Source organism: Microbispora sp. H13382, from assembly GCF_014161445.1.
Classification (GTDB): domain Bacteria; phylum Actinomycetota; class Actinomycetes; order Streptosporangiales; family Streptosporangiaceae; genus Microbispora.
Map to the genome: position 1 here is coordinate 57,672 of NZ_JABBXA010000024.1, position 56,641 is coordinate 114,312.

Here is a 56,641-nt window from a genome sequence, read left to right on the forward strand (position 1 = left end):
ACGAGCGAGACGAGGACAGCGCGGCCGCCGTGGCCGAGAAGGTGAAGGGGATGGGCCGGCGGGCGCTGGTCATCCGGGCCGACAACGGCGACGCGGGGGCGGTGACCGGAGCTGTGGACGAGGCCGTCGCGGCCTTCGGCCGCCTCGACGTCCTCGTCAACAACGCGGCGGTCTTCCACGTGGCGCCGATCGAGGACCTGACGCCGGAGGACGTGGACCGCACGCTCGCGGCCAACGTGCGCGGGCCGTTCCTGGCCGCGCGGGCGGCGGCGGCCCACATGACCGAAGGCGGCCGGGTCATCACCATCGGAAGCAACGTGGCCGAGCGGGCCGTCTTCCCGGGCTTCGCCTTGTACGCCATGAGCAAGACGGCCATGGTCGGGATGACCAAGGGGCTCGCCCGCGACCTCGGGCCGCGCGGCATCACGGTCAACCTCGTCAACCCCGGCCCGACCGACACCGCGTCGAACCCGGCGGACAGCCCCATGGCGGACACGATCCGGGGGCTGACGGCCCTCGGCCGCTACGCGGAGCCGGACGACATCGCCGCGACCGTCGCCCACCTGGCCGGCGACGGCGGGCGCTACGTCACCGGCGCGACGATCAACGTCGACGGCGGCTGGACCGTCTGACGTCCGCCCGGGCACACCGCCCGACCGGATGCCGCTCGCCCCCCCGCTCGCCCCCCGATCGCCCGCCCGGCCGCCGTCAGGTAGCGACCGGGACAGCGTGCGGAGCGACCTCGTCGGCCTCCTGGGCGGCGATCGCGGGGGAGCCGTGTCGGCCCGCGGACCGGTCGAAGGATGCGAGCACAACGCCGGACGTCTTTGTCGGACCCGCCCGGCACGATGGCCGCATGACTGAAGCGCCCCCGATCGACGCGATCCCCGACGAGACCGCCTACGCCGAGGCGGTCCAGCTGGCGGCCGACGCGGCTGCGGCCTACTACGGTGACGGCACCTCCCCGCTGGACGACGACGCCTACGACAGGCTCGTCCGTGGCATCGCCGCCTACGAGAAGGCCCACCCCGACCAGGTGCTGGAGGCCTCACCGACGGGCAAGGTCGCCGGAGTCGTGGGTGATGTCCCGCACACCGTGCCCATGCTCAGCTTGGACAACGTGTTCGGGCCCGAGGAGCTGGCCGGCTGGGCCGCCTCGCTGGAACGCCGCCTCGGGCGTCCGGTGACCGCGTGGTCGGTGGAGCCGAAGCTGGACGGGCTGGCGATCGCCGCCCGCTACCGTGGCGGCCGCCTCGTCCAGCTGGTCACCCGCGGCGACGGGAGCGCGGGCGAGGACGTCTCACACGCGATCGGCACGATCGTCGGTCTCCCCGGGCGGCTGGCCGACCCGGTCACCGTGGAGCTGCGCGGCGAGGTGATGATGACGGCCCGGCAGTTCGAGGAGGCGTGTGTGAAACGGCAGGCGCATGACGGGACCACGTTCGCGAACCCGCGCAGTGCCGCCGCGGGCACGCTGAGGGCGCAGGACCGGCCGTACGTGTGCGAGCTGACGTTCTTCGGGTACGGCGCGCTGCCGCTGCCCGATGACACCTCCGACCTCGCGACGCGGCTCCGGGAGTCGCCGCACAGCCAGGTGATGGACTGGGTCGCCGGTCAGGGTGTGCGGACCACGGCCGGGACCGCGGTCGCCGGGATCGTCGCGACGACCGTGGAGCAGGCGCAGCAGCGGATCGAGGAGATCGCGGCCGCGCGGCCGGAGCTGCCGTTCGGGATCGACGGCATCGTGGTCAAGGCGGATGACGCGGCGGACCAGGCGCAGGCCGGGTTCGGCTCGCGGGCGCCGCGGTGGGCGATCGCCTACAAGCTGCCGGCCGTGCAGAAGATCACGAGGCTGCTCCAGGTGGAGTGGAACACCGGCAGGACCGGTGTGATCGCCCCGAGGGCGGTGCTGGAACCGGTGGAGCTGGACGGCTCCGTCGTGACGTACGCGACGCTCCACAACCCGTCCGACATCAAGCGCCGCGGGCTCATGCTGAGGGACAGCGTCGTCGTCTACAAGGCCGGCGACGTGATCCCACGGGTGGAGTCCCCGGTGGTGCACCTGCGCACCGGCGACGAGCAGCCCATCGTGTTCCCGGAGGTGTGCCCGACCTGCGGCGACGAGATCGACACCTCGCAGGAGCGGTGGAGGTGCGTGCGAGGCCGGAACTGCCGCGCGATCGCCTCGATCCGGTATGCGGTCGGCCGCGACCAACTGGACGTGGAAGGGCTGGCCGACAACCGCGTCCAGCAGATGCTGGACGCCGCTCTGATCGCCGACTTCGGCGACCTTTTCTTCCTCACACGCGAGCAGCTCCTGGGCCTGGAACGGATGGGGGAGGTGTCCACCGACAACCTTCTGACCGCCATCGACAGGGCCAGGACCAGACCGCTGAGCCGGGTGTTCTGCGCGCTCGGGGTGAGGGGAACGGGGCGCTCGATGAGCCGCCGCATCGCCCGGCACTTCGGCACGATGGAGGCCATCCGCGCGGCGGACGCCGAGGGATTCCAGTCGGTGGACGGCATCGGCCCGGAGAAGGCGCCCGTGATCGTCGCCGAGCTGGCCGAGCTGAGCGACCTCATCGACAAGCTCGTCCGCGCCGGGGTCAACATGATCGAGCCCGGTGTGGCGGCGGTGGCCGGTGACGAGGGCGGCGCGACCACCCCGACGCCGGACGGCGACGAGCCGGGTGCTCTGCCACTGACCGGGATGACGGTCGTGGTCACGGGCGCGATGAGCGGGCGGCTGGCAGCGTTGTCCCGCAACCAGATGAACGAGCTCATCGAACAGGCCGGGGGCCGGGCGTCGTCCAGCGTTTCGGCGAAGACCTCGCTAGTCGTCGCGGGAGAGAACGCGGGGTCCAAACGGGCGAAGGCCGAATCCCTCGGCGTGCGAGTGGTTTCCCCGGAGGAGTTCGCCGAGATGGTCGCGCAGCAGTTGTAGGCGACCCTGTTCGTCCGCGTGCAGCCACACCCGGCGGGCGAGCCGAAGCTCGACCACGCCGCCGTCGGCGCTGCCCGCTCTCCAGCCGGGACAGGGTGCTCTCCGACACGCCGGTCGTCGCCGCCAGGTCGGCGAGGGTGAGGCCGTGGTCACGACGCAGCGCACGCGGCCGCGGCCCCACCGCGTTGAGAACATCGTCGTCCGTCTCGCGATCCACGAGGCCACCTTGCCGGAACCGCAAGATTTCTCACCAGCCATGGCGCGCCTGGCAAGACTGAGCGCAGCCGAAAGAGGGCGAAGTGATCGACGGCGCGACCGGGCGCTGACCCCGGAGCCGCCGAGCTGCTCAAGGACGGTCGGCAGCCGGAGGGGCACTCTCGCGGTGCGGGCGGATGACTTGTCAGGCGTCGGCGGGTTCGACGTCGGCGACCACACAGGAGATGTTGTCGGGTCCGCCGCCCTCGTTGGCCAGCTCGATGAGCCGGTGGACCGTCTCCTGCGGATCGGCCACGGTGGTGAGCACGTGGTGCAGCGTCTCGGGTTCGAGCACTGAGGTCAGCCCGTCGGAGCACAGCAGGTAGCGGTCGCCCGGGTACGCCTCGCGCAGCGACAGGTCGGGCTCGGCCAGGCCGCTCGTCTCCAGCGCCCGCAGCAGCAGCGAGCGGCGGGGATGGCGGGCGGCCTGGTCGGGGCTCATGCGCCCGTCGTCCACCAGCGACTGCACCAGCGTGTGGTCGCGCGTGATCTGGTACAGCGCGCCGTCACGCAGCATGTACGCCCGCGAGTCGCCCACATGGGCCAGGGCGAACTTCCCCTGGCCGTCCCACAGCATCGCGGTGACCGTGGTGCCCATCCGTTCGAGCGCCGGGTCCTGCGCGGCGAGGTCGCCCAGGCGCTGCCCCGCCTCCCGTACGGCGTCCGCGAGGGTGGCCACGGGGTCGGCGGGAGCCGGGACGTCCTCCAGCTTGGCCAGGGTGGAGATGACGGCCGCGCTGGCGACCTCACCGTGTCCGTGCCCGCCCATCCCGTCGGCGATGGCGAGCAGGCGCTCGCCGGCGTGCACCGAATCCTCGTTGTTGGCACGCGAACGCCCGACGTCCGACCCAGCGGCGTACCGAATACGGTTGTGCGTCATGGTTTTGAGTAAACCATTGGTTGAGTCACTTCACAAGCATAGTGCTAGGCTCGTGTTCATGAGCCACGACGCCCAGGCGGACATCACGGCGGACACGTCGGCGCGCCCGGCCGCCGCGAGCCCGATCGAGGCCGCCGTCGAAGCGGCGGTCGAAGCGACCGTGAACGCGGGCGACATCGCCCGGCTCGCCGACGTCGGCAGGGCCGCGGTCAGCAACTGGCGCCGCCGCTACGAGGACTTCCCCCAACCGGTCGGAGGTACCGCGTCCAGCCCGCTTTTCTCGCTTCCCGAGGTGGAGGCGTGGCTACGCAGGAACGGCAAGTCGTTCGAGGTGTCCCAGGGCGACCGCGTCTGGCAGCGGCTGCGCGCGTCGGCCGACGACCTGCGCCTGGGCGAGGTGCTGGGGGACGTCGGGGCGTTCCTGCTCTACACCCTGCGCGATCCCGACGGCTGGAAGCGGCTGTCCGCCGCCTCCGACCTCGCCGTACGGCTCCCGCGCGCGGTGGCCCGGGCGACCGCCGACCTGCCCCGGCGCGGCGGGGACGCCACGCCGGTGGAGCCCGGCGTGCTCCGGCTGGTCGCCGGGATGGCCGAGCGGCACGGCGCGGCCGGCGCCTTCGAGTTCCTCTGCGAGAGGTACGCCGAGGCGCACAGCCGCAGGCTGGCGCTGACCCGGCCCGACGTGGCCGCCCTGATGACCCGGCTGGCCTGTGCGGGGGCGCGTACGGTGCTCGATCCCGCGTGCGGCATGGGCACGCTCCTGCTGGACGCCGCCGCGGGGGCCGGCGGGGCGGCGGACGAGGTGCGGCTGCTCGGCCAGGACGCCAACGAGACCGTCGCGCTGCTGGCGGCGCTGCGGCTGCTACTGCGCGGCCGGGACGCCCGGGTCGTCCCCGGGGACGCGCTGCGGCACGACGCCTTCCCGCCGGACCGGCCGATTGACGCGCTCGGGGACGCGCTGGTGGACGCCGTCGTGTGCGACCCGCCGTTCAACGAACGGGCCTGGGGCCACGAGGACCTCGTCGGCGATCCCCGCTGGCAGTACGGCATGCCCCCGCGCGGCGAGCCGGAGCTGGCCTGGGTGCAGCACTGCCTCGCCCACGTGCGGCCCGGCGGGCTGGTGGCCATCCTGATGCCGGCCGCCGCCGCGAGCCGCCGCCCGGGCCGTCGCATCCGCGCGAACCTGCTGCGGGCGGGCGCGCTGCGCGCGGTCCTCACGCTGGCGCCCGGGGGTCCCGACCTCTGGCTGCTGCGCCGCCCCGAGCCCGGGGAGCGGCGGCCCGGCGCGATCCTCGTGGCCGACGCGGGCGACGACCCGGCCTCCGTCGAGCCGGCCTGGCGGGCCCACCTCGCGGAGACCGAACCGCCGCCCGGCGGCCGCGCGGTCCGGATCATCGACATCCTCGACGACGAGGTCAACGTGAGCCCGGCGCGGCACCTGTCGCCGAGGTCCGACACGCAGGGCTTCCCGGCGGCCAGGGAGCGCTTCAGGGAGGCGGCCGCGGCACTGGCCGGCGACGTGCCCGATCTGGAGGTGCTCACCGGCGCCGCGGCCGGCTGGGACGCGTCGTGGGCGACCGTGGCCGAGATGGCCAGATCCGGGCTTGTCGCCATCCGGCACTCGACGCTGCGGGCGCTGCCCGCCGATGTCCCCGACGGCGAGACGCCCGAGGGTGGAGTGCCCGTGCTGACGGCCGACGACGTCGCGGCCGGGACGGCGCCGTCACGGCGGATGCCGCCCGCCCCCGGCCTGGTCGCCGTACGCCGGGGAGACGTCGTGGCGTCGGCCGTCACCGCCAGGGTCGTCACCGTGGAGGGGGCGCTCCTCGGCCCGCATCTCAGCCTGTTCCGCGTCGATCCGGACAAGGTGGACCCCGAGTTCCTGGCGGGGTTCCTGCGCTACGCGGCGGGCGGCGGCCGGCCGCACCTGGGCAGCAGCCGGGTGGAGGCCCGCCGGGCCCGCGTCCCCCAGCTTCCCCTGGACGTCCAGCGGACGTACGGCACGGCCTTCCGGCGGCTGCTCGCGCTGGAGGACGGCCTGCGCGAGGCGGCCGCCGCGGGGGAGGCACTCGCCCGGCTCGGGGTCGAGGGACTCGTCGACGGACGTCTGCGCCCCCGCGGGTGACGCGCCGATGGTTCCCCGTGGTTGAGACCCGGTTGCCGAGCCCGAACATCGCGGACGGATCCGGTAGCTTTTTCCCCGATAGGCCGACGGGAGGGGCGCATGGTCATCGGCGACCGGTATGAGCTGGACGACCTTCCCCTGGGCCAGGGCGGCATGGGCGCCGTGTACGGCGGGCATGACCGGCGGCTCGACCGCAAGGTGGCGGTGAAGTTCCTGCGGCTGCCCGACGGCCCGGACGAGGAGCTGCAGCGCCGGTTCCTGCGCGAGGCGCGGATCCTCGCCAAGCTCGACCACCCGGGCGCGCCCGTCCTGTACGACTTCGGCACCTACGAGCAGCGGCTCTTCCAGGTCATGCAGTTCATCGAGGGGGTGACGGTCGCCGATCTGCTGAGCGAGCACGGCCCGCTGCCGGTGCCGTGGGCCGCGGCCGTCGCCGCCCAGGCGTGCGCCGTGCTGACCGCCGCGCACGAGCTGTCGATCTGCCACCGGGATCTCAAGCCGACCAACCTCATGCTCTGCCCGGACGGCAGCGTGAAGGTGCTCGACTTCGGGCTCGCCATGCTGCGCGAGAGGGATGTCGCAGGGGTGACGGCGCAGTTCACCCGGATCGGGCAGATCCTCGGCACCCCGGCTTACATGTCTCCCGAGCAGATCCAGCGTGGCGTCGCCGGGCCGAAGAGCGACCTGTACTCTCTCGGCTGCGTGCTGCACGAGATGCTGACCGGCAACCAGCTGTTCACCGGCCCGACGGAGTACGCCGTGTTCGACAAGCAGGTGAAGGAACGGCCGCCCCGGGTGCCGGGGGTCCCCGCCGAGCTGGACCGCCTGATCGCCGAACTGCTGGAGAAGGAGCCGGACAACCGGCCGCCCGACGCGCACACGCTGTTCGAGCGGCTGCAGCCGTTCGCGGTCGACCTGCCCCCGCTGCCCGGCTTCCTCAACCCGTCGACGGTCCCCAGCCCCGGGCGCATGTACGCCCAGATGGTCGGCCGCGTCCGCTGAGAACGCTCAGGCGCGCCAGGCGGTCAGGACCTCCTCGACCCGGGACCGGATCCGCTCGCGGGCGGTCATCCGGGGCACCCCGGACATCAGCAGCTCGTCGTAGTCGGTGTCCAGGTGGCGCACGCTCGCGACGACGGCGAGTGTGATGGCGCCCTCGTCCAGCACGCGGGCGGCGGCGGTGCGGCCGACCCGCCCGCTGCCGCGGACGGCGGCGTGCGCGGCGACGGCCTCGGCCCGTTCGGCCGGGCAGCGGGGGAACAGGCGGCGGATCTCCGCCGCCATCCTCGCCTGGAACTCGGCGTCCTCACCGGCCCTGCGCTCGCGGTCGCGTTCCCGGCGGCGCAGCCGCGCCTCCTCGTCGGCCAGGCACTGCTCCTCGGCCCGCGTCAGTGCCTCCTCCTCGACCAGCACGCCGAGCCGCTCGTATCTCTTGCGCCGCCGGTTGAAGCGGACCACCACCGCCGACAACCCGCTCTCCTTCTTGGCGCGGCGGCTCAGCGCCGCGTTCCCCGCGGGGAGGAGGCACAAGTGGTCCATGTCGGCGCAGGTCAGGCAGTGCGGCCGGTCGTCCTCCATGATCAGGTACGGCCCGGTCTCCCCGCAGCCTGCGCAGGTCCACGCGTCCAGCGGCGCGACCACCACGAGGTCGGGGGCCTTGTTGTGCCGTTCGGCGATCTGCCGCCGCCGCGTCTCGCTCAGCTCCGGCGAGAGCCAGTGAACGCGGAAGGCGCGCTCCAGGTCCTCGTCGCCCGCCGTCGTGAAGCGCAGCGGCCGCCGGTCGCGGGTGCCCGCCGTGTACGCCGCCTCGCTCTCCAGCAGGTCCCGGGACAGGGCCCACGCGCGCAGGTGCGACAGCGCCTCCTCCATCCGGACGGCGTCCACGGCGGCCAGCCGTTCCAGGCTGTCGGCGCGGCCCTGCCGCCAGGTCTCCACGTGGCGGTCGTGCAGCCACCGCAGGCCGGTGAGGACGTCGATCGGGGTCACGTACTTGCGGGTGGCCAGGGCGATCTCCGCCGCCTGGGCCACCCGTCCGCCGAGCTTGCTGCGCATTCCCCCAAGACTGCCCTATGCGGGCGTGCGCGTACGCCGGTTCACGGCCGCCAGCAGCCCCACGGCCGCCAGGCTGGAGATCGTGGCCGACCCGCCGTACGACACGAACGGCAGCGGCAGCCCGGCGACCGGCAGCAGGCCCATGGTCATCCCCACGTTGACGAACGTCTGGAACGCCAGCCAGCACACCACCCCGCCGGCCACGGCCGTGCCGAACGGCGTGGGGCTCTTGGCCGCGATCCACAGGCCGCGCCACAGCAGGGCGAGCATCAGCAGGATCACGCAGGCGGCGCCGACGAAGCCGAGCTCCTCGCCCGCGACCGTGAAGATGAAGTCGGTGTGCTGCTCGGGCACGAAGTGCCCCGCCGTCTGCTCGCCGTGGAACAGGCCCTTGCCCAGCAGGCCCCCGGAGCCGATCGCGATCCTGGCCTGGGTGGCGTTGTAGCCCACGCCCATCGGGTCGGCGTCCGGGTCGGCCAGCACCATCAGGCGCTGGAGTTGATAGGGCCGGATGAGGTCGAGCCGCCACACCAGGAGCAGCGCGGCTGCCCCGGCGGCGGCGAACGCCGCGAACCACCTCTTGGGCGCACCGGACACCGCGATCACCCCGGCGGCCACCACCAGGAAGACGAGCGCGGTGCCGTAGTCGGGCTGCAGCGCGATCAGGCCGACCGGCAGTGCGGCGAGGCCCAGGGCGAGCAGCACGGCCCCGGCGCCCGGCCTGCGCTCGCCGTCCCGCGGCTCGCCGAGCGCCGTCGCCAGCGCGAGCACCGTGGCCGCCTTGGCGAACTCGGACGGCTGGAACTGCAGCCCGTCGCCGAGCACGATCCACGCGTGCGAGCCGTTGACCGTACGGCCCAGCGGGGTCAGCACGGCGACCAGGCCGGCCAGCCCGAGCAGGTACAGCACCGGAACGTAGGCCCGCAGCACGCGCAGGTCGATCCGGGAGACGGCCCACATGAGCACGAAGCCGATGCCCACGCTGAGCGCCTGCCGCTGCGGCAGCGTCGAGCCCGGCTCGTTGCGGGTGGCCGACCACACGAGCAGCAGCCCGATGGCCGACAACGCGGCCGCGGGCAGCATCAGCCCCAACGCGGGGAGCAGGGCGAGGCGCGCCTGCGAACGCCGCCTCGTCGCGCGGCCCGCCGGCAGCCGTACGGACAGGGGACCGAGCGTCGTCATCGCACGCCTCCCGGGTCGTGTCGGGAGGCCACGCGCCGCCGCGCGTGGCCCAGGCAGGCGAGGGGCGGCGTTCGCCGGACGCGCTCCGGCAGCCGGGCCGCGGCCGCGGCGGCAGGTGCGCGGCCCGCGACGAGGCGGGTCAGGGCCGCATGGGCGGGCGGGCGGCGCGTCACCGCCCGCCGTCCTTCTTGTGCTTCTTCTGGTCCTTGTGCTTTTTCTGATCGTGGGAGAGGGCGGCGATGCCCTCCCAGATCTCCCGCGCGGCGGGGGCCGCCGTGGTCCCGCCCGTGCCGCCCTGGGAGACGACGACCACCACGACATACTTGGGCTTCTTCAGCGGGCCGAAGGAGGCGAACCACGAGGTGTCCTGCCTGCCGTACGCCTCGGCGGTGCCGGTCTTCCCGGCGATCGGCAGGCGCTTGAACGCGTACCCGTCGAACGCCCCGGCGGCCGTGCCCGTGCGCGGCACGCCGGCCAGCGCGTCGCGGATGAACCGCAGCGTCTTGCGCGACGCGTCGACCTTGCCCACGACGGGCGGGGTGATCGTGCGGACGACGGTGCCGTCGGCGCGCACGACCTGCTTGCCGATCCTGGGGCTGAAGACCGTGCCGCCGTTGGCGAGCGCGGCGTATCCCCGGGCGAGCTGGAGCGGCGTCACCAGCACGTCGCCCTGGCCGATGGAGAAGTTGGCCGCGTCTCCGGCCCACCAGACCCCGCCGGAGCGGCAGTTGTCGGCGGCGAGCGCCTTGAGGTAGGCCGCCCGCCTGCGGTCGGACATCTCCGGATAACCGGTCTTGGCCCGGCGGCAGGAGTCCGCCTTGGTCCGCTCCCAGTTGGCCTTCTTCCAGGCGCGGTCGGGCACCCTGCCCGCCGCCTCGTGCGGCAGGTCGACGCCGGTGGCGGTGCCGAACCCGAACTCCCCGGCCATCACCTGCATCGGGTCCTTGGGCCGCTTGACCGGCTTGAGCCCGCCGTCGCGCCGCCACATCTTCTCCGCGAACCGGTAGAAGATCGTGTCGCACGACACCACCAGGGCCCGGCGCATGTCCATCCGGCCGAGTTCGGCGCTCTCGAAATTGTGGAACACCCGGCCGCCGATCTTGTAACCTCCGGGGCAGTCGTAGGAGGCCCGCAACGAGTAGCCCGCCTTCGCCGCCGCGGCGGTCGAGGTCACCTTCCACGTCGAGCCCGGCGGCCACTGCCCCTGCACGGCGGCGCTGACCAGCGGCAGGTCCTCGTAGTCGCGCTGCGAGATTCCCCCGGTCCACACGCCCGGGTCGTAGGTGGGATAGTCGGCGATCGCCGTCACCCGCCCGGTCTTCGCCTCCAGCACCACCGCCGCGCCGCTGTCGGCGGGCTCGCCCCGCTTGCGCGCGGCGGTCACGGCCCGGGCCAGCGCCCGCTCGGCCACCTTCTGGACGCGCGCGTCGATGCTGGTCACCAGGGTGTCCCCGGCCACGGCGGCCTCCTCGCGGACCAGGCCGGTGACCTTGCCCGTGCTGTCGACCGCCATCTGCCTGATGCCGGTCCGCCCGGCCAGCTCGCGGTCGTACTCCGCTTCCAGGCCGTCGCGGCCGATCAGCTCCGGGCCTCCCTCGGGGTCGTCGGGCGAGGGCGGCTGCAGGTAGCCGAGCACGTGCGCCGCGGCCGAGCCGAGCGGGTAGGTCCTGACCGGCCGCAACGCCGTGCTGACGCCGGGGAACTCGCTCTGCCGCTCGGCGATCCACAACGCCGTGCGCACGCTCACGTCGTCGGCGACGACGATGGGCTGGTACGGCGAGCCGGGCCAGCACGGCCGGGGCACGTTCCCGGCGCACAGCCGCGCCCGGTCGGCGATCTCCTGGTACGGCCGGCCCAGCGCCCGGGCGAGCCGGGTCAGCACGTCCCTACCGCCGTCGGGCTGGTGGATGAGGGCCATGTAGTCCACCGACACCTGCGGCTTGGTCTCGTTGGCCACCAGCGGCCGGCCGCGCACGTCGAGGATCCGCCCCCGCACCGGCGGCAGCACGACCGAGCGCACCCGCGCCTCCGTGGCCGCCCTGACGTACGACGGGCCGGTGACGACCTGCAGGTACCACAGGCGGCCGAGCAGGGTCAGCATGAGCGCGGTCACCACGACGAACACGAGCGTGAGGCGGCCCTGGGGCCGGTTGCGACCCCGGCTGAGAGGACGCTGCTGGACGCTCCTACGACCCGGGCTGAGAGGACGCTGCTGGACGCTCCTACGCAAGCCGCCTCCCGGGCGCGTACGGATCGCGAGGTCTGTCCCGTGGTCCGCGCACCCGCCCGAACGACCGGCGGCGGGGCAGCAGGGCGAGCGCACCGGTCACGAGCGCGGCCAGGCCGGCGGTCCAGGCGAGGGCGCCGGGCGCGAGGGCCGTTCCCCAGGGCGTCCCGTCGAGCAGGGCCGCGAGCACGCCTCCGGCGAGCGTCGCGCCCAGGGCCACGGCGGCGGCGACGGCGGCGCGCCGCCCGGCCGTGGCGTCCGCGGTGAGCCGCGTGCACACCCACCCGGCCAGGCACAGAACCAGGGCGAGCCGCCCGATGGTGTGGTCGGCGGGCGGCGCGATGTCGGCGGCCAGGCCCGCGGCGAACCCCAGGAACGCCCCCGCCCCTCCTCCCGCAGCCCGGGGCCGCAGCAGCGGCGCGAGCGCGACCACGCCGACCAGCACGACGTCGGGCCCGCCGCCGGGCAGCGCCAGCCCGTTGACGACGGCGACCTGGAGCACGGGTGCGACGAGGACGACGAGTAAGGACAGGACGACCGCCTTCATCACGCCCCCTTCGCCTTGTCCGGGCCGCTCTTGTCCGGGCCGCTCTTGTCCGGCAGTGGTCCGAGGACCACGGTGACGAGGCCGAGCGCGGTGAAGCGGGCGAAGGGCCGCACGAGCGCCGTCCTGGTCAGCGCGTCCGGCGCGGGCTCGACCGCGACCACGGCGCCGATCGGCACGTCCGGCACGTACGGCCGCATGTCGCGCGAGCCCAGCGTCACCACCCGGTCGCCCGGCTTCACCTCGGCGGAGGCGTTGAGCAGGCTCAGCCGCAGCAGCCCGCGCTCGGGGACGCCGGTCACCAGGCCGACCTCCCGCGAGCCCTCGAGCCGTGCGCCGATCGAGGCGCCGGAGGCGGTGGCGAGCTGGACCGTCGCCGTACCGGGACCGGACCGCAGGACCCGGCCGACCAGCCCGTTCCCGTCGAACACGGTCATGTCGCGGGCCACGCCGGCCTCGGAACCGGCGTCGACGGTGACCGTGCCGTCCCGGCCGAAGCCGACGACGTGGGCGGGCACGGCCCGGTAGCCGTCCGCCGGAGCAGGGGAGGAGGTCACGCGGCGGGCGGCGAGCAACTCGGCGCGCAACCGGGCGTTCTCGGCTTCGAGCTCCGCCACCCGGTGTTGTCCCGGCGCCCATCGGACGCCGGCGGACGCCGCGTCCTCCAGCCCGCCGAACACGGCCGACCCGAACGCCCGCAGCGGGTCGAGCGGCGTCAGGGTGTCGGCGACGATCAGGGCGACGGAGACGAGCGCCAGCAGCACGGGCGTCCGGCGTCCGGCGGCCCTCATCGACGCGTTTCGGGAAGGAACACGTCCTGCATGTCGTCGAAGCGCTCGACGCACCGGCCCGCGCCCAGCACCACCGACTGGAGCGGCTGGTCGACGAGGTGGATCGGCATGCCGACGGCGTCTCCGAGCCGTTCGGCCAGCCCGTCGAGCAGCGCGCCGCCGCCGGTCAGCACGATGCCGTTGTCGATGAGGTCGCCCGCCAGCTCGGCCGGGCACTGGTCCAGTGTGGTCTGGACGGCGTCGACGATCGTCTGGACCTGGTCCTCGATCGCCTCCCTGACCTGGGCCCGGTTGATCGTGGCGGTCTTGGGCAGGCCGGTCACCAGGTCGCGGCCCCGGATCGGCAGCGAGGTCTCGTCGTCGCCGCCCGGCCGCGCGCTGCCCATCTTGATCTTGATGTGCTCGGCCGTGCGCTCGCCGAGCATCAGGGAGTGTTCCTTCTTGACGTAGTTAACGATCGCCTCGTCGAGCTCGTCGCCGCCGACCCGCACGGACTTCGACACGACCACCCCGCCGAGCGAGACGATCGCGACCTCCGTCGTGCCGCCGCCGATGTCCACGACCATGTTGCCGGTGGTGTCGCCCACGTTGAGCCCGGCGCCGATCGCCGCGGCCATCGGCTCCTCGATGATGTGGACGCGGCGGGCGCCCGCCTCGTACGCCGCCTCCCTGACCGCGCGCTGCTCCACGCTCGTGGTGCCGCTCGGCACGGCGACGACGACCCGGGGCTTGGCCAGGTAGCGGTTCTTGTGCGCCACCTGGATGAAGTGCCGCAGCATGCGCTCGGCCGCGTCGAGGTCGGCGATCACACCGTCCTTGAGCGGGCGCAGCGTGGCGATGTGGGGCGGGGTGCGCCCGATCATCTCCTTCGCCGCGGTCCCGACCGCCACGATCCTGTCCGTGTGCAGGTTGATCGCCACCACCGAGGGCTCGTCGAGGACGACGCCCTTCTTGCGCACGTACACGAGCGTGTTGGCTGTGCCGAGATCGACCGCCATGTCCCGGCCGAGCAATCCCCACGGGAAACCCATCGCCGACCAGCTTTCAGAGAGGAGGGAGAGCACGCGTGATCGCTGCCCGGCGGCCCCGCCTCTAAACAGAACGGCCCCTCCCGTACGAACCGGACACGCTAGGCGACGCTGAGATAGAGGTCTCTCGCCAGCTTCGTCACCCGCTCCGCCGACTTCCTGAAGGACGCCCCCGAGGGCTGCAGGGTGAGCACCACCATGATCAGCCGGTCGCCGATCACGCCAGTAGTGTGGAGCACCGGACGGCCGAAATCAACCGGGTTGCCGCCCATTGTGACCGCCCCGATACGGAGTGACGCCACCGTCGCGCGGGTGCACTTGACGGGAGGAACCGCGCCGTATCCCGACCACCCCTGCTTGATCGCCCAGGGTCTGGGGACGGCGCGCGGGATCCCGAAGTACTGGTCGAAGCCGTCGCTCGCGCACTTCGACGCACTGTGCAGGTTGCCGAGGACGAAGTCGCGGACGCGGGGTTCGGCCCGCCGCAGCAGATACCGGTAGACGAGCGCCATGTCGGCCGCGCTGACGGCGGTGTAGCCCCAGAATCCGGGTTTGGCGGCGGGCGGCGGGGCGGTTTCGGTCAGGCCGATCCGGCGGGCCATGCGGCGGACGATCTCGCCCTGACCGCCGCGCCGCCACAGGGCCGTCGCCGCGTCGTCGTCGCTGCCGCGCAGCATGGGCGTCAGAAGCGCCCTGTCCCGGGCGGGCACGGCGCCCTTGTGCCGCTCCAGGTAGTCGACGGCGATGAGGATCTTCACCACCGACGCCGACCGGAACCGGTGGTGCGCCAGATGCCGGGCGACCGTCTTGCCCGTGGTCACGTCCACCACGGCGTACCCCGCCGTCACCCCGGCCGGCACCCGCACGGGCCCGGCGGGGGAGCGGACCGGACGGGCCGCCTCGGCCGCCGCCTCCCCGGCGGCGGCGCCGCCCGCTCCCGGCGTCTTCGGGGCCGCGGACGCCGCCGTGTCCGTGTCCGGGTTCGGGGACCGCGTCGCCGGCCGGGCGTTCGCCGCGCACCCGGTCAGCAGTGCGGGAAGCACGGCGGCGACGGCCAGAAGCGAGGCGGTTCTCGATCGGGTCACCCGACCATGCCTACCAGATCGCCGCGAAGCGCGACGGCACTCGCCTGGTCGCGCTCTTCTCAGCGGAAGGCCGCGTGGCCGGTGAGCGCCTGTCCGACGACGAGGGTGTGCATCTCGGGAGTGCCTTCGTAGGTCAGGACCGACTCCAGGTTGGTCATGTGCCGGATCACGGGGAATTCCAGCGAGATGCCGTTGGCGCCGAGAACGGTGCGCGCGACGCGGCAGATCTCCAGCGCCTTGCCGACGTTGTTCAGCTTGCCCATGCTGATCTCGTGCGGACGCACCGTGCCGGCGTCCTTGCGGCGGCCGAGGTGCAGGGCCAGCAACTGCCCGGTGGCGAGTTCGGCCGCCATGCCGGCGAGCTTGGCCTGCGTGAGCTGGAAGGCGGCGATCGGCCTGCCGAACTGGGTGCGCTGTCCGGCGTACTCCAGGGCGGCGGCGAACGCGGAGCGGGCCGCGCCCATGGCGCCCCAGACGATGCCGTAGCGGGCCTCGTTCAGGCAGGACAGCGGTCCCCTGAGGCCGCGTACCTCCGGGAACGCCGCGTCGGCGGGCAGCCGGACGCCGTCCAGGACGAGCTCGCTGGTGATCGAGGCGCGCAGGGACAGCTTGTGCTTGATCACCGGGGCGGAGAAGCCGGGAGCGCCGGTGGGGACGACGAACCCGCGGATGCCCTCGTCGGTGTTCGCCCAGACCACCGCGACGTCGGCGACCGAGCCGTTGGTGATCCACATCTTCCGCCCGTCGAGGATCCAGTCGTCGCCGTCGCGGCGGGCACGGGTGCGCATGGCCCCCGGATCGGACCCGTGATCGGGCTCGGTCAGGCCGAAGCAGCCGATGGCCTCGCCGGCCGCCATGCGGGGCAGCCACTCCTGCTTCTGCTCCTCGGTGCCGTGCTTCCAGATCGCGAACATCGCCAGCGACCCCTGCACCGACACCAGGGAGCGGATGCCCGAGTCGGACGCCTCCAGTTCCAGGCACGCCAGGCCATAGTCCACCGCGCTCATGCCGGCGCAGCCGTATCCCTGCAGGTGCATGCCCAGGAGGCCGAGCGAGCCCAGCTCCTTGGCGAGGTCCCGGATCGAGGGCAGGCCGCCCTCCTCGAACCAGGTGGCGACGTACGGATCGATCAGCCGCGCGCACAGCTGGCGCACGGCGTCGCGTACGGCCTTCTCGTCGGAGCCGAGCAGGTCCTCGATGCCGATCGGGTCGAGCGGGTCGACGGGGGCGGGGCGGCCGGGAGCGGTCATGACGGTGTCTGTCCTGTCGTAGGGAGATCGATCGGGTCGAGATCCGCGAGCGACCCGTGACCGGAGGCGAGCCAGGCGCGCACGGCGGGGTCGTGTTCGCCGAGCGCCGGCGGCGGCCCCGCCGGGCGGACCAGGTCCTCGGAGTAGCCCACGGGGTGGCGCACCTGCGGTGCGCGATCGGAGCGGGGGCGTACGGCGGGTGCCAGGCCGAGGCGTTCGGCCAGACGGAACGCCTCGGCGAGGTCCTGCACGCGGCCGGCCGGCACCTGCTCGGCGGTCAGCCGTTCCTGCCAGTCGGCCGCGTCCGCGGCGGACAGGAGGCGTTCCAGCGCATCGACGAGCTCCTCGCGGTGGGCCACCCTGGCGGCGTTCGTCGCGAAGCGATCGTCGGTGGCCAGGCCGGGGTCGCCGAGCACGCGGGCCAGCCGGGCGAACTGGCCGTCGTTGCCGCAGGCCACGGCGAGCAGGCCGTCGCGGCAGCGCAGGGTCTCGTACGGGGCGATGGAGGGGTGCCGGTTGCCCATCCGCTTCGGCGGCACGCCGGTCTCCAGGTAGCCCTGCGCCTGGTTGACCAGCGCGGCCAGCAGGCTGGACAGCAGATTCACTTCGACGTGGCATCCCCTGCCGGTGCCCGCCCGGGCGGCCAGCGCGGCCAGGATCCCGATGGTGGCGTCCTTGCCGGTCAGCACGTCGACCAGGGCCACGCCCGCCTTCGTCGGCTCCCCATCGGCCGCGCCGGTGATCGACATCAGTCCGCCCACCGCCTGGACGACGAAGTCGTAGCCCAGCAGGTCGGCCCCGGCGCCGGCGCCGAAGCCGCTGACGGAGCAGTAGACGACTCCCGGGTTCGTGGCCGCCACCTGCGCGTAGCCCAGGCCGCGCCGGTCGAGCGCGCCCGGTTTGAAGTTCTCCACGAGCACGTCGGCGCGCCGCGCCAGCTCGCGGGCGAGCGTCAGGTCCGCCGGATCGTCCAGGTCCAGCGTGACGCTCCGCTTGGAGCGGTTCACGCTCTCGAAGTAGGTCGACGACGTGGCCGACCACGGCGGGCCCCACGATCGGGTGTCGTCTCCCGTGCCGGGGCGCTCGACCTTGATCACGGTCGCTCCCAGGTCGGCCAGCGTCATCGTGCAGGACGGTCCGGCCAGCACGCGGCTGAAGTCGGCCACGAGAACACCGTGCAGCGGACGGGTCACGGCCGCGCCTCCGGTTCCCGCGGCGCGCCGATCGGCGGCTCTGGGTCGCGCATCACATCTCCTCGGTCGGGTGCGGGTGCCGGGACGTCTCGAGGCTAGGACCGGGTGCGGCCCTCGTTCTTCGGATGTTCCGCCGGAGTTCGGCGATCACCGGGCGAAACCGATGAAGATCACCGCACCGCCGACATCGGGCCGATGAGTCGGACAAAATACGCAATGCGGATGTAAGCTCCGGGGGGCATCGCCCGCAGCAAGCCCGGGACCTGGGGCTTGAGGTGCGGCTGTACCGTGTCATCGAGTACGCCGTCGGAACGGATCACCGGCCCGCCCCGGGCGTACGAAAGCAAAGGATCGACTCCCGCATGTCCGAGAAGGGCGCCGAGTTCGAAACCGGGTTCGGCGACCCCCACTGCCAGGTCGAAGGCCCGGTCGTCAGCCTGGAGATGGACGGGAGCGCGACGTACACCGTGCCCGACGTGATCGAGGCGATGCCGGCGTTCGGCGCGGGTGCCGCGGGGACGTGACCGATGCCCCGGCTCGCCGAGCTCAGCCGCGCCCTCGGGCATGACCTGCGGCCCGTCTCCGCCGGGCCGCTGCCCGACCGCGTCGTGACCGGAGTGCACGTCAGTGAGCTGACCGATCCCACGCCGTACCTTGAGGGCGGCGAACTGCTCCTGACGACCGGCATGGGACTCACCGGACAGGCCGCGCAGGCACGGTCGTACACCGCCCGGCTGGCGGAGAAGGGGATCGCCGCCCTCGGTCTCGGGCTGGGCCCGATCTACCGGGAGGTGCCCGCCGTCCTGGCCGAGGCGTGCGAGGCGGCCGGGCTGCCGCTGCTGGTGGTGCCCGATCCCACGCCGTTCCTCCTGGTGGCGCGCAAGTACTGGTCGCTGCTGGCCGAGGCCGGTCAGGAGGAGGCCGACGCGACCCTCGGCGCGCACCGGGAACTCGTCCGCGCGGCCGCGGGCCCCGACCCGGTGTCCGCCGTGGTCCGGACCCTCGCGGGCGCGGTCGAGGGGTGGGCCGCCCGGCTCACCCCGCAGGGACACATCGTGGAGGTCTGGCCCTCGGAACGCCGTCGCGTCGCGCGGCAGATCGCGGGGGTGCTGGCCCGGCTGCGCGCGGCCGGCCCGCACTCCTCGGCGACCCTGCCCATCGACGGGGACGACGTGGTCGTGCAGCCGCTCAGCGCCCAGGGGCGGCTGACCGGGTTCGTCGCGATCGGCTGCCCCCCGCCCATGAGGGCGCGGGACCGGCAGCTCGTCCTGGCGGCCTGCTCGCTGCTGGCGCTGCGGGACGAGCGGGGACGGTCTCACGGGCGGGCGGCCCGGGCCGCCCGCGACGCGGTGGCGCGACTGTTGCTGCTGGGCTACTGCGACGCGGCGCGCGCCCTCGCCGCCGACCTCGGCATGCCCGCGCCGCCCTCGCGCCTGCGCGTCCTCGCCGTCACGGGGGCCGCCGCGGCCGGATCCGACCTGCTCGACGCGCTGGAGCAGACGCTGCCACGCGGGCATGGGCGGATCCTCGCCGCGGCCGGCCCCGGTGAGCTGTGGATGCTGCTCGCCGACCGGAACCGGCCGGCGGTCCAGGCCGTCGTCGCCGACTTCGTCGCCGCCGGTGCTCCGGCGGCGCGCGCGGTGCTGTCCCGTGAGCTGGCCGTCCGCGACCTGGCCCTGCACCTGCCCGCGCTGCGTGCCGCGCTCGCCCGGGCGGACGGGGGGTCGGTCAGGGACCTGGCCGCGGACGGGCGGCCGTTCGCCGGCTCGCCCGATCTGGAGCCGCTGCTGTCGTACGCGCGGGCGGATCTCGTCGGCGCCGTCGTCGCCTACCTTCGCCACCGTGGGCGTTGGGAGGACGCGGCCAGGGAGCTCTCCGTCCACCGCAACACCCTCCGGCACCGCATCGGCACCGCGGCCAAGGTGCTCGGCGCGGACCTCGACGATCCCGACGTGGCGAGCACGGTCTGGCTTCGCCTGAGAGAGCGCGGCCTGGCCTGAGACCGCGGATTCTCCCGCTACCGAGGGCTCAGCGGCCGTCGAGGAGGGGCTGCCCGGGGTCCCAGCGGGTGCCTTCCGCGGCGTCCCTGCGGCGGCGGGCGATCGCCGACAGCGCCTCGAGGACGACCCGGTTGCCGAGGTACGCCGTGATGTCCGCGTGGTCGTACGGCGGGGCCACCTCGACGATCTCCAGGCCGACGACGGGCAGCTCGTAGCAGGTGCGGCGTACGGCGTCGAGGAGCTGGCGGGCCGACAGGCCGCCCGGCTCGGGCGTGCCGGTGCCCGGCGCGTGGCCCGGGTCGCAGACGTCCACGTCAACCGACAGGTAGACCCCGTCGCAGTCGTCGAGCGCGATCGCGTACGCCTCGGTGAGGCACTCGTCGAGGCCCCTGGCGACGATCTCGGTCATCTCGTAGGACCGCATGCGCTGCCCGGCCATCCAGCCGAGGATGTCCGGCCCCGGCCAGTAGCCGCGCAGCCCGACCTGCAGGAAACGGTCGCCCCGGATGGCGCCCGACTCGATGAGCCGCCGCATCGGCTGCCCGTGGCCGTGCAGGTGGCCGAACTCGATGTCGCCGGTGTCGGCGTGCGCGTCGAAATGGATCATCGAGATCCGGCCGAAGCCGTGGTGACGGGCCACACCGGTCGCGTCGGGCAGGGCGATCGTGTGGTCGCCGCCGAGGACGACGGGGATCGCCCCGGAGGCCGCGATCGCGGCGACCGCGTCCTCGATCGCGCGCAGGCTGCCTTCGATGTCCCCGGCGTAGGTCTCCACGTCCCCGGCGTCCAGCACCCGCAGGTCCTTGAGGGCGTCCACGCGCAGTGCCAGGCTCGGGCGGGAGCCGTCATGGGGGAGATAGCAGGTCTGGCGGATGGCGTTCGGGCCGAAGCGCGCACCCGGACGGTGGGAGGTGCCGCCGTCGAACGGCGCGCCCAGGATGACGACGTCGGCGTCCGCGTAGCCGGCGGGGTCGTCGAGGTCGCACCGCTCGACGCCGAGGAACGTGATGTCGGGGCCGAACATCTGGCCGTAGCGGGACAATCCAACTCCTGACGAAACCGGTCTTATCGGGTATCACATGCTATTAGCTGACAAGGTGGACATGGTGCGGGCCTCGACGATGAACGGGTCGAGCAGGCCCGGGGTGCTCGCGGCGGCGAGGCGCAGCGCCTCGGCGAGGTCCACGTCGCGCACCTGGTAGCCCTGCTTGCCCGCCGCGGTGGTCGCCGTCAGCGTCGCCAGGCGGGCGCGGCGCTGGAAGAACGACCGCTCGATGTTCCAGCCGATGACGCCGTCGCACTCCAGCACCACGCGGCGGCGCACGATCGAGCCCCAGCGGGTGACCAGGTAGCCGGACGTCAGCGCGTGGCCCAGCGAGCGGTAGCGGTCGGCGGCCAGCAGGGCCGTCAGCGGCAGCAGGGCGGCGGCGGTGAGCCACGTCCACGAGGGCAGGCCGGCCCACTGCCACGCTGCGAGCAGCGCGGCCAGCACCAGCGCGTGCACGCCGTACGCACGGGTGAACCTGCGGCGCAGCGCGGCCGGGCCGTGCGCGGTCAGGCCCGCGGTGACCGGCGAGGCGGCGGCCTCGGGCGTGCCGGAGGAGACGCGCGGGAGCACGAGCCGGGCCACCGACACGGCCCGCTCACGCGGCGCGGGTGGCAGCAGCATCGACCCGCCGCGCTGGGCGCCCTGCGCGGCGCGCAGGCCCGTGGTCACCGCCGCCAGGCGGGCCCCGCGTACGGCGCGCAGGAGCAGCGGCTCGCCGACCTCGACGCCGCGCAGCCGCCGCTCCTCGATGGTGGTGGCCCGCGTGGTCAGCAGTCCCCGGGTCACGTGCAGGGTGCCCTCGGCGTGCCGGGTCAGCCGGAAGTTCCCGAAGGCCAGCACGTAGCCGAGCGTGGAGGCGACGCTCACGAACACGACCAGCACGAGCACCACCGTCGCGATCTCCAGCGGGAGCGACATCGCGCTGAACCACCGCCAGGTCTCCCGGACGGGTCCGACTCTCCCGAGGTCGACGTTGCCCTCCGAGACCAGGCGGGACACGAAGCCGGCGACGACGCCCACGGTGACGAGCCCGGACATCGTGAACGGCCCGAACCTCACCCACTCGGGACGCATCCGCGCGAGCTCGGTCTCCGCCGCCGGCGTGCTCCCGGCGGGAGGCGTCACGGTGACCGCCGTGGTGGACGCGGTGGTGGAGGCAGCGGGAGAGCGGTGCAGCAGTTCCACGCGCAGGCGGGCGGCCTCGGCGGCGGTCAGCGCGTCGAGCTTGAGCCGGCCCTCGTGCCTGCGCTCCGACGTGCCCGTCCCCACCTCCACCCGGGCCAGGCCGAGCACGCGGTGCAGCACGTGGGAGGTGACGTCCACCGTGCGGACCCGGTCGCGGGGCACGGTCAGCACCTTCCGGGTCAGCAGGCCACGGCGGACCTGCACGTGCTCCGGGGTGATCCGATAGGTCGTGGTGAACCAGCGCAGCATGCCGAGCACGACCATGAGACCGACGCCGGCGACGCTCCACAGGTGCCCCTTCCCGCCGCTGCTCGACCCCGCGACCAGCAGGCCGAGCAGCGCCGGGGCGGCCCGTACGACCTCCTGGAAGGGGTGGACCACCAGCATCCGCGGGCTCAGCCGGCGCCAGACCGTCTCCACCACGGGGTCGATCACGTGGCGTCACCCGCCGTGGCCTGCGCGGCGGCCGTGAGGTCGGCGACCAGGCGCTGGGCGGTGTCCCGGTCGAGGCCGCCGACCTTGATCGGGCCGGCCGCGGAGGCGGTCGTGACGGTGACGTTGGCCAGGCGGAAGAGCTGCTCCAGCGGGCCGCGCTCGCTGTCCACGGTCTGGATGCGGGAGACGGGGGCGATGCGCCACTCCTGCTTGAACCAGCCCGACTGCGTGAAGACGGCCGCGGAAGTGGCCTCCCAGCGGTGCACCCGATAGCGCCACTGCGGCATCACCGTGACGTGCGCCACCGCGACGACGGCGGTGACGACGAGAGCGGCCACGTGCGTGGTGACGGGCAGGGCGTTCTCGTCGTCCATCACGAGCCAGAACACCTGGGCCGCGATGACGACGAGCCAGCCGAGGGCGGCCCGGGCGGCCCAGTACCAGACGGCGGTACGGCTCACCCGGTGCTGGGGGGATCGGAGGGTCGGGGTGTCCACGTCCCAACTCTGCCCGATCGCCCGCGTTCCGGCGTAGTGGAGCCGATCCTGTCCTTCTCAGGACAAATGTCATGCCCCCGGGCGTCGTACGGCGGATCAGAGGGCGGACAGGAGCTTGTGGACGTGGGAGAGCGGGTCGGCGCCCACCGGGCGGACGGCGACCGTGGTGACGCCCGCCTCCCACAGTGCCCTGACCTGCGCGGACGCCTCCTCCGGCGAGCCCGTCGCCATGACGACCTCCTCGGGCGGCACCTGCAGGAACGCCGCCTGCTCCTCCGCCGCGGGCCGCATGGCCTCCCGTGCGCCGTCGCCGACGTAGAGGTGGACGAACGCCACCACTTCGTGATCGCCGGTCGCGCCGATCCGCTCGATGGTCGACCGCACCCGCTCCGGGCCGAGGCCCTCGGGAAGGATCGTGCCCTCGGCCACCCGCCCCGACAGGGCCAGCGAGCGCGGGCTCACCACTCCGGCGAGGACCGGCGGCGGCTCGGCCGGCGGGTGGACGAGGCGGACGCCGTCCAGGCGCACCTCGCGTCCGTGCAGGGTGACGGTCTCGCCGCGCAGCAGCGCCCGTACGGACGTGATCGTCTCCTCCAGCAGCGACAGCGGGGACGAGGCGGCTGCGCCCACCTGGCGCATCCACGCCTGCACGCCGTGCCCGATGCCGGCGGCCAGCCGCCCGGGGTGCAGGCGGGCCAGGTTGGCCAGCTCCATCGCCAGCAGCATCGGATTGCGCAGGGGCGCCGGGGTGATGCCGATGCCCACGCGCAGGCGTGAGGTCGCGGCCAGTGCCGTGGCGGCCGAGGAGATCCCGCCCGTCCAGCCGAGGTCCTCCACCACCCACAGGTCGGAGACCGCCGTGCCGTCGAGTTCCCCGGCGAACGCCGGGAGCGACTCCGGTGGCAGGTCGCGGTCGAAGACGACTCCAAGCCTCACGGACGGCCCTCCAGTTTCAGGCGAGATCGGCTCTGCGGCTTTCCGAGTATCCAGGACCCGGGGACGCGCCGCACACGGGGGCCGCGAAGGCCGGACGGCGGAGGAGATGAGTGGTGCGGGGGAGGGCCGGGCCCGGACAGGGCCGGGCCCGGATCACGGCGTCACCGCGGACAGCGGATCACTCGCCCTCGGCGGGGCGGTTGGCCTTCTTGGCCTGCTTGGCCGAGCGGGCTTCCTTGATGGCCGTCCTCTTCGCCTTGCCGGTGGACTTCACCGGCTTCTTCTTCTGAGCGTCGTCAGCCATGATTCCCCCGAATGTACGAGGATGCGCCTAATGTGCGCATCTGTGGGGGTTGATACCCAAGAGGGGCGTGTGCCATCCGGCCTGCCGCCTCGCACCGGCGAGTCACGCTTCCCGGGTGCGATGTCCTGTCGGGCTCACGCCGATGTGCGCGGTCCGGGACGTGGGACCCTGCGGTACGCCTCGGGGTCGACCTCGCGGGTCGCGTTCCAGTAGGCGAGCAGCGGGAACGGCCAGCACTGCGACACGCGTCCCCTGCTGTTCTTGTACCAGCTGCTGACCTCGGCCGCGCCCCAGACCACTCGCTTGTTCTCGGCGTCGACGGCGTCGTTGTAGCTCAGGTAGGCGTCCTCGCGGCAGTCGAGGGCCGCGTCGCCGTCGCGCACCAGCCTCTCGACGACCTTGACGATGTATTCCATGGAGAGCTCCGTGAACAGCACGGTGCTCCCGTTCAGGACGTGGTTCGTGTTGGGGCCGTAGAGGAGGAACAGGTTGGGGAAGTGCGGGATGGTGACGCCGAGATACGCCCGCGCGTCGCCGTCCCAGAAGTCCTGGAGGTCCCGCTTCCCGGTGCCGGTGACCCGCATCGTCGACAGGAACTCCGAGGCGCTGAAGCCGGTGCTGTAGACGATGACGTCGAGCTCGTGCAGGGTTCCGTCCTCGGTGCGGATCCCGTTCGCCGTGAACTCCCGGATCCGGTCCGTCACGAGGGCGACGTCGTCCCGCTTGAGGGTCCGGGCCCAGCTCCCGTTGTCCCGCAGCAACCGCTTCGCGCCCGGCGGGTATGTCGGGATCACCCGGTCGAGCAGGTCCGGCCGGTCGGCGTACTGCGCGGCGAGATGCTCGGTCAGGGCCACGCGCAGGACCTCGTTCTGCGCGGAGACCGAGCCCTCCTTGGTCCACTCGGGATCGACCTCGGCGAAGCGGCGACGCCCCTCCACCGACGTCCAGAACTGGAAGAACCGGTACCACTGCGCGTAGTACGGCACATTGCGGAAGAGCCAGATGAGCTCCTCCTCGATCTCGTCCACGTACCGCGGGGTCGGCAGCGTCCAGGGAGGGTTGCGCTGGAAGACGGTCAGGTGCTCCACCTGCTCGGCGATCGCCGGGACGACCTGGAAGCCGGACGCGCCGGTGCCGATGACGCCCACGCGCAGACCCGTCAGGTCCACGTCGTGACGCCACCGTGCGGTGTGCCAGGTCTCGCCCCGGAAAAGCTCCTGGCCCTCGAACCTCGGTACCAGCGGCTGGTTGAGCTGCCCCACGGCGCTGACGACTGCGTCGAAGACCTCGGTGGCCTCCGCCCCGTCGCCTGTGCGGTATCGCACCCGCCAGTTCGCGTCCGGCTCCTGGAAGCCGAGCGCGACGACATGCGTCGAGAGCCGCAGGTGCGGGGCGAGGCCCGCGTCCTCGGCGAACTTCACGAGGTAGGCCTGGATGGACTCTCGGCTCGAGAAGTAGCACGGCCAGTCCGGCTTCTGCGCGAACGAGTAGCTGTAGGCGTAGTTGTGCGTGTCGAGCCGGCAACCCGGATAGGTGTTCTCGTACCAGGTCCCGCCGACGTCCGGGTTCTTGTCGAAGACCACGACCTCCACCCCGGCCTGCCTCAGCCGGTGGGCGGCGACGAGCCCGGACAGACCGGCGCCGATGACGGCGACGCGGAAGTCGCGCTCGGGATCGAGGTCCTTCAGCACCCAGCCGGGCGCGCCGCTGTCGTGTGGGATGTCGAGTTCGTGCGCCAGCAGGGGAAGGTAGGACTCGTCCGCCCCGTGGGAGATGAAGTCCAGCAGCCGGGTGAGCCGGGCCGGATCCGGCTCGGGGCCCGTCGCGAACCCCGAGTCGCGGAAACGTCGCAGCCCGTCGAGGCAGAGAGCGCGCGCCCACCGCTGCCGCTCCTCGTCGAGGCCGCCTTGGTGAAGGGCCCCCGCAGGCGGGATCACCGAGTCGGGGCGCAGGGCGGGATCGATGAACGCGTCGTCGTCCAGGATCTGCGCCAGCGTGGTGAGGAGGGCGGGAAGGTCGGCGGTCGCGACCGCGCTTTCGAGTCTCTCGTCGCTCCACTCGGCGTGGTCGGGCACCGGTGCGGTGACCCGGTCGACGGCAGCCTGGTCCATGGTGAGTCCTTCGGTGGGTGGGAGGAGGTCAGGGGAGGCCGGACCGGCGCCCTTTCCGGGGCGGGGGCGGGGCGGGGTCAGCGCGGGACGGTCAGCTCGGGACGGTCAGCTCGGGATCGGGGGCTGGAGCCGCTCCTGGTGACGTCGCCAGGCGTCGGAGAGCCACGGGACGTATTCCCCGAGGGCCGCGAACGCCTCGGACTCCCGGCCGGCGGGTGCGGCGGCCGCCACGTACCGGTCGGGGCGGACGAGGAGCGTCACCGGCTCGGCGAAGGAGCGGGAGCGGTCCGCCACGACGATCCGGCCGTCCGCCGCGCCGGGGGTCGCGCCGGGGGTCGCGTCGAGGGGGACGACCTCGATGCCCGCGCCCGCGGTGAACCGCAGCGCGTTCCACCCCGTGCCGAGCACCGTGTCCAGCGGTGCGGTCTCGCCCCCGGGCAGGAGGACCGCCGGCTGGGAGAGGGCACGGCCGACGACGCCGGCGACGGGCTTGGGCAGCCCGCCGGGGACCGGGGCGACGCAGCCGCCGGTGAAGTGCGGCTGCCTGAGGAACTTCATCGCCGTGATCCAGCTCTTCAGCGACGGCACCAGACCGGTGCCGCGCAGCAGCAGGTCGCGCGTCAGGGTGACCTTCGCATCCGTGCTCATGACGATCTGCCCGATCCGCCGCGACAGCTTGACCATCTGCTCGGCGTGGGGGCGCCGCTCGGTCTCGTACGTCGCTACCAGCGCGTCCGTCCCGGTGCCGTGGACGGCGGCGGCGATCTTCCAGGCGAGGTTGGCGGCGTCGCGGATGCCGGCGTTCATCCCCTGTCCCGCGAACGGCGGCATCATGTGGGCGGCGTCGCCGGCGAGCAGAACGCGGCCCTGGCGGTAGCGCAGCGCGACGCGCTGGTGCGCGACGTAGACCCTCGCCCGCCGGATGTCCTCGGGGGCGATGCGGCGGTGCAGGTACGGCTCGACGAGCGTCGCCACCATGTCGGGGGTGGTCACCTGCTCGGCGGTCTCACCGGGCAGGAGCATGAACTCGAACCGGCAGCGTCCCTTGACGCCCGGGACGACCACGGCGGGCCGGGTGCCGTTGCAGTGGAACTCGGCGAACCTCTCGTGCTCGCCGGTGCCCAGCAGGTCGACGACGATCCACTCCTCGACCTGCGTGGAGCCCTCCATCGGAATGCCCAGCTGGCACCTGACGGGACTGCGCCCGCCGTCGCAGGCGATGAGCCATCTGGATCGCACGACCGTCCTGCCCTGCGGGCCCAGGACCGTCGTCTCCACGTGGTCGCCGGCGTCCCGCACGGAGAAGGCCTCCGTCTCGAAGCGGAGCGTGACACGGTCGCGCCCGCGGACGGCGTCGAGCAGCAGCTCCTCCAGCACCGGCTGGTCGAACTGGGATTTGCCCGGCTGCCCGAGCCGGGAGCTCGCCGGGCGGACCTCGGCCAGCAGCCGCCCGTCCCGGCCGAAATAACGCGCTCCGGTGTCCAGCAGCGTCTCCGGCCTCAGCCGGTCCATGATGCCGATCTGCTGCATCACCCGCAGTGTCTCGTCCGCGACGCTGATCGCCCGCGGCTCGTCGCAGGTGCCCGGGTTCTTCTCCACGACCACGACGCGCACGCCGTGGTCGGCGAGGAGGGCTGCGGCGGTCAGCCCGGTGGGCCCGGCCCCGACGATCAGGACATCGGTGTCCATGACAGGGTGCATCGACTGTCTACCTTCCGACGCTGGATTCCGGGTCGACTGGCCTCAGCGCTCGCGCCGGACGGTGTTGCGCAGGACTCCGAGACCGGTGATCTCCACCTCGACCACGTCGCCCTCGGAGAGCAGGCCCTGCGGGTCCATGAACATGCCGACCCCGCCCGGCGTGCCGGTGACGACCACGTCGCCGGGAGCCAGCCGGGTGAACCCCGTGACGTGCGCGATCAGCTCGGGGATGCCGAAGTACAGGTCTCCGACGGAGGCCTTCTGGCGCACGTCGCCGTTGACCCTCGTCTCCAGCACGAGCTCGTCGACGTTCCCGAGGTCCGCGGCGGACACGAGATAGGGCCCGAACGCGCCCGTTCCCGGGAAGTTCTTGCCCGGGATCCACTGGCTCGTGGCGCGCTGCCAGTCACGGGCGGTGAAGTCGTTGTAGACGGCGTATCCGGCGATGTGGTCCCAGGCGTCGGCCTCACCGACGTGGAAGGCCTCCTTGCCGATCACCAGCGCCAGCTCGCCCTCGTAGTCGAACTGGGTGGTCGACGCGGGCATCAGCGCGGGCCGCAGGTGACCGATCTGGGTGTCCGCGAAGCGGGTGAAGACCGTGGGGGCCTTCTGCTCGGTGCGGCCCGTCTCCTGCTGGTGGCTGCGGTAGTTGACGCCGATGCAGATGATCTTCGACGGGTTGGTGATCGCAGGGAGGAACTCGATCTCGGCCTCCGGCCGAGCCGGCGCGTCCAGGTAGCGGTCCCCGACCTGGCCGAAGACGCCCGAGACCACGGCGTCGCGCAGATCGGCCGCGAGGCCGAGCCCGGAGGGGCCGAGGTCGTAGGCGGTCCCTGCGACGATCACTCCCCAGGTGGGCGATCCGTCGGGGGCGGAGAAGCTGGCGTGGTGCATGGGTGTTCCTTCGGTGGGGCGTTGGTGATGAGAGAGGCGATCCGCGGGGGACGCGCGTCAGGCCACGTACGAAATGGCGTCGAGCAGCTTCTCTGTGGTCGGGTCGGCCTCGACGGCCAGGCACTCGGCCGCGATCACGCGGTCGGGGCGGAGGAAGAGAACCGAGTAGGGCTTGTCGTCGAACCACTTCTTGACCCGGCCCAGGGCGTCGCCGATGACCGTGACGCCAGGGGAGGCGTTGGCGGCCGTCCACTCGCGCTGCACCTCGGGCACCACCTGGACGAAGGCCGCACCGAGACGTTCGAGCGCCTCGACGGACTTCTCGGACAGGATCCGGCGCGGGTCGTTGTTCCAGGTCAGGACGGCCCACCGCAGGCCGATGACGTCGTCGAGCAGTTTCACCGCTCCGTCGGGCGCGGACACCTTCGGCTGGATGAACAGCCTGCCCGCCGAGCGGTTCACGCCGTGCGCCGGGAGGATCGACCTCGACTTGTGGACCTCGGTCCGCACCACGGCGCCGCGGGTGTAGGTCGGCATCGGCTTGAAGCGCATCGAGGCGACGTAGCGCTTCACCGGCGGGAGATAGTCGACCGCGGTCCCGACGACGGTGCGGGCCACCTCGCGCAGCCGGCCGCGGGAGGCGAAGGCCTTGCCCATGCCGACCGACAGTTCGACCATGCCGCGCACGTGGTCACGGCGCTCGATCTCGTAGGTGTCGAGCAGCGCGGGCGACGAGGTGCCCTCCAGCACCGCGGCGAGCTTCCAGCCGAGGTTCACGGCGTCGCGGATGCAGGAGTTCCAGCCCTGGCCGGCGTTCACGGGCATGACGTGCGCCGCGTCGCCCGCGATGAAGACGCGGCCACGACGGAAGGCCGAGGCGATCCGCGCGTTGTGGGTGTAAACCCGCCTGCGGATGATGTTGAGCCGTTCGGGGCTGCGCACGTGGTCGGCGAGCAGGCCGCGCACGAAGGCGTCCGACTCGGCCAGCTCGTTGTCCTCGTCGTCGCCGAGCATGAACTCCCAGCGGCGGATGCCGTGCGGCAGCCCGAAGGTGGCCCAGCTTCGTACGGGATCGGCTCCGAAGATCGCGTTCGGGGTGCCGAGCGGGTCGTCGGCGACGTCGATGACGAGGCAGCGGTCGGGCAGCGTGACGCCCTCGAAGTTGGCGCCCAGCCAATCCCTGGTGAACGAGCGGCCACCCTCCGCGCCGACCATGTATTCGGCCGTGACCCGGGTGACCTCGCCGGAGTCGACGTCCTGGATCGTGCAGACGACCTGCTCGGCGGTCTGCTCGATCTTGAGGAGCTCGTGTCCGAGCCGCACGTCGACGTGCGGGAAGCGGTCGAGACCGGTGAGCAGCGCCCGGTCGACGAGGGGCTGGATGAAGCCGTTGCGGCGCGACCAGCCGAACTCGTCGGTCTGCGGCGCCATCTCGGCGATGACCTTGCCCTGGGCGTTGACCGCCCGCACCATGTGGTGCGGGACGGTGTGCGGGAGGACCTTGTCGACGAGGTCGATGGCCTGCATCGAGCGCAGGGCCTCGTCGTCGATGCCGATCGCACGCGGGTAGTCGATGAGATCGTGGAGCCGCTCGATGATCAGCGTTCGCACGCCGTAACGCCCGAGCAGGTTGGACAGCGTCAGGCCCGTCGGGCCGGCCCCGACGATGACGACCTGGTAATCAGCGGCACTCATGCTCGATAACTCCCGATAAGAAGCTGTGTTGCCCGGGCCACGAGGCCCACGTCGCTGCCGAGCCCGACGAAGTCGGCCTGCCCGGAGCCGGTCATGCGGCGGGCGTACTCGCCCGAGACGCAGAAGATGCCGACGTCGACGCCGGCCTCGCGGGCGGCGGCGACGACGAGGTCGATGGCGTCCTTGACCGGGCCGTCCTCCCAGTCCAGACGCGGCGGGTGGCCCATCGTGAGGGCCAGGTCGGCGGGGCCGATGTAGACACCGTCGAGGCCGGCGACGGTGAGGATCTCGCGTCGCCGCTCGACCCCGAGGGCCGACTCGATCTGGACGTACGCGCGCACGCTCGCGTTGGCCGAGGCGCACATGTCCGGCCCCTGGTAGAGCCCGGGGCGCTGCGGACCGAGGCTCCTGGCTCCGACCGGCGCGAACTTCGTCGCGGCCACCAGGGCGCGGGCCTGCTCGGCGCTCTCGACGCAGGGGGCGATGATCCCTCCCGCGCCCGCGTCGAGGACTGCGCCGATGACGCCCGAGTCGATGCCCGGCACCCGCACCAGCGTGCGGCTCAGGGAGCCGGGCACCGAGCGGATGATCCGGGTCGCCGAGCCGAGGTCGTGCTCACCGTGCTGCATGTCCACGACCACGCCGGTGAACCCGCCGGCCACCGCGTGCTCGGCGATCAGCTGCGATCCGACGCTCAGGTGCAGGAACGCGGGCGCGCTCACCTGCCCTCATCCTCCGTGCCGGCGACCACGGGGCTCGCATCCACGGGGCTCGCGACCACGGGCCTCGGCGCGTCGGCGTTGGTGAACACCGGCACGACACGCCGCTCGGCGAGCAGCCACTCGTCGCCCACCTTCTCGAAGGTGTCGTGATACTCGCCCACGCTCGCGGGGGTCGCCGCGTTGGCGTGGGTGTCGCGGAAGGCCACGTAGTAGGAGGTGGCGCACAGGCGTCCCTCGCTCCAGAACACGCGGATGTTGCTCAGCACGTGGCGGACCTTGCTGGGGTTGCCCAGGCGCCGGATGCCCCACTGCCTGATGGCGTCGCGACCGACCATGGTGCCCATCGGCCCCTCGGAGCGGCACTTCTCGCCGTACAGCTCCCAGAGGGTGTCGGTCAGGCCGTGGTCGTTGCGGTAGGCGTGCTCGGCGAGCAGCGCCATCACGGCCAGGCGGTCCTCGGTGCTCACACTGGTCATCAGTTCACTCCTCGGCGAAGCGCGCGGTCACGGACCCCACGCCGGTGATGTCGGCCCGGTAGAGCGGCCCGAAATCGAAATCCATGATCAGACCGATCGAGCCGGGCAGGAGAAGCTCGCCGGCCTGCAACGGGACGTCCTGCTCGCAGGCGGTGCGGGCCAGCCAGGCGATGGCGTTGATCGGGTCGCCCATGACGTTGCTGCCGACGCCGGAGGTGATCTCCACGCCGTCCCGGGTGAGGGACAGGCGGACGTCCCGGAGGTCCACCTTCCCGTAGGGCTGTCTGGCGCCCAGGATGATCCCGGCGCAGGCGGCGTTGTCGGCGATCGTGTCGACGATCTTCATGCCGTAGTTCTCGTAGTGGCAGTCGACCAGCTCGAACGCCGGCGCGATGTAGTCGATCGCATCCTCGATCGTGGGGATGTCCCAGGCGTGCAGGTCCTTCTTGAGGGCGAAGGCGACCTCGGCCTCGATCTTCGGCTTGACGTAGTCCTTCGGGTCGAACACGACTCCGTCGTGGAAGACCATGTCGTTCATGATCGTCCCGTAGTCGGGCTCGTGCACGCCCGCCTTGGCCTGGACCAGGGGGTTGGTGAGACCGACCTTGCGCCCGACGCGGGTCCGTCCCGAAGCGATCTTGCGCTGGACGATCCGGCGCTGGATCTCGTACGCCGAGTCGACGTCGTCGTCGGCGATGAACTCGCGGACGAACGGCATGCGGGTCCGGTTGACGTTCGCCTCCCAGAGGAGGTCGGTCACCGTGTCGAGAACCCCGCTCATGACGCCTGCTCCCGGAGGAATCGGAGGACCGCCGCGTTGAACTGCTCGGGTTCCTCCCACTGCGGCCAGTGGGCGGCGCCCTCGACGAGCACGAACCGGCCGTGCGGCATCTTCTCGGCCAGGGCGCGCCCCACGCCGGGGTCGCCCGACGGCTCGTGGTCGGTCCAGACCAGCAAGGCCGGCAGCGGCTGGTTCTCGTAGTCGGCGTCCGTGACGCTGTTGCGCCGCCTGATCTCGGGATCCTGCAGGGCGAGGATCGCGTTCATCGAGTCGATGAACCCGGGCTGGGCGTAGATGGCCTGGCGCACCGCGACGAGTTCGTCGCTGATCGCCTCGGCGTCGTGGATGACGACGTTGAGGCGTGCCTTGACGTTCTCCCAGGAGGGGTCCTCGACCGACCGGCGCGACATGCTCTGGGCCCGCGCCATCCGGTCGGCCGGGATCATGCGCCCGCCGGGCGCGCTCAGGATCAGGGAGGCGAAGCGCTCGGGGTGCCGCCGCGCCACCTTGAGGGCGATCCAGCCGCCGAGGGACTCCCCGCACAGGTGGGGCTTGTCCAGGCCGTAGTGGTCCATGAGCGCGAGCAGGTGCTCGACGTAGTCGGCGATCTCGAGCGTGCCCTTCACCAGCGTCGAGTAGCCGTGGCCCGGGTAGTCGTACGCGATGATCTGGTAGTGCTCGCCGAGCGCGCGCAGGTTGTGCGTGTAGGCCTCGATGTGCCCGCTCGTACCGGCGAGCATGAGGATGGTCTGGTCGCCCCGGCCCATGCGGAGCACGCGGGTGCGGATCCCCCCGATCTCGGGGAACTCCAGGACGTGGGGCAGATCGGCGATCTGTGCCCACAGGGTCCGGTGGTGAACGTCGCGGATCGTCATGCGAGCGACCTCGCCGTGACCACGCCGAAGCCGGCACCCCAGGGGACGGAGGACCAGTAGCCCTCGTTCACCGTCTTGTACTCGCCGAGGGCCGACAGCGCCGAGAACGCGGCCAGCCACGTGCGCACCTCCTGCGCCCCGGATCCGCCCTCGCGCGTGATCCAGTCGCCCCGCCACTCGTCGGCCTGGGCCAGATCGTTCGATCCCAGGACGCGCAGGATCTCGCGGTCGAAGGCCTCGTTGACCGGCTTGCAGTCGCCCTCGCCCCGGGCGTGCGCGTGCGCGGCCCGCATGATCATGGCCTCGCGCTCGGCGCGCTGCTCGGGGGTGACGACGGCGCTCGTCAGCCGCTGACGCACCGGCTCGGGGGCGGTGTCGAAAACCGCGATCGGCGGGTCGTGGGACAGGCCTCCCGAGGCGAGGAAGAGCACCCGCTTGCCGAGCTGTTCCGCCGTCCTGCCCACCGCCTCACCGAAGAGGCGGATCCGCCCCATGGGGCCCAGCGGAAGGCCCACACAGTTCACGAAGATCGGCACAAAGGGTTTGGTGAATTCCTTGCCGAAGATGAACTCCATCGACTGAAGCATTCCGTGGTCGACTTTCAACCGCTCCGAGCGTGGCACGTCGATGCCCTGGGCCAGTACGCCGGCGTGAAGACGTCGCGCGGTTTCCGAGTCGACGGGAAGAGGCCCGTGCCGCGTTCCCCAGTCCCCGATTCCCTCGGCCTGAGCGCCGATGCAGAACGACGGCATCATTTCGTACAGCACGCCATTGAAATGGTCGGGGCCGAACGAGACCACCACCTCCGGATCGAACTCGGCCACGAACTCCTTGACGCCTTCGATCGCATCGAGGATCTCTTCGTAGATCGTCCCGCCGGGATCGACCCTGCCCAGGGTCGGAGCATGGCTCATTGCCGCCAACGCGAAGCTCACGGGTCCTCGCCCCCTCACTAGAATCGCGGTTCCAGAATCAACGTACTAGCAGGTTGACGCTGTTGCAAGGCCCGGTGTCGCCTCGTCGGACTCCTCCTCGCCCATGCCGGGGGCGGTGTGGCCCACGGGTGCGGGAGCGGGAAGCGGGGGCCCGGGGAGGACCATGTGGCGGCCCTGGCCTCGCGTACACTCCCCCTATGGCGCAAGGCACTTCACGGCGGGCGAGATCCGAGAACTCCAAGGAGCAGATCCTTCAGGCGGCGCTGCGCCTCGCCGTCGAGCGGGGTTACGAGGGCACGACGATGGCGGACGTCAGCGCGGAGTCGGGCCTGCCCATCGGCTCGGTGTACTGGCACTTCAAGAACAAGGAGCAGCTCTTCGTCGAACTGCTCGAGCACAGCTACGCCGAATGGATCAAGATCCACTCAGGCCCTATCGCGGTCCGCGACAAGGTGACGCGCGGCATCGCCGGCCAGGTCCGCGAGGACCCCGGCGGTTACTCCCGCGAAGAGGCGTTGTTGAAGGTCGCGATGATTCTGGCCCTCGACAAGCGTCTCGGCGGCCTCGGTGAAGACAGCGAGGTCCGCCGGACGTATATAAGAATCCGGTCCAAGATGTTCGAGATCAATGTCAGGCATCTCGCGGATTCGCTGCCTCCGGACGTGGTCGAGGCGTTTCCCGAATTGCCGGAGAAGTTGGCGGTGCTCAGTCTCGCCCTCACCGACGGCTTTTATGTGCACGCCAACTCGGCCATTCGCATTGATTTCGCCGAGTACGCCGACCTCGCCGCCCTGGCACTCGAAGGACTGGTCGACCGGTATGTGAATCTCGCGCGCGAGCGCAAATCCGTCTCCACCGCCGCCGGCTGATCAGCCGCCGGCAGGAGTCAGACGCTCCGGGTCACGCCTCCGTCGACACGTACGTTCTGGCCCGTGATGTACGCGGCGTCGTCCGACGCCAGAAATGCCACGGTACGCGCGATCTCGGCATAGCTGGCCGGGCGTCGCATCGGGATGTTCGCGACCCAATCGCTCGGGACCGTCGCCGGGTCGGCCACGGTGTATCCGGGCAGGACGTTGTTGACCCTGATCCCGTCCGCGGCCACCTCGGCGGACCACAGCTTGACCCAGGTCGTCATCGCGGCCCGCGCCACCATGGACGTCGGGAACCGAGGCGAGGGCTCGGTGGGGGCGGCGCTGGAGATGTTGACGATCGCACCGCCCCCCTGGGACCGCATGACGGGGAGCGCCGCCTTGCAGGCGCGCACCACGTTGTAGAAATACAGGTCGAAGCCGAGGGCCAGTTGCTCGTCCGTGAGCTCTTCGAGAGTGCCCTTCGGCCCATGACCGGCACTGTTCACGACGACGTCGAGACGTCCCCATTCACCGGTCACCCGCTCCACGGCGGACTCGATCGTTCCCCGTGCCGTGTAGTCCCCGCGGACGGCCAGGCCGCCGATCTCGCCGGCGAGGTCCTCCAGCGCCTCCCCGCGGGCCATCACCGCGACGCGGTGACCGCGCGTCGCGAGCTCGCGGGCCGTCGCCGCACCGATGCCGCTGCTCGCGGCGATGACCAGCGCGGCCTTCTTTCCCCCGATCAAGGTGATCCTCCTGGTGCGAGATGTCGTGTTCGGTGTGTCTCAGGCCGTCCCTCAGGCCGCGTTCAGTGCCGTCGCCGGCTCGACGCCGGTGCTGACGCGCCGCACGTGGCCGTGCAGGAACAGCAGCACGATGGCCGAGAGGACGAGTGGCAGCGCGAACAGCGTGAAGGTCAGGCGTGGTGCCACCCCGGCGTCGAAGAAGGCGCCGCCGAGGGTCGGGGCGATGATGCCGCCGATGCGCCCCACTCCCATCACCAGTCCGTAGCCGGTCGAGCGGACCTTCTCCGGGTAGAGCAGAGGCACGGCGGCGTAGAAGCCTGTCGTCGAGGCGCTCAGGAAGAACGAGGTGGCGGCGATGGCGAGGAAGGGAAGCGTCTGAACGGTCGCCGCCTGGCCGAAGACGACGAGGAGGACACCGCCGAGGACGATGACGATCGCGGTCATCCGGTAGAGGTTGCGCCGGGCGATGACGGCACCGAAGACGAGGACGCCGATCACTCCGCCGATGCCGTACCACGACATGGTGCCGGCGGCCGCGCCTCGGTCGTGCGTGACGTCGGCCATGTACTTGGCGGCCCAGTTCGTCGTGAAGTAGAAGCCGACCATGAAAAGGAAGTAGGCGAGGCTCGACAGCATCGTGTTGCGCAGGAGCCTGCCCCTGAGGACCTCGGCGAACGGGGCCCTCGTCCTGGTGAGGCGCTCCTCCTGGGGGAGGGCGCTCACGGACTCGAGACCCATGCGGCCGAGAAGCCTGTTGAAGCGCTCGATCGCGCCGCGCTTGCGGGAGGAGGCGATGTAGGCGAGGGACTCGGGCAGCAGCAGGTGAACGAGGACGATGCTGAGGAGCGCGCCGCCCAAGCCGATGCCGAAGGCGAAACGCCACCCGTGCTCGTGCAGCATCGGGCCGACGAAGGTCGAACCGAGGAACGTTCCGATGGGGATACCGGCGGCGTACCCGGTCATGACGATCGGATAGACGCGGGCGTTGACGTACTCGGAGAAGAGAACCGCCACGACGGCGATGAGGGTCCCGATCCCCGCGCCCGTCACGATGCGGCCGAGAGCGAGTAACGCGACACCGTCGGCGAAGGTGGAGATCGCCATGCCGATCGCCACGATGTAGGCCCCGAGAAGGCCGGTGGCCCGGCGGCCGATCCTGTCGCCGAGAGGTGCGAGCGCGACCGCTCCGATGAACAGACCGACCAGGGCGCCCGACATCGCCATGCCGAGTTCCTTGGAGGTGATCCCGAAGTCGTCGGCGATGTAGGGCGACGCGAACGACGTCAGCGAGATGTCATAGCCGTCCATCAGCACGAGGAAGAGACCGGTGGCGACCACCCACCATTGCATCGCCGACATCTTCCTGGTCTTCAGGGTGTCGAAGACTCCTACCGCTGCCATTCCCCTTCTCCTCCCTGAGATGGGATCGGGTGCCGCTTGAGGGGCACCCGGAGGAAGAACTCTAGAATTAAGGATCTAGAATCGTGATTCTGGTCGGAACAGTAACGAACCTCACAAGTGGCGTCAACGGGTTGTGTTGCCGGGCGAGTGAGCCCATCCCGCATCGCGGGGCCGGGGGTCGAACCCGGCGATGATCCACGGCTCGCCCGGTTCAGGCGAAGAGCCGGGCGTTCATGTGGCGACCGCCTCCACCTGCGCGTCGGGGCGTTGACGGCCGTAGCGGGGGAGGCCGTAGCGGGGGAGCGACCGCCCTGGCGCCGCGACCGCCAGAGTTTACCCGGGGCAGAGGCTGGCGGGAGTGGCGCCAGAACGGGCACAGGCACCTGCCGAGGGCAGGTGCCTGTGCCGGAGACGTGGAGCGTGCGCCCGGCGACGTCCTGACCCGTGCCGTCCTGACCCGTGCCGTCCTGACCCGTGCCGTCCATCGCGCGGATCGGCGCCTCTGCCGGCCGGGCGTCTCCTCCGGGGCATGCGGACGGGCGAAGAGGTCCGGCCGCGTGATCGCAGTCAGACCATCTGGTGCTGCTCGGAGCTGAGCGGGGCGGCGATGTCCTCCAGCGAGCGCCGGGCCGCCTCCACGCCCATGAACCACTGCACCAGCCCGGCCGCCATCATCAGGACCGCGCCGATGACGTAGCCGACCACGACGTTGCCGACGACCCCGCTCTCCACCAGGCGGCCGAACAGCACGGGGCCGATGATGCCGCCGAGCCCGGTGCCGACCGCGTAGAACAGCGCGATCGCCAGGGCCCTGGTCTCCATCGGGAAGATCTCCGAGACCGTCAGGTAGGCGCTGCTCGCCCCCGCCGAGGCGAAGAAGAACACCACCATCCAGCAGGCCGTGAGTGTCATCGGGGTCAGCACGTGCGCGTTGAACAGTGCGGCAGTGCCCAGCAGGAGCAGGCCGGACAGCACGTAGGTGCCCGCGATCATCGTCCGGCGGCCGATCGTGTCGAAGAACCGGCCGAGCAGGACCGGGCCGAGGAAGTTCCCGATGGCGATCGGGATGAGATACCACGGAGTGGTGCCGTCCGGCACCTTGAAGAACGTCGACAGCACCAGCGCATACGTGAAGAAGATCGAGTTGTAGAGGAACGCCTGGCCGACGAACAGCGACAGGCCGACGGTCGTGCGCTTGGGATAGCGGCGCAGCAGCGTCGCCGCCACCTCCGTCAGCGGGGTGCGCTCCCGCTGGGTGATCCTGATCTCCCCGTGAGCCGGTTCGAGCGTCTTGCCGCTCTCCTCGCGGACCTTCGTCTCGATCTCCGTGACGATCTCCTCGGCCTCGCGTTCGCGGCCGTGGATGAACAGCCAGCGTGGGCTCTCCGGCACCGTACGGCGGACCAGCAGGATCCCCACGCCGAGGACGGCGCCGAGGCCGAACAGCAGGCGCCAGCCGAGATCGGCCGGCAGCAGGCCGGTGTCGAGGGCCGGGATCGCGATGAGCGCGCCGAGCGCGGTGCCCAGCCAGAAGGAGCCGTTCACCACCAGGTCGACCGTGCCGCGTACGCGGGCCGGGATGAGCTCGTCGATCGCCGAGTTGATCGCGGCGTACTCGCCCCCGATGCCGGCGCCGGTGAAGAACCGGCACAGGTAGAAGTACCAGGCGTCGTGCGAGAAGGCCGTGGCCACGGTGGCGGCCAGGTAGAGGGCGAGGGTCGCCAGGAAGAGCTTCTTGCGCCCGAACCGGTCCGTCAGGTGGCCGAAGAAGAGAGCGCCGAGACAGGCTCCCGCGACGTACACGCCGGCGGCGATACCGACCTCGCTGTCGGTGAGTCCCAGCCCGCTGTCCGGATCCGTGATCCGGGGCCCGATCACCCCGACGATGGTCACTTCGAGTCCGTCGAGGATCCAGACGGTGCCAAGCCCGATGAGCACGAGCCAGTGCCAGCGGGCCCAGGGGAGCCGATCCAGCCGCGCGGGAATGTCGGTGCTTATTTGCGCCATATCGTCCCCTTCTTCGGAAGATATGGCGCCCGTCTACCCCGTATCGGGCCAGAAATTCGTTCTGCTTCTCACCGGTCCCGGCCGTGGGCGGTGCGAACCGGAGTTCACGCCGTCCTCGTCCCCTCGCTCTCCACGCCCCTGGGCGGCGGCACGGGGGCGTCGTGCCCGAGCTCGAACCACACGCAGACTCCCGTGCGGCTGGCCGACACGCCCCAGCGCCGGGTGAACAGGTCCACGAGATGGACGCCGCGGCCCGGCGTCAGCTCGGGGGACGTCCAGCACCCGCAGCCCTGGGTGGACAACGTGACGCGGGCCGCGGCGGGCGTGACCAGGACCGACACGCCATACCCCGGAGGGCGCCCGCAGGAGACGGCGTGCCGTAGGGACTCCGCGACCAGCTCGCCGATCAGTTGCACGGCGTCGTCACGGCAGGGGTGGTCGTCACCGAGACGGCTCGCCACGAACCGCCGGGCGGCCCGCACCTGGGAGGGGGCTCCCGAGAAGGGGCGTGAGATCGCGATTCTCCCCGAGAGGTTGAGAATTGTCATCCCGTGATAACTCCCTGTGCACCCGTCTGCGGATGGCGATTCGAGGTCCGTGCAAGACTTCGTTCATCCTGCACTTTGCAAAACGGCTACGCAATATGGCGAATGCACGATTGCATAGTTTCCTTTTGCGACGAAAGGGAGAGTTCGGCTCATGAGGGGAGTAGGCGGCCCTACGGTCCGGCTCCGCCGGCTTTCCGGCGAGCTGACGCGTCTACGGCGTGAATCCGGGTTCGTCCGCGAGGAGGTGGCACGGCGGCTCGGCGTGGCGGTCTCCACCGTGTACCGGATCGAGGCCGGCCACTCCCGCCCGCACACCCGGACCATCCGCGACCTGCTCGACCTCTACGGTGTCGAGGGCTCCGCGCGGGAGGCGCTGATCGCGCTGGCCAGGGACGCCGGCCGGCGCGGATGGTGGCGCGCCTACGACGACGTCCTGCCCGGGCCGTACGTCGGCATGGAGGCCGAGGCGTCGTCGGTGCGCAACTACGAGCCGCTGCTGGTGCCCGGGCTGCTGCAGACCGAGGACTACGCCCGCGCGGCCATCGGCGCCGCCCTCGTCAAGGACCCGGCGGAGATCGAACGGCGCGCGGCGGCCCGGATGGAGCGCCAGCGGCGCCTGACCGGGCCCGGCGCCATGGAGTTGTGGGCCGTCCTCGACGAGGCGGCGCTGCGCCGGCCGGTGGGCGGCCCGCCGGTGATGGCCGAGCAGCTGCGCACGCTGCGGGACAGGGCCCTGCAGCCGAACGTCACCGTGCAGGTGCTGCCCTTCGACGCGGGCGCCTACCTCGGCATGGGCAACTCGATGGCGATCCTTGCCTTCCCCGATCCCGGCGACGCCGACGTGGTGCTGCTGGAGAACATGAGCGGCGAACTCTATCTGGAGGGTTCGGCGGAGATCCGCGAGTACGCCCAGGTCTTCGATCATCTTCGTGCCGCCGCGCTCGGCCCGGAGAAGTCCATGGAAATGATCATTTCGGTCGAGAAGGAGATGGCAGGACGATGAGGGGACTCGTACCGGCGGACGACCTGGCCTGCGCGGTCTGGCGCAAGGCGGCGCGCTCGAACACCGTTGGAAACCAATGCGTGGAGGTGGCGCGTCTGCGTGACGGCGTCGCCGTACGCGACTCGAAGGATCCCCAGGGATCGCGGTTGATGTTCACTCCCGGCGAGTGGGAGGCGTTCATTGAGGGGGTGAAGGGCGGGGAGTTCGATCTGTCCTGAGGCCTTCGTCCCCGTACGGCCCGCCCCTCGTCGCGCACCTGCCGCGAGGGGCGGGCCGTACGGCGTTCCGGGGACGGTCCGGTGCGGCCGGACCGGTATGGCGGGCGCTTCATCGGGCAGGAGACCTGGCATGCGAAAGGAAGACGACCGATACATCGATACCGAGGACGAGCCGGACATCGCCGGAGAGTTCGCCCCGTCCGCCACGGACCCGCCCAACGCGGAGCCCGACGACAAGAACCCGGACGAGCGCTGGGACAAGCCGACAGAGGTGTGAGGGAGGACGTCATGACCATGGGAGTCGACCCGCGGGACCTGGGCGACGAGGACCTGATCCGCGAGTTGCGCCACCTGCACGAGACCCGGTCGGAGACGTTCTTCCACGGGTCGGACGACGCGCTGGAGCGCCACACCTCGCGGACGCAGGAGCTGGAGGGCGAGTACCTCGCACGCTACCCGGACCGGCAGGTCGATCCGGAGCGGCTGCGTGAGGGGGCGAGACAGCGGAGTGCCTGACAAGAAGAGCCTGGAAGACGCCCAGGAGATGTCGACGGCGGAGATGACGGTCTACGAGGCCGCCGCCGCCCTGAACGTGAAGGAACAACCGGCGACCGCCGCCGAGGTCGCCGGGATGACCGGCCTCCCCGAGGACACCGTACGGCGGTGCCTCGACAGGCTGGCCGAAGGCGGCAGGCTGCTGCCCAAGGGCGGCGCCTATGTCCTCGGCGACCACGACTGGGGGCTCGAGTACTGACGGCGGGGCCTGGCGCGGACGAACGTGCTCCGGCTCCGCCGCGCAGGGACGTTGCAGAACGGCGCTGCGTCCGGGCGGGAGCACGTTGGGCGCGCAAGAGAGGGGTGTCTCGGCGGCGAGGGTGTGTCACGGGCCCATCAGCCTGCTTCGGCTTGTCCAGGCTGCGCGCTCGAGAGCCTGCTTGGCTCGTTGACGCCGCCCCCGGCTTGGCTTGTCGGAGAGGGACGCGCTCAAGGGTGAGCGGGCGCTCCGGCCGGGATGGTCGCGGAGCTCGCGGCCGGGTCGTCAGCGGCCAGGGCGAGCGTGGACAACAGCGTCTCGCAGTCCTGCCATCCCTCAGGGGCGACCCAGCGCCTCGGTCATCGCCCGGGCGCCTGGGTGGCTTGAGACGAGTCGTTAGAGGGGGACCTTGACGGAGGTAGGGATGCTCCAGGGGCCGCAGTCGGAGCCGAAAGTGCCGCGGTCGCAGCCCTGGACGATGAAGGAGGCCTTGACGTATCCCCCGTGGCCGTTGGTGGTGACGCAGATGTTTTCACCATCCTCCTTGCTCCAGTAACACGTGGGGTGCACCGAATAGACGCCGCTCCACGGGGTCAGCCTGCCGACCTTCACCTGGGTGGTTTGGCCGCCGGCGGTGGTGCTCCAGCGGACCTGGAAGAAGTCCCAGTCGCGGCCGAGGCCGCTCCAGCGAAAGACTGCCTTGCCGCCTGCGTAGTAAGCGCGGACCAGGGCGCCGTTGCCGAGGCCGGGGGACCACACGATCTTGCCGTTGCGGAACTCCTGGTAGGAGCCGCGCTTGTCGGCGTAGCCGTACTCCTTGGTGACCGGGCAGCCGTAGACGCTTGTCTCTCCGCCGTTGGAGCGCCACAGGTCGCCGATGAGGCTGCCGGCCGGCGCCACGAGGGACGGGTCGCAGGTCGCGGCGTTCGCGGTGGAGGTGCTGACCGCGACGGTCGTGGCGACCGTTCCGAGAGCGGTGGCGAGGCCGAGGAGGGCGCGGGTGGTGCGTGTCATCGCAAGTGGTCCTTTCTGGTATCGGGTGCCACCTTTGGTGTACGTCGGACCGCTTTCAGTGGGGTTACCGATGTTGCAAGTCGCTTGCACGAGCCTCCCCGGCGACGTCGCGCGCCGGGCGGGTGGCTCAGGTCACTCGGCGGGGCTTTAGCAGCGATGGAACGGCCAGTGGCGGTAGCGGGTCGAGAACCGGCTCCCTGCCGTCGGGTGCCGTCGGGCGGGAGTACCGCAGGACCGCCGATTCGCCACGCCCCCGCCCCGGCACCGCTGGCGGTCCTGGTCAACGCCCGGTTGTTCGAACCTCTTTGTCAGAACGCGTTGAGTCATGGCGGTAACGGCTACTCAGTGGAAAACCCTCTGAACAGCATCTGCTACATGTGGTGGGACGTCTTTCCCACCTGGGCAGGCCGGGTGACCCCGTCGCGCACAGGATCGACGAGGTGCTGCTCGGGGTCATGCGTGACACGCTGTCCAGTGAGAACGTCGCCTGCGTCGAGAGCGGTCTGCACGGGCTGGGGCACTGGCACGTCACCTACTCGGACGCGGTCGAGAGCGTCGTCGAGGAGTTCCTGCGTCAGCGGCAGGCAATCGGCGTGTCCCTGCGCGACTACGCCCGCGCCGCCGGACGTGGCAGGGTGCTGTGAACCGGCGGCCATCGCGGGCGCGGTGGTACAGGGCACGGTCCTACGCCGGCCTCCGCACCCGCCCGCCCCGGCGCTTCGCGCCGACGGCGGGGCGGGCCGGAGGTCAGGAGCAGGCGGAGGCGAGCTGCTGCGTCGCCTGGGTGGCCTTCTGCCCGAACTCCGCGAGCTTGGTCGCGGCGGCCGGGTCCGACAGGTCGATCTTGAAGGACGCCCACGAGTCGGCCATGCCGGCGAGCGCCACCTTCAGGTCGCCGTCAGCCTTGCCGGACAGGTCCTTGAGCTGCGCGGCCAGGTCGCCGGTCGCGGCGTTGAGGCCCTTGATGTCGCCGGCCGCGCCGGCGGCCTTGGCGCTGTAGTCGGTGAACGCCTTGGTCGCCTCCTCGCAGACGGCCGTCTGGCTCCCGCTGCAGGCGGCGGTCAGGCCGAGAAGGGCGGACACCGCGACGACGGCGAGGCTGTTCCTGAGGATGTTCATGATGCCTTCCTGAGTGATCTCTGACGCGCCAGACACTAGGAATCGCCTCTTTCACCGTGCTTTCAGGCCGCTTGCACCCCGTGCGGCTGATCATCCCTGGCCCAGTTGCTCCGCGTCGTATGCTTGCGGCCATGACGCGACGGCTTGCGGAGGTTGCGAAGAAGGTCGGGGTCAGCGAGGCCACGGTGAGTCGCGTCCTCAACGGCAAGGCCGGGGTCTCCGAGGCCACCCGGGAGGCCGTTCTCACGGCTCTCGACGTGCTCGGGTACGAGCGGCCCACGCAGTTGCGCGGTGAGCGCGCCCGGCTGGTCGGGCTCGTCCTGCCCGAGCTGCAAAACCCCATCTTCCCGGCGTTCGCCGAGGTTGTCGGCGGGGCGCTGGCCCAGCAGGGGTTCACTCCGGTGCTGTGCACGCGTACGGTCGGCGGGATCTCCGAGGCCGACTACGTGGACCTGCTGTTGCAGCAGCAGGTGTCCGGCGTGGTGTTCGCCGGGGGGCTCTACACGCAGAACGGCGTCGTCCACGAGCACTACGTGCGGCTGGTCGAGCGGCGGCTGCCCACCGTGCTGGTCAACGCGGCCGCCGATCACTGGGACTTCCCCCGCGTCTCCTGCGACGACACGATCGCGGTGGAGCAGGCGCTCGGCCACCTGCGCGCGCTCGGTCACCAGCGGATCGGTCTCGTCGTCGGTCCCGCCGACCACATGCCGTCCGTTCGGAAGCTGGAGGCGTTCCGCGCCGCGGGCGGCGAGCTGGTCGAGCACACCATGCACTCGCTGGAGGGCGGCCACGCGGCGGCGCTGAAGCTCGTGCGGCAGGACGTCACCGGCATCATCTGCGGCAGCGACCCGCTGGCCCTCGGGGCCATCCGCGCGGCGCGGCGGGCCGGCAGACGCGTGCCTGCGGACGTGTCCGTCGTCGGGTACGACGACTCCGCGCTCATGACCTGCGTGGACCCGCCGCTGACGACGGTGCGCCAGCCGATCGAGGCGATGGGCAGGGCCGCGGTGGAGCTGCTGGTCAGCCAGATCGAGGGCGCCGCCGTCGCGACGGGCGAGCTGCTGTTCGAGCCGGAGCTGGTCGTGCGCTCCTCCACCGGCCGCGTCGGCGTCCCCGTCACCTGAGCACGTCATGCTGTGTGCGGAGCCCGGAGGAGGAGGCGTCCACTCCTCCTCCGGGCGTCCCGTTCCGGGTTACGAGGCGTACGCCTCGAACTCGGAGATCTGCGCGGCCGGCCAGCCGGTGTTACCGGTGACGTTGAGCCGCAGGTAGCGCCGGGCGCCGGCGGGCACGGTGACCGTGACGGTGTTCCCGGTGGCCGGGTCGAACGTGCGGCCCGCCGAGGCGGACAACGTGGTGTAGTTCGTGCCGTCCGTGCTGCCGAGGACCGCCAGTGTCTGGGTGCGGGTGGCCCAGGCCGCGCTCGGCGGCAGCCTGAGCACCACCCTGCCGACCGTGACGGACGCGCCGAGATCGACGGTCAGGGTCTGGGGGAAGGCGTTGTTCGCCGACTCCCAGTAGGTCGAGGCGTTTCCGTCGGCGGCGTTGCCCGCGACGTACACGTCGGCGTGACTGCTCGCACTGATCGCCCTGCCGGCGGCGAGGTTCCCCGTGGGCAGCGGCCCGGGGGAAGCGCTGGGCGACGGTGACGGGCTCGGGGCGCCTCCGGTGCCGTACACCTCGAAGGCCGACAACTGCCCGGCCGGCCAGCCGGTGTTGCCGGTGACCGTCACCCGGACATGGCGGATGTTCGCGCCGGTGAACGGGATGGTCACCGCGTTCCCGGTGGCGGGGTCGAACGTGCGGCCCGCCGAGGCGGACAAGGTGGTGTAGTTCGTGCCGTCCGTGCTGCCGAGGACCGCCAGTGTCTGGGTGCGGGTGGCCCAGGCCGCGCTCGGCGGCAGCCTGAGCACCACGCGCTGCACCGGCGTCACCGCGCACAGGTCCACCGTGATCGACTGGGGGAAGGCGTTGTTCGCCGACTCCCAGTAGGTGCCCGCGTCGCCGTCGACCGCGTTGGCCGCGACGTACGACTGGGTGCTGCTCGTCGCCGTGGCCGCCTTGCCCCGGGCGAGGTCGCCGCTGCCGGGAGCGCACGCCGTCGGGCTGGGCGAAGGCGAGGGGGAGGTGGACGGCGAGGCGGACGGCGACGGGCTCGGGCTCGGGTCGCCGCCCTCGTAGATGTAGTTCGGCGCGGGCCACTGGCCGGTGCAGACGGTGGAGCCCAGGCTCCAGCCGGAGTTGCCGCTGCCGTACGTGGGGGCGAAGCCGGTGCCGACGCAGTTGTGGATGGCGACACCCGCGCCGATGTGGGCCGCCCTGACGTTGGTGAAGGTCGCCTTCGCCGCCGCCTGCGCCTGGATCATGTACGTCCCGGTGCCGTCGACGTTCACGTTCGAGAAGTTGACGGTCTGGGTGCTGCCCTCGATGAACTGGATGGCCTCGTAGGAGCTGTCGACCATGTCGGTGTCGGTCACGTTGATCGTCGCGTTGACCGGCTCGTTGAGGCCGTCGAACCAGATCGCGCCGACGCCGAAGTTCCAGTTGTAGTCGCTGTTGCCGGCTCGGATGAGCGTGTTGCGGGCGACCGTGATCGTGCCGGCCACCGCGGTGCCCTGGCCGGAGTGCACCCCGGGGTAGCGGTTGGCGACGTGGATGCCGCCGCCGTTGGTGACCGTGTCGCTCACCACGTTGTCGGTGATCTTTATGTCCCGGCCGCCGTACGTGACGATGTTGTTGGCCAGGACCGGCGCCACCACGGTGTTGGACGTGAACGAGTTGTTCACGTTGGCCATCCGGTCGGGCCACATCGCCAGGCCGTCGTCGCCGGTGTTGCGGACGAACGTGTTGGTCACCGTGGAGTTCGTGACGCCGGTGTGGAAGTTCACGCCGTCGGCCGTCTGGTCGAGGATGCGGCTGTTCTTCAACGTGAAGCCGTCCATCGGGCCGTCCATCCAGGCCCCGACCTTGGTGTGCTGGATCCACAGGTTGTCGACCACCGAATCGGTCATCGCGCCGCCGACGGCGTTGACCTGGTCGTCGTCCACGCGTTCGGTGATGTCGCCGATGATCGCGAAGTCCCGCAGGGTGACGCCCCGGCTCGGGCCGCCCGCCTCGTGCGGTCTGATCCCGCCGGTGTACCCGCCGCCGCTGACGTACTTGCCGTAGACGCCGACGGCGCGGTTGCGCTGGGTGGGATGGCGGCCGGTGAGAACGCTGTGCCACGGCCCGGCGCCGCGCAGCGTCACGCCGTCCACGACCACGTGGTCCCACAGGGTGTAGGTGCCGGACGGGATGTAGACCTCCTTGCCCTGGGCCCGGCCGGCGTCGACGGCGGCCTGGAAGGCGGCGGTGGAGTCGCCCGTGCCGTTGCGGTCGGCGCCGAAGTCGTCGACCGACAGCGACCCGGCGGGCCGGGGGATCGCGTCGGGCGCGAGCTCGAAGTCGGCGAGGTCCACGACGAACCAGGGCGCGACCGCGGTGGAGGCCACCTGGATCCTGACCTTGGTGCCCGCCGCGAGCGTGGACCCGAACATCGTGCGGGTCTCGTCGTAGAAGTGGTGCGGCTTGTCGCCGGGCGTGTTCCCGAACGGGTAGCCGCCGTAGTACCAGCCGTACCGGGAGGTGAACTGCAGGTCCTTGAGCTTGGTCCCGTTGATCCTCAGGTCGACCGGTGCCGTGATGCCCGTTCCCGCCGCGTTGTCCGGCACGCTGTAGCGCACGGTCATCGCGTTGGCGGGCTTGGGCAGGGTGAACTCGACGTACTCGCCCGGCGCGTCGAGGCGCACGGCCCGGCGGCCCGAGGCCTCGGACGGCAGGCGGGTGTAGACGCGGTCCGGGCCGATCTGCTCGCCGTTGGTCACGGCGGCCTCGGCCTCGATCTCCGTGAACGGCACGCTCGCGCCTCTTCCCGGCACGGAGAACGGCGACGGTGACGTCGCGGCCGACGACGTGCCGGGGAACGCCACCACGCCGCCCACGGCGATCAGCGCCCCCGCCACCGCGACGGCGGCTCCGGATCTTGTCATGAGGATCCTTTCTGCATGCGAGATCCGGGAGATGCGGCGTGGACGCTGGAACCGCCACACCTCCGAAGAAGGTGAGTGGCCACACGATAAGTTGACAGACATCCTTCTGCAATATTGCGACGAGAAGTCGCAAGATAACCCGCATGTTACGTCGGGCCACCGCTCCAGGAGATCAGCACTCCACCGAGTCGGGGGAGACCCCCACAACCATGGGCCGAGGCGAAAGATGCCGACAGCCTGCATGCGCAAGCGGATGAAAACATTTGCGCTCGCTGTCGTATAGTTGCGTCCATGACACGACGGCTTGCGGAAGTAGCCAAGAAGGTGGGCGTGAGCGAGGCGACCGTGAGTCGCGTGCTCAACGGCAAGCCGGGGGTCTCCGACGCCACCAGAGAGGCCGTGCTCACCGCGCTCGACGTGCTGGGATACGAGCGGCCCACCCAGCTGCGCGGCGACCGCGGCCGCCTCGTCGGCCTGGTCCTCCCCGAGCTGCAGAACCCGATCTTCCCGGCGTTCGCCGAGGTCGTGGGAGGCGCGCTGGCGCAGCAGGGGTTCACGTCCGTGCTGTGCACCCGGACCGTGGGTGGCGTCTCCGAGTCCGACTACGTGGACCTGCTCCTCCAGCAGCACGTGTCCGGCATGGTCTTCGCCGGCGGTCTGTACGCCCAGGGGGACGCCTCCCACGGCCATTACCGCAGGGTCCTCGAACGCAAGCTGCCGACCGTGCTCGTCAACGCGGCGGTCGAGTATCTCGGGTTCCCGCAGGTGTCGTGCGACGACGTGGCCGCGGCGGAGATCGCGCTCGCCCATCTCATGGCGCTCGGGCACCGTCACGTCGCGATGCTGCTCGGCCCGCCCGACCACGTGCCGTCCCAGCGCAAGCTCGCCGCCTTCCGCGCGTACGCCGCCGCCAACGGCCTCGAACTGGACCCCGATCACGTCGAGCACACGATGTTCTCGCTGGAAGGCGGGCACGCCGCCGCCACGCGCATGATCGCCAGGGGTGTGACCGGCATCATCTGCGCCAGCGACGTGCTCGCCCTCGGCGCCATCAGGGCGGCGCGCCGGGCGGGACTGTCGGTGCCGGAGGACGTCTCCGTCATCGGCTACGACGACTCCGCGCTGATGAACTGCGTGGACCCGCCGCTGACCACGGTCCGCCAGCCCATCGACGCGATGGGCCGGGCTGCCGTCGAACTGCTGGTGGCCCAGATCGACGCCGCCGTCGTCCCCGGTGACGAACTATTGTTCGAACCCGAACTGGTGGTCCGCGCCTCCACGGCCCCCGCCCCCCGCTCCTAGCGGGCTTGTCCGCGAACCTCGGCTGAGGCGGTTATCAACAGGTGCGCGGAGCGCCGGGGCGGGCGGGTGCGGAGGCCGGCGTAAGACCGTGCCCTGTACCACCGCGCCCGCGATGGCCGCTCCCGAGGCTCACCGGAGCGCAACTATCACGGCCGGCCGGAGCACCCGCCCGCTTTGAGCGCGTCCAATGGCAAGAAGCCAACCCCCGGCTCTCAAGCGTCCAGCGGCAACGAGCAAACCCCGGCTCTCAAGCGTCCAGCGGCAACGAGCAAACCCCAGGCACTCAGGCGTCCAGCGGCAACGAGCAAACCCCAGGCACTCAGGCGTCCAGCGGCAACGAGCCGTAGGAGGTTCTCGGGCGATGTCCTTGCTCCGAGACGCCGTAGGCCCTGCACTGTCACTTTTTTGCACAGTTACTGCCGCTCTATTGCTCAGTCCTGCATGCCTCTGTATGTTTCTCGCAATCGAGCGGATCGGGGCGCTCCAAGTCGGCCCCGAGCCGCGTGCTTCGACGGGTCGTGGTGCGCGGTTCCAGAAGGGAACGAGGATGAAATCCCACAAGCTCTCGATACTGCTGGTCTCGGGACTTGCCATTGCAGCGGCCGCGGCGTGCGGCACCGACAACAGCGGCGGCAGCGGTGACAAGGCGAGTGCGGCGCCCGAGGGCGCCGGGCCGGTGTCGATCTCGGTGAACTGCGAGCCGCCGAAGACGAACAAGGCGGAGCGCGCGACGTTCGAGGAGGACCTGGCGGCCTTCCAGCAGCTGAACCCCACTATCAAGGTCGCGAAGGTCACCGACGCGTTCCCCTGCTACGACCCGCGCACCTTCGAGCCGAAGCTGGCCAGCGGCGAGCTCGAGACGGTCTTCTACGTCAACTTCCCCAACGTGGGCCGCCTCATCGAGAGCGGACAGGCGGCCGACCTCACGCCGTACGTCAACGAGATCAAGACGTTCCAGGACTACAACAGCTCGATCGACCTGTTCAAGAAGGACGGCAAGGTCTACGGCCTGCCGACCGACGGCTACGGCATGGGCCTCGTCTACAACAAGGAGGTCTTCACCAAGGCCGGTCTCGACCCGAGCAGCCCGCCCAAGACGTGGGCGGAGGTGCAGGCCGCCGCGAAGAAGATCGCCGGGCTCGGTCCCGGTTACGTCGGGTACGGCGAGTACAGCGGCAACAACGTCGGGGGCTGGCACTTCACCGCCTCCGTCTACGGTCGCGGCGGGTCGGTCATCACCGACGACGGCAAGAAGGCCGCCTTCAACACCCCCGAGGGCAAGGCCGTGCTGGAGAACCTGCACCAGATGCGGTGGGCCGACAACAGCATGGGCTCCCAGCTGTACATCGACTGGCCGGCCCTGATGAAGGCCATGGCCGGCGGCAAGATGGGCATGATGCTGGGCGCGCCCGACGTGCTGATCTCGCTGCGCAACGACTTCGGCGGCAAGTTCGAGAACTACGCCATCACCGCCCAGCCCGAGGCCAAGGCCCTGTTCAACGGCGGCGCCGGTTACATGATCAACCCGAAGGCCACGCCGGAGCAGATCAAGGCCGGTCTCAAGTGGATCGAGTACAAGTTCCTCACCCCCGGCAAGGGCCAGTTCGACTACGCGCGGGCCAAGAGCGCGGACCTGACCGTCGGCCAGCCCTACCCCGACCTTTACCGCCCGGACACGCCGTCCGGCCAGGCCGTCGACGAGCTGCGCAAGGCGAACGCCAACATCGACCTCGCGCAGTTCGCCGGATGGGTGGAGGGCTCCAAGGGCATCCCGCCGAAGGCCGAGCCGGGGCCGTACGCCCAGGAGATCTACAAGATCCTCGACACTCCGATGTCGGCCGTGCTGACCCGCAAGGACGCGAACATCGACCAGCTCCTGGCCGATGCCGAGTCGAAGGTCAACTCCCTGCTGGCCTCGAAGGGCTGACCGCCCTGATAATCCGGGGCGCCGCCCGTGGCCGTGACCCACGCGCGGCCGGCGCCCCGGCGAACCGTGCAGGGCGAATCGAGTGCAGGGCAATCACGTCGAGATCGGATCCACAACGATGACCACAGCGAGCATCCCGGCAGCGAGCGGCAGACGGCGGCAGCCGACGAAACTGCGGCGCGCCGTGCGGCGCAACGTGACCGCCTACGGATTCCTGTGCGGCGCTCTGATCTGTTTCGCGTTCTTCTCCTGGTATCCGATGGTCCGCGAGGTCATCCTCAGCTTCCAGAGGACCAACTTCGTGGACCCGCCCCGATGGGTGGGGCTGGAGAACTTCCGTACTGTGATCAATGACCCCGCCTTCGGGCCGGCCTGGGTCAACACCGCGGTGTTCACCCTGCTCGCCCTGCTGTGCGGCTACGGGATCCCGTTCGTCACCGCGATCGTGCTCAACGAGCTGCGGCACGCGAGGGCGTACCTGCGCTTCGTGGTCTACCTGCCGGTGATGCTGCCGCCCGCGGTGAGCGTCCTGCTGTTCCAGTGGTTCTACAACCCCGACTACGGGCTGTTCAACCAGGCTCTCGGCCTGGTCCACCTGCCGGGCCTGCAGTGGCTCAACTCGACGAGTACCGCGCTGATCTCGCTGGTCATCGTCTCCACCTGGATGAACATGGGCAGCGGCACCCTGATCTACCTCGCCGCCCTGCAGACCATCCCGAGCGAGCTGTACGAGGCCGCCGAGCTCGACGGCGCCGGCCTGTTCAAGCGGATCTGGCACGTCACGATCCCGCAGACCAAGCTGATCCTGCTGGTGATGCTGCTTCTTCAGATCGTGGCGACCATGCAGGTCTTCATCGAGCCCTACCTGCTCACCGGCGGCGGCCCCGAGAACGCCACGGTCAGCGTCGTCTACCTCATGTACCAGTACGCCTTCAACTTCGGCAATCTCAACGCCGGCAACGCGCTCGGCCTGATGCTCATGATCGTTCTCATGGTGTTCTCCGCGATCTACCTGCGCGTCTCGCGCGACAACACGGTGTGAGGGGGGAGCGACCATGCCAGACACGACGACCGACGTCACCGTGATGCCCGACAGCCCGACCGGAACGCCCGCCGCCCCTGCCCGGAACGAGCGCCGTGGGCGGCGGCGGCCCCGCAAGCCGTTCGGCACGCAGTTCCGCACCGCCGTCTCGCCGCACCAGCTCAACACGACCCGCGGCCGGATCATCTACTGGATCGTGCTGGCGATCGTGGTGGTGAGCTTCACCGCCGCGTTCGTCTTCCCGCTCTACTGGATGGTCACCGGTGCGATGAAGTCCACCGAGGAGCTCAACTCCATCCCGCCGACCTTCCTGCCGTCGCACTTCTCGCTCGACGGCTACCTGGAGGCGTGGGATCTGCTGGACCTCGGCACGCTGCTCGGCAACACGGCCCTCTACGCCGGCGGCGCCTGGCTGCTGACACTCGCGGTGGACGTCTCGGCGGCCTACGCGCTGTCGAAGCTCCGCCCGGCGCTCGGCAAGGTCGTGCTGGCGCTGATGCTGTCGACGCTGATGATCCCGCCCATGGTCATCATGCTCCCGGCGTACCTGACGGTGAAGGAAGTGCCGATCTTCGGCTGGAACCTGCTCAACACGCCGTGGGCGATCTGGCTGCCGGCCGCGGCCAACGGCTTCAACGTCTTCCTGCTCAAGCGCTTCTTCGACTCGATCCCCAGGGAACTGCTCGAAGCCGCCGAGATCGACGGCGCGTCGCCGGGCCGCATCCTGTGGTCGGTGGTGATACCGATCTCCCGGCCCATCCTCGGGGTGGTCTCGATCCTCACCGTCGTCAACGTCTGGCGCGACTTCGTCTGGCCCCTCCTGGTCCTGCCGGACAGCGACAAGATGTCGGTGAGCATCGGCATCGCCTCGCTCTCCTCGCAGATGCCGCAGAACGTGCTGGTCGCCTCCCTGGTGATCGCGAGCATCCCGACCATCGTCGTCTTCTTCCTGTTCCAGCGGCACATCATGGCCGGTCTCACCGCCGGCAGCCTCAAGGGCTGAACGACCCCACCCCTGCCGCCGTCACCCCGTAAGGAGTTGTATTCAGCATGCCCGGCAACACCTCGACCCACGATTGGTGGCGCGGGGCCGCGATCTACCAGGTCTACCTGCGCAGCTTCGCCGACGGGAACGGCGACGGGACGGGCGACCTGGCGGGGCTGCGGTCGCGCCTGCCGTACCTGGCGGACCTCGGCGCCGACGCCATCTGGCTGAATCCGTGGTATCCCTCGCCCATGGCCGACGGCGGTTACGACGTCGCCGACTATCGCAGCATCGAGCCGGTCTTCGGCACCCTCGCCGAGGCGGAGAAGCTGATCGAGGAAGCCCACGGCCTGGGCATCCGTACGATCGTGGACGTCGTCCCCAACCACGCGTCCGACCAGCACGCCTGGTTCCAGGAGGCCCTGGCGGCCGGTCCCGGTTCGGAGGCCCGGGAGCGGTTCTGGTTCCGCCCCGGCGTCGGCGACGGCCCGCCGAACGGCTGGCGGTCGATCTTCGGCGGCCCGGCCTGGACGCGGGTGCCGGACGGCGAGTGGTACCTCCACCTGTTCGCCCCCGAGCAGCCCGACTTCAACTGGAACAACCCGGCCGTACGCCAGGAGTTCCTGGACGTGCTGCGGTTCTGGTTCGACCGTGGCGTGGACGGCGTCCGCATCGACTCGGCGGCCGTCCTCGTCAAGGACCTCGACAGCGTGGAGGAGTCGTACACCGACCACGACGGCGTCCACGAGATCTACCGCGAGTGGCGGCGGGTGTCCGACTCCTACGGCGGGCGGATCCTCATCGGGGAGGTGTGGCTGCCCGACCAGGAGCGGTTCGCGAACTACCTGCGCCCGGACGAGCTCCACACGGCCTTCAACTTCGACTTCCTGTCGAGCGCGTGGGAGCCGGCCGCGCTGCGCCGCAGCATCGACCTGACCCTCGCCACGCACGTGCCGATCGGCGCACCCGCGACCTGGGTGCTGTCCAACCACGACGTCGCCCGTCCCGTCACCCGGTACGGCCGGGCCGTCACGTCCTGGGACAACGCCGAACGCCGGGACGGCATGCCGTCCGACCTGGAGCTCGGCCGGCGTCGGGCGAGGGCGGCGGCGCTGCTGGCGATGGCCCTGCCCGGCAGCGTCTACGTCTACCAGGGGGAGGAGCTCGGCCTGAACGAGGTCGAGGACATCCCCGAGGAGCTCATCGACGACCCGATGTGGGAGCGTTCCGGCCACACCGTCCGCGGTCGTGATGGTTGCCGGGTGCCGCTGCCGTGGTCGGGGGAGGAGCCGCCGTTCGGCTACAGCACGGGCGAGCCCTGGCTGCCCCAGCCGGCGGGCTGGCGCGACCTCACGGTCGATGCCCAGCAGGCCGACCCGGACTCCATGCTCTGCCTCTACCGCTCGGCCCTGCGCCTGCGGCGCGAGCTGCTCGGCGACGGCACGCTGACCTGGCTGCCGACCGGAAACGACGTGATCGCGTTCCGGCGCGACTCCGGGCTGGTCTGCGTGGTGAACCTCGGCGCCGAGACTGTTCCGTTCCCCGTCCAGGGCTCGGCCCTGCTGGCCAGCGGCCCGATCGACGGAGACCTGCTCCCGTCCGACACCGCGGTCTGGATCCTGGAGGCCCGATGAGAATTCTGCTGGCGGCCGTCGCCGTCACCGGGCTCGTGGCAGTGCAGGCCCCGGCGTCCGCCTCGGCGAAGGCGCCCGTCGTGACCCGGGCCGCCCTCGACCCGGCTCTCGTCGCCGGGCGCGGGGCCGACGTCGACTTCGCCGAGCAGGAGGCGGAGAACGCCGCCACGAACGGGACGGTCATCGGCCCCGGCCGCGACGCGTACACGCTGCCGGCGGAGGCGTCGGGCCGTAAGGCGGTGCGGCTGACCCCCGGGCAGTACGTCGAGTTCACGCTGCCGAAGGCGGCCAACGCGATCACGGTGCGCTACAGCATCCCGGACGCTCCCGGGGGCGGCGGCATCACCGCGCCGCTCGACGTCGCGGTGAACGGCCGCAAGCAGGCCACCATGACCCTCACGTCGCAGTACGCCTGGCTCTACAACCAGTATCCGTTCTCCAACGACCCGGGCGCCGGGCTGCTGCACCCCGACTGGTGGATCACCGAGTGCTCCTGCGTGCCGGCCGCCACCACTCCCACACCGGAGATCGCCAAGCCGTTCCGCCCGAACCACTTCTACGACGAGCAGCGCCTCCTGCTCGGCCGTACGTACCGGGCGGGTGACACCGTGCGGCTGACGGTCCCGGCGGGGAGCAACGCCGAATGGACGGTCGTCGACCTGCTCGACTCGCACCTCGTCGGCCCGCCGCGGGTGGAGGTCGTCGCCGCGAACGTGCTGGCCTTCGGCGCCGACCCCACCGGCAGGCGCGACTCCGCCGGGGCGATCGACAAGGCGATCGCCTTCGCCAAGCGCACGCGCCTGAAGGTCTACATCCCGCCGGGCACCTACCAGGTGAACCGTCACATCCTCGTGGACAACGTGACGATCACCGGCGCCGGCAGCTGGTACACGATCATCAAGGGCCGTCAGACCGATCTGGGCGCCCCGGCCCCGGACGGCTCGGTGCACACCGGAGTCGGGTTCTACGGCAAGGACGCCGCGGCCGGGGGCAGCCGCAACGTCCACCTGTCCGGCTTCGCCATCGAGGGCGACGTACGGGAACGCATCGACACCGACCAGGTCAACGGCGTCGGCGGCGCGATGAGCGACTCGACCATCGACGGGCTCCACATCCGCCACACCAAGGTCGGCATGTGGTTCGACGGCCCGATGCGGAACATCAAGATCACCAATAACGTGATCGTCGACCAGATCGCGGACGGGCTTAACTTCCACACCGGCGTGACCGACTCCGTCGTGTCGGGCAACCTCTTCCGCAACACCGGCGACGACGCCCTCGCCCTCTGGTCCGACAGGACCGCCGACGCGCGCAACACGATCGACCACAACACCGTGCAGACGCCCGTGCTGGCCAACGGCATCGCGATCTACGGCGGCACGGACAACACGGTCGCGAACAATCTGATCGCGGACCCGATCAGGGAGGGCAGCGCCATCCAGATCGGCTCCCGGTTCGGCGCCGAGCCGTTCACCGGCAGGCTCCGCATCACCGGCAACACCACCGTCCGCGCCGGCACCTTCGAGCTGAACTGGAGGATCGGCCTGGGGGCCGTCTGGTTCTACGCCCTGGAGAAGGACATCGACGCCGACATCGAGGTCAGCGGCGACCACTATCTGGACAGCACGTACAACGCGATCATGCTCGTCAGTGAGTGGTCGGTGAAGGACCTGTACGCGATCCCGAAGGTCCGGTTCAGGGACATCCGGGTCGACGGCACGGGCACCTCCGTGGTCAGCGCCCGCGTGAAGGGCTCGGCGTCCTTCCAGAACGTGGACGCCCGCAACGTCGGCGCGGTCGGGGTCAACAACTGCGGCGCCTTCAACTTCCCGCCCACCGGTTCCGAGTTCTCCCTGACCGACCTCGGCGGCAACGACGGCGGCTGGCTCGCTCCCTGGATGCTGCCCA

Annotated in this window: 51 protein-coding genes and 1 pseudogene (2 of these 52 only partly in view); 20 read left to right on the forward strand and 32 right to left on the reverse strand. The window is 71.3% G+C overall.

The window, feature by feature from the left end:
• Positions 1-632: the 3' portion of an SDR family NAD(P)-dependent oxidoreductase gene (locus HHX41_RS34150; RefSeq protein WP_259401517.1), read on the forward strand. It extends 118 nt beyond the left edge of the window; only the last 632 of its 750 coding nucleotides appear in the window; its start codon lies off the left edge, out of view; its stop codon occupies positions 630-632.
• Positions 633-856: 224 nt separating this feature from the next.
• A complete protein-coding gene (gene ligA / locus HHX41_RS34155; protein WP_182909246.1) occupies positions 857-2,944 on the forward strand; it encodes an NAD-dependent DNA ligase LigA in 2,088 nt (695 codons plus the stop codon).
• Positions 2,945-3,008: 64 nt separating this feature from the next.
• Here ligA and HHX41_RS34160 read toward each other — a convergent pair.
• Both HHX41_RS34160 and HHX41_RS34165 read right to left on the reverse strand, forming a co-directional pair.
• A pseudogene (locus tag HHX41_RS34160) lies at positions 3,009-3,161 on the reverse strand (helix-turn-helix domain-containing protein); the annotation flags it as partial.
• A 183-nt stretch (positions 3,162-3,344) separates the two neighbouring features.
• Entirely contained in the window at positions 3,345-4,079 is a 735-nt protein-coding gene (locus tag HHX41_RS34165) for a PP2C family serine/threonine-protein phosphatase (protein ID WP_182909247.1), read from the reverse strand.
• 58 nt (positions 4,080-4,137) lie between these two features.
• Between HHX41_RS34165 and HHX41_RS34170 the strand changes: the two genes are divergently transcribed.
• Entirely contained in the window at positions 4,138-6,204 is a 2,067-nt protein-coding gene (locus tag HHX41_RS34170; protein ID WP_182909248.1) for an N-6 DNA methylase, read from the forward strand.
• A 99-nt stretch (positions 6,205-6,303) separates the two neighbouring features.
• Entirely contained in the window at positions 6,304-7,206 is a 903-nt protein-coding gene (locus HHX41_RS34175) for a serine/threonine-protein kinase (protein ID WP_169982139.1), read from the forward strand.
• Between the two features lie 6 nt (positions 7,207-7,212).
• Here the strand turns inward: HHX41_RS34175 and HHX41_RS34180 are convergent, their stop codons facing one another.
• The 9 genes from HHX41_RS34180 to HHX41_RS34220 all read right to left on the reverse strand — a co-directional run bounded on the left by HHX41_RS34180 (position 7,213) and on the right by HHX41_RS34220 (position 17,556).
• Positions 7,213-8,256, reverse strand: a complete 1,044-nt coding sequence (locus HHX41_RS34180; protein WP_182909249.1) for a DUF2293 domain-containing protein — start codon at positions 8,254-8,256, stop codon at positions 7,213-7,215.
• A gap of 15 nt (positions 8,257-8,271) precedes the next feature.
• Entirely contained in the window at positions 8,272-9,438 is a 1,167-nt protein-coding gene (gene rodA / locus HHX41_RS34185; RefSeq protein ID WP_182909250.1) for a rod shape-determining protein RodA, read from the reverse strand.
• Positions 9,439-9,607: 169 nt separating this feature from the next.
• A complete protein-coding gene (mrdA, locus tag HHX41_RS34190) occupies positions 9,608-11,563 on the reverse strand; it encodes a penicillin-binding protein 2 (protein WP_310742307.1) in 1,956 nt (651 codons plus the stop codon).
• Between the two features lie 97 nt (positions 11,564-11,660).
• Positions 11,661-12,212, reverse strand: coding sequence for a rod shape-determining protein MreD (gene mreD / locus HHX41_RS34195; RefSeq protein ID WP_169982136.1), 552 nt, complete (start codon positions 12,210-12,212; stop codon positions 11,661-11,663).
• The gene (gene mreC, locus HHX41_RS34200; RefSeq protein ID WP_182909251.1) at positions 12,212-13,000 is read right to left on the reverse strand and encodes a rod shape-determining protein MreC; all 789 of its coding nucleotides are present in this window, start codon (positions 12,998-13,000) and stop codon (positions 12,212-12,214) included. Before mreC ends, mreD begins: the two co-directional genes overlap by 1 nt.
• Positions 12,997-14,031, reverse strand: coding sequence for a rod shape-determining protein (locus tag HHX41_RS34205; protein ID WP_259401519.1), 1,035 nt, complete (start codon positions 14,029-14,031; stop codon positions 12,997-12,999). The genes mreC and HHX41_RS34205 overlap by 4 nt, the downstream gene beginning before the upstream one ends.
• Positions 14,032-14,129: 98 nt before the next feature.
• Positions 14,130-15,113, reverse strand: coding sequence for a hypothetical protein (locus HHX41_RS34210; protein ID WP_220504667.1), 984 nt, complete (start codon positions 15,111-15,113; stop codon positions 14,130-14,132).
• A gap of 59 nt (positions 15,114-15,172) precedes the next feature.
• Positions 15,173-16,363 (reverse strand): acyl-CoA dehydrogenase family protein, encoded by a 1,191-nt coding sequence (locus HHX41_RS34215; RefSeq protein WP_182909252.1) that lies wholly within the window; start codon positions 16,361-16,363, stop codon positions 15,173-15,175.
• Positions 16,360-17,556 carry a CaiB/BaiF CoA-transferase family protein gene (locus tag HHX41_RS34220; RefSeq protein ID WP_182909253.1) on the reverse strand — a complete coding sequence of 399 codons (1,197 nt, stop codon included), beginning with the start codon at positions 17,554-17,556 and terminating at the stop codon, positions 16,360-16,362. The genes HHX41_RS34215 and HHX41_RS34220 overlap by 4 nt, the downstream gene beginning before the upstream one ends.
• Positions 17,557-17,918: 362 nt before the next feature.
• On the opposite strand from HHX41_RS34220, the gene HHX41_RS34225 reads away from it, so the two are divergent.
• On the forward strand, positions 17,919-18,080 hold the full coding sequence (locus tag HHX41_RS34225) for a hypothetical protein (RefSeq protein WP_182909254.1): 162 nt from the start codon (positions 17,919-17,921) through the stop codon (positions 18,078-18,080).
• A 3-nt stretch (positions 18,081-18,083) separates the two neighbouring features.
• A complete protein-coding gene (locus tag HHX41_RS34230; RefSeq protein ID WP_182909255.1) occupies positions 18,084-19,556 on the forward strand; it encodes a PucR family transcriptional regulator in 1,473 nt (490 codons plus the stop codon).
• A 28-nt stretch (positions 19,557-19,584) separates the two neighbouring features.
• Here the strand turns inward: HHX41_RS34230 and speB are convergent, their stop codons facing one another.
• The 14 genes from speB to HHX41_RS34295 form a co-directional block, all read right to left on the reverse strand.
• Positions 19,585-20,598, reverse strand: coding sequence for an agmatinase (gene speB, locus HHX41_RS34235; RefSeq protein ID WP_182909256.1), 1,014 nt, complete (start codon positions 20,596-20,598; stop codon positions 19,585-19,587).
• A gap of 33 nt (positions 20,599-20,631) precedes the next feature.
• Entirely contained in the window at positions 20,632-22,224 is a 1,593-nt protein-coding gene (locus HHX41_RS34240) for a PH domain-containing protein (RefSeq protein ID WP_220504668.1), read from the reverse strand.
• Positions 22,221-22,721 (reverse strand): PH domain-containing protein, encoded by a 501-nt coding sequence (locus HHX41_RS34245; RefSeq protein WP_310742308.1) that lies wholly within the window; start codon positions 22,719-22,721, stop codon positions 22,221-22,223. The genes HHX41_RS34240 and HHX41_RS34245 overlap by 4 nt, the downstream gene beginning before the upstream one ends.
• A gap of 96 nt (positions 22,722-22,817) precedes the next feature.
• Positions 22,818-23,657: an LLM class flavin-dependent oxidoreductase gene (locus HHX41_RS34250; RefSeq protein ID WP_182909257.1), complete on the reverse strand. Its 840-nt coding sequence runs from the start codon at positions 23,655-23,657 to the stop codon at positions 22,818-22,820.
• A gap of 178 nt (positions 23,658-23,835) precedes the next feature.
• The gene (locus tag HHX41_RS41320; RefSeq protein ID WP_259401520.1) at positions 23,836-23,961 is read right to left on the reverse strand and encodes a hypothetical protein; all 126 of its coding nucleotides are present in this window, start codon (positions 23,959-23,961) and stop codon (positions 23,836-23,838) included.
• A 134-nt stretch (positions 23,962-24,095) separates the two neighbouring features.
• Positions 24,096-26,072 carry an NAD(P)/FAD-dependent oxidoreductase gene (locus HHX41_RS34255; protein ID WP_182909258.1) on the reverse strand — a complete coding sequence of 659 codons (1,977 nt, stop codon included), beginning with the start codon at positions 26,070-26,072 and terminating at the stop codon, positions 24,096-24,098.
• A 105-nt stretch (positions 26,073-26,177) separates the two neighbouring features.
• The gene (locus HHX41_RS34260; protein WP_259401521.1) at positions 26,178-27,773 is read right to left on the reverse strand and encodes an FAD-dependent monooxygenase; all 1,596 of its coding nucleotides are present in this window, start codon (positions 27,771-27,773) and stop codon (positions 26,178-26,180) included.
• A 42-nt stretch (positions 27,774-27,815) separates the two neighbouring features.
• Positions 27,816-28,667: a fumarylacetoacetate hydrolase family protein gene (locus HHX41_RS34265; RefSeq protein WP_182909260.1), complete on the reverse strand. Its 852-nt coding sequence runs from the start codon at positions 28,665-28,667 to the stop codon at positions 27,816-27,818.
• 57 nt (positions 28,668-28,724) lie between these two features.
• A complete protein-coding gene (locus tag HHX41_RS34270) occupies positions 28,725-30,362 on the reverse strand; it encodes a bifunctional 3-(3-hydroxy-phenyl)propionate/3-hydroxycinnamic acid hydroxylase (RefSeq protein ID WP_182909261.1) in 1,638 nt (545 codons plus the stop codon).
• The gene (locus HHX41_RS34275) at positions 30,359-31,084 is read right to left on the reverse strand and encodes an aldolase/citrate lyase family protein (RefSeq protein WP_169982124.1); all 726 of its coding nucleotides are present in this window, start codon (positions 31,082-31,084) and stop codon (positions 30,359-30,361) included. The genes HHX41_RS34270 and HHX41_RS34275 overlap by 4 nt, the downstream gene beginning before the upstream one ends.
• Entirely contained in the window at positions 31,081-31,560 is a 480-nt protein-coding gene (locus HHX41_RS34280; protein WP_182909262.1) for a nuclear transport factor 2 family protein, read from the reverse strand. The genes HHX41_RS34275 and HHX41_RS34280 overlap by 4 nt, the downstream gene beginning before the upstream one ends.
• Positions 31,561-31,564: 4 nt before the next feature.
• Positions 31,565-32,341: a 2-keto-4-pentenoate hydratase gene (locus HHX41_RS34285; protein ID WP_182909263.1), complete on the reverse strand. Its 777-nt coding sequence runs from the start codon at positions 32,339-32,341 to the stop codon at positions 31,565-31,567.
• A complete protein-coding gene (locus HHX41_RS34290) occupies positions 32,338-33,216 on the reverse strand; it encodes an alpha/beta fold hydrolase (protein WP_182909264.1) in 879 nt (292 codons plus the stop codon). Before HHX41_RS34290 ends, HHX41_RS34285 begins: the two co-directional genes overlap by 4 nt.
• Complete coding sequence (locus tag HHX41_RS34295) at positions 33,213-34,151, reverse strand: 3-carboxyethylcatechol 2,3-dioxygenase (RefSeq protein WP_169982120.1); 939 nt, start codon at positions 34,149-34,151, stop codon at positions 33,213-33,215. Before HHX41_RS34295 ends, HHX41_RS34290 begins: the two co-directional genes overlap by 4 nt.
• A gap of 197 nt (positions 34,152-34,348) precedes the next feature.
• Between HHX41_RS34295 and HHX41_RS34300 the strand changes: the two genes are divergently transcribed.
• Positions 34,349-35,020, forward strand: a complete 672-nt coding sequence (locus HHX41_RS34300; protein ID WP_169982119.1) for a TetR family transcriptional regulator — start codon at positions 34,349-34,351, stop codon at positions 35,018-35,020.
• 17 nt (positions 35,021-35,037) lie between these two features.
• On the opposite strand, the gene HHX41_RS34305 is transcribed toward HHX41_RS34300, so the two are convergent.
• The 4 genes from HHX41_RS34305 to HHX41_RS34320 form a co-directional block, all read right to left on the reverse strand.
• Entirely contained in the window at positions 35,038-35,751 is a 714-nt protein-coding gene (locus HHX41_RS34305) for an SDR family oxidoreductase (RefSeq protein ID WP_220504669.1), read from the reverse strand.
• Positions 35,752-35,802: 51 nt separating this feature from the next.
• Positions 35,803-37,152, reverse strand: a complete 1,350-nt coding sequence (locus HHX41_RS34310; protein WP_182909265.1) for an MFS transporter — start codon at positions 37,150-37,152, stop codon at positions 35,803-35,805.
• Between the two features lie 567 nt (positions 37,153-37,719).
• The gene (locus HHX41_RS34315) at positions 37,720-39,159 is read right to left on the reverse strand and encodes an MFS transporter (protein WP_182909266.1); all 1,440 of its coding nucleotides are present in this window, start codon (positions 39,157-39,159) and stop codon (positions 37,720-37,722) included.
• 104 nt (positions 39,160-39,263) lie between these two features.
• Positions 39,264-39,707 carry an ATP-binding protein gene (locus tag HHX41_RS34320; RefSeq protein WP_169982116.1) on the reverse strand — a complete coding sequence of 148 codons (444 nt, stop codon included), beginning with the start codon at positions 39,705-39,707 and terminating at the stop codon, positions 39,264-39,266.
• A 151-nt stretch (positions 39,708-39,858) separates the two neighbouring features.
• Here HHX41_RS34320 and HHX41_RS34325 point away from each other — a divergent pair, with 151 nt between their 5' ends.
• The 5 genes from HHX41_RS34325 to HHX41_RS34345 all read left to right on the forward strand — a co-directional run bounded on the left by HHX41_RS34325 (position 39,859) and on the right by HHX41_RS34345 (position 41,682).
• Positions 39,859-40,710, forward strand: coding sequence for a helix-turn-helix transcriptional regulator (locus HHX41_RS34325; protein ID WP_169982115.1), 852 nt, complete (start codon positions 39,859-39,861; stop codon positions 40,708-40,710).
• Positions 40,707-40,928 (forward strand): DUF397 domain-containing protein, encoded by a 222-nt coding sequence (locus HHX41_RS34330; protein ID WP_169982114.1) that lies wholly within the window; start codon positions 40,707-40,709, stop codon positions 40,926-40,928. The genes HHX41_RS34325 and HHX41_RS34330 overlap by 4 nt, the downstream gene beginning before the upstream one ends.
• 130 nt (positions 40,929-41,058) lie before the next feature.
• Complete coding sequence (locus HHX41_RS34335; RefSeq protein WP_169982113.1) at positions 41,059-41,205, forward strand: hypothetical protein; 147 nt, start codon at positions 41,059-41,061, stop codon at positions 41,203-41,205.
• Between the two features lie 11 nt (positions 41,206-41,216).
• The gene (locus HHX41_RS34340) at positions 41,217-41,444 is read left to right on the forward strand and encodes a DUF6158 family protein (protein ID WP_169982112.1); all 228 of its coding nucleotides are present in this window, start codon (positions 41,217-41,219) and stop codon (positions 41,442-41,444) included.
• Entirely contained in the window at positions 41,437-41,682 is a 246-nt protein-coding gene (locus HHX41_RS34345) for a hypothetical protein (RefSeq protein ID WP_182909267.1), read from the forward strand. The genes HHX41_RS34340 and HHX41_RS34345 overlap by 8 nt, the downstream gene beginning before the upstream one ends.
• Positions 41,683-42,078: 396 nt before the next feature.
• Here HHX41_RS34345 and HHX41_RS34350 read toward each other — a convergent pair whose 3' ends face one another.
• The gene (locus HHX41_RS34350) at positions 42,079-42,696 is read right to left on the reverse strand and encodes an LGFP repeat-containing protein (RefSeq protein ID WP_182909268.1); all 618 of its coding nucleotides are present in this window, start codon (positions 42,694-42,696) and stop codon (positions 42,079-42,081) included.
• A 380-nt stretch (positions 42,697-43,076) separates the two neighbouring features.
• Between HHX41_RS34350 and HHX41_RS34355 the strand changes: the two genes are divergently transcribed.
• Positions 43,077-43,340 (forward strand): hypothetical protein, encoded by a 264-nt coding sequence (locus tag HHX41_RS34355; RefSeq protein ID WP_182909269.1) that lies wholly within the window; start codon positions 43,077-43,079, stop codon positions 43,338-43,340.
• 103 nt (positions 43,341-43,443) lie between these two features.
• Here HHX41_RS34355 and HHX41_RS34360 read toward each other — a convergent pair whose 3' ends face one another.
• Positions 43,444-43,815, reverse strand: a complete 372-nt coding sequence (locus HHX41_RS34360; RefSeq protein WP_169982109.1) for a hypothetical protein — start codon at positions 43,813-43,815, stop codon at positions 43,444-43,446.
• 131 nt (positions 43,816-43,946) lie between these two features.
• Here HHX41_RS34360 and HHX41_RS34365 point away from each other — a divergent pair, with 131 nt between their 5' ends.
• Positions 43,947-44,939, forward strand: coding sequence for a LacI family DNA-binding transcriptional regulator (locus HHX41_RS34365; RefSeq protein ID WP_182909270.1), 993 nt, complete (start codon positions 43,947-43,949; stop codon positions 44,937-44,939).
• A gap of 69 nt (positions 44,940-45,008) precedes the next feature.
• Here the strand turns inward: HHX41_RS34365 and HHX41_RS34370 are convergent, their stop codons facing one another.
• On the reverse strand, positions 45,009-47,843 hold the full coding sequence (locus HHX41_RS34370) for a discoidin domain-containing protein (protein WP_182909271.1): 2,835 nt from the start codon (positions 47,841-47,843) through the stop codon (positions 45,009-45,011).
• Between the two features lie 291 nt (positions 47,844-48,134).
• Between HHX41_RS34370 and HHX41_RS34375 the strand changes: the two genes are divergently transcribed.
• From HHX41_RS34375 to HHX41_RS34400, 6 genes are all read left to right on the forward strand, one after another.
• Positions 48,135-49,145 (forward strand): LacI family DNA-binding transcriptional regulator, encoded by a 1,011-nt coding sequence (locus HHX41_RS34375; protein ID WP_182909272.1) that lies wholly within the window; start codon positions 48,135-48,137, stop codon positions 49,143-49,145.
• Between the two features lie 547 nt (positions 49,146-49,692).
• Positions 49,693-51,072 carry an extracellular solute-binding protein gene (locus HHX41_RS34380; protein WP_169982105.1) on the forward strand — a complete coding sequence of 460 codons (1,380 nt, stop codon included), beginning with the start codon at positions 49,693-49,695 and terminating at the stop codon, positions 51,070-51,072.
• Positions 51,073-51,190: 118 nt separating this feature from the next.
• Positions 51,191-52,114 (forward strand): carbohydrate ABC transporter permease, encoded by a 924-nt coding sequence (locus HHX41_RS34385; protein ID WP_169982104.1) that lies wholly within the window; start codon positions 51,191-51,193, stop codon positions 52,112-52,114.
• Positions 52,115-52,127: 13 nt separating this feature from the next.
• The gene (locus HHX41_RS34390; RefSeq protein WP_259401522.1) at positions 52,128-53,117 is read left to right on the forward strand and encodes a carbohydrate ABC transporter permease; all 990 of its coding nucleotides are present in this window, start codon (positions 52,128-52,130) and stop codon (positions 53,115-53,117) included.
• 47 nt (positions 53,118-53,164) lie between these two features.
• Positions 53,165-54,733 carry a glycoside hydrolase family 13 protein gene (locus tag HHX41_RS34395; protein ID WP_182909273.1) on the forward strand — a complete coding sequence of 523 codons (1,569 nt, stop codon included), beginning with the start codon at positions 53,165-53,167 and terminating at the stop codon, positions 54,731-54,733.
• Positions 54,730-56,641 carry the 5' portion of a glycosyl hydrolase family 28-related protein gene (locus tag HHX41_RS34400; RefSeq protein ID WP_182909274.1) on the forward strand. Its footprint extends 62 nt past the window's final position, so 1,912 of the gene's 1,974 nt are visible here — the first part of the coding sequence; the start codon lies at positions 54,730-54,732; its stop codon lies beyond the right edge, outside the window. Before HHX41_RS34395 ends, HHX41_RS34400 begins: the two co-directional genes overlap by 4 nt.

What these genes read in the sequence shown, in the direction of transcription:
- ligA (WP_182909246.1), top strand. Translation starts at nt 857, where the DNA reads ATGACTGAAGCGCCCCCGATCGACGCGATCCCCGACGAGACCGCCTAC.
- HHX41_RS34165 (WP_182909247.1), bottom strand. Translation starts at nt 4,079, where the DNA reads ATGACGCACAACCGTATTCGGTACGCCGCTGGGTCGGACGTCGGGCGT.
- HHX41_RS34170 (WP_182909248.1), top strand. Translation starts at nt 4,138, where the DNA reads ATGAGCCACGACGCCCAGGCGGACATCACGGCGGACACGTCGGCGCGC.
- HHX41_RS34175 (WP_169982139.1), top strand. Translation starts at nt 6,304, where the DNA reads ATGGTCATCGGCGACCGGTATGAGCTGGACGACCTTCCCCTGGGCCAG.
- HHX41_RS34180 (WP_182909249.1), bottom strand. Translation starts at nt 8,256, where the DNA reads ATGCGCAGCAAGCTCGGCGGACGGGTGGCCCAGGCGGCGGAGATCGCC.
- rodA (WP_182909250.1), bottom strand. Translation starts at nt 9,438, where the DNA reads ATGACGACGCTCGGTCCCCTGTCCGTACGGCTGCCGGCGGGCCGCGCG.
- mreD (WP_169982136.1), bottom strand. Translation starts at nt 12,212, where the DNA reads ATGAAGGCGGTCGTCCTGTCCTTACTCGTCGTCCTCGTCGCACCCGTG.
- mreC (WP_182909251.1), bottom strand. Translation starts at nt 13,000, where the DNA reads ATGAGGGCCGCCGGACGCCGGACGCCCGTGCTGCTGGCGCTCGTCTCC.
- HHX41_RS34205 (WP_259401519.1), bottom strand. Translation starts at nt 14,031, where the DNA reads ATGGGTTTCCCGTGGGGATTGCTCGGCCGGGACATGGCGGTCGATCTC.
- HHX41_RS34215 (WP_182909252.1), bottom strand. Translation starts at nt 16,363, where the DNA reads ATGACCGCTCCCGGCCGCCCCGCCCCCGTCGACCCGCTCGACCCGATC.
- HHX41_RS34225 (WP_182909254.1), top strand. Translation starts at nt 17,919, where the DNA reads ATGTCCGAGAAGGGCGCCGAGTTCGAAACCGGGTTCGGCGACCCCCAC.
- HHX41_RS34230 (WP_182909255.1), top strand. Translation starts at nt 18,084, where the DNA reads ATGCCCCGGCTCGCCGAGCTCAGCCGCGCCCTCGGGCATGACCTGCGG.
- HHX41_RS41320 (WP_259401520.1), bottom strand. Translation starts at nt 23,961, where the DNA reads ATGGCTGACGACGCTCAGAAGAAGAAGCCGGTGAAGTCCACCGGCAAG.
- HHX41_RS34255 (WP_182909258.1), bottom strand. Translation starts at nt 26,072, where the DNA reads ATGGACCAGGCTGCCGTCGACCGGGTCACCGCACCGGTGCCCGACCAC.
- HHX41_RS34260 (WP_259401521.1), bottom strand. Translation starts at nt 27,773, where the DNA reads ATGCACCCTGTCATGGACACCGATGTCCTGATCGTCGGGGCCGGGCCC.
- HHX41_RS34265 (WP_182909260.1), bottom strand. Translation starts at nt 28,667, where the DNA reads ATGCACCACGCCAGCTTCTCCGCCCCCGACGGATCGCCCACCTGGGGA.
- HHX41_RS34270 (WP_182909261.1), bottom strand. Translation starts at nt 30,362, where the DNA reads ATGAGTGCCGCTGATTACCAGGTCGTCATCGTCGGGGCCGGCCCGACG.
- HHX41_RS34280 (WP_182909262.1), bottom strand. Translation starts at nt 31,560, where the DNA reads ATGACCAGTGTGAGCACCGAGGACCGCCTGGCCGTGATGGCGCTGCTC.
- HHX41_RS34285 (WP_182909263.1), bottom strand. Translation starts at nt 32,341, where the DNA reads ATGAGCGGGGTTCTCGACACGGTGACCGACCTCCTCTGGGAGGCGAAC.
- HHX41_RS34290 (WP_182909264.1), bottom strand. Translation starts at nt 33,216, where the DNA reads ATGACGATCCGCGACGTTCACCACCGGACCCTGTGGGCACAGATCGCC.
- HHX41_RS34300 (WP_169982119.1), top strand. Translation starts at nt 34,349, where the DNA reads ATGGCGCAAGGCACTTCACGGCGGGCGAGATCCGAGAACTCCAAGGAG.
- HHX41_RS34310 (WP_182909265.1), bottom strand. Translation starts at nt 37,152, where the DNA reads ATGGCAGCGGTAGGAGTCTTCGACACCCTGAAGACCAGGAAGATGTCG.
- HHX41_RS34315 (WP_182909266.1), bottom strand. Translation starts at nt 39,159, where the DNA reads ATGGCGCAAATAAGCACCGACATTCCCGCGCGGCTGGATCGGCTCCCC.
- HHX41_RS34320 (WP_169982116.1), bottom strand. Translation starts at nt 39,707, where the DNA reads ATGACAATTCTCAACCTCTCGGGGAGAATCGCGATCTCACGCCCCTTC.
- HHX41_RS34325 (WP_169982115.1), top strand. Translation starts at nt 39,859, where the DNA reads ATGAGGGGAGTAGGCGGCCCTACGGTCCGGCTCCGCCGGCTTTCCGGC.
- HHX41_RS34330 (WP_169982114.1), top strand. Translation starts at nt 40,707, where the DNA reads ATGAGGGGACTCGTACCGGCGGACGACCTGGCCTGCGCGGTCTGGCGC.
- HHX41_RS34335 (WP_169982113.1), top strand. Translation starts at nt 41,059, where the DNA reads ATGCGAAAGGAAGACGACCGATACATCGATACCGAGGACGAGCCGGAC.
- HHX41_RS34340 (WP_169982112.1), top strand. Translation starts at nt 41,217, where the DNA reads ATGACCATGGGAGTCGACCCGCGGGACCTGGGCGACGAGGACCTGATC.
- HHX41_RS34350 (WP_182909268.1), bottom strand. Translation starts at nt 42,696, where the DNA reads ATGACACGCACCACCCGCGCCCTCCTCGGCCTCGCCACCGCTCTCGGA.
- HHX41_RS34360 (WP_169982109.1), bottom strand. Translation starts at nt 43,815, where the DNA reads ATGAACATCCTCAGGAACAGCCTCGCCGTCGTCGCGGTGTCCGCCCTT.
- HHX41_RS34365 (WP_182909270.1), top strand. Translation starts at nt 43,947, where the DNA reads ATGACGCGACGGCTTGCGGAGGTTGCGAAGAAGGTCGGGGTCAGCGAG.
- HHX41_RS34370 (WP_182909271.1), bottom strand. Translation starts at nt 47,843, where the DNA reads ATGACAAGATCCGGAGCCGCCGTCGCGGTGGCGGGGGCGCTGATCGCC.
- HHX41_RS34375 (WP_182909272.1), top strand. Translation starts at nt 48,135, where the DNA reads ATGACACGACGGCTTGCGGAAGTAGCCAAGAAGGTGGGCGTGAGCGAG.
- HHX41_RS34380 (WP_169982105.1), top strand. Translation starts at nt 49,693, where the DNA reads ATGAAATCCCACAAGCTCTCGATACTGCTGGTCTCGGGACTTGCCATT.
- HHX41_RS34385 (WP_169982104.1), top strand. Translation starts at nt 51,191, where the DNA reads ATGACCACAGCGAGCATCCCGGCAGCGAGCGGCAGACGGCGGCAGCCG.
- HHX41_RS34390 (WP_259401522.1), top strand. Translation starts at nt 52,128, where the DNA reads ATGCCAGACACGACGACCGACGTCACCGTGATGCCCGACAGCCCGACC.
- HHX41_RS34395 (WP_182909273.1), top strand. Translation starts at nt 53,165, where the DNA reads ATGCCCGGCAACACCTCGACCCACGATTGGTGGCGCGGGGCCGCGATC.